The organism is Streptomyces zhaozhouensis, assembly GCF_900230195.1.
GTDB lineage: Bacteria > Actinomycetota > Actinomycetes > Streptomycetales > Streptomycetaceae > Streptomyces > Streptomyces zhaozhouensis.
In genome coordinates, this window is sequence record NZ_OCNE01000009.1 from 111218 (window position 1) to 168240 (window position 57023).

General features: G+C 73.7%; 48 protein-coding genes, 1 tRNA gene and 1 pseudogene (1 of these 50 cut by a window edge). 13 read left to right on the forward strand and 37 right to left on the reverse strand.

The window, feature by feature from the left end; translation table 11 throughout:
• Window positions 1-19: 19 nt before the first annotated feature.
• The 4 genes from CRP51_RS14775 to CRP51_RS14790 all read right to left on the reverse strand — a co-directional run bounded on the left by CRP51_RS14775 (window position 20) and on the right by CRP51_RS14790 (window position 3292).
• On the reverse strand, window positions 20-817 hold the full coding sequence (locus tag CRP51_RS14775) for an ABC-2 family transporter permease (RefSeq protein ID WP_245880582.1): 798 nt from the start codon (window positions 815-817) through the stop codon (window positions 20-22).
• Complete coding sequence (locus tag CRP51_RS14780) at window positions 814-1752, reverse strand: ATP-binding cassette domain-containing protein (RefSeq protein ID WP_097231649.1); 939 nt, start codon at window positions 1750-1752, stop codon at window positions 814-816. The genes CRP51_RS14775 and CRP51_RS14780 overlap by 4 nt, the downstream gene beginning before the upstream one ends.
• Window positions 1753-1858: 106 nt before the next feature.
• Entirely contained in the window at window positions 1859-2572 is a 714-nt protein-coding gene (locus tag CRP51_RS14785; RefSeq protein WP_097231650.1) for a response regulator, read from the reverse strand.
• Window positions 2573-2668: 96 nt separating this feature from the next.
• On the reverse strand, window positions 2669-3292 hold the full coding sequence (locus tag CRP51_RS14790) for a helix-turn-helix domain-containing protein (protein ID WP_097231651.1): 624 nt from the start codon (window positions 3290-3292) through the stop codon (window positions 2669-2671).
• A 79-nt stretch (window positions 3293-3371) separates the two neighbouring features.
• Between CRP51_RS14790 and CRP51_RS14795 the strand changes: the two genes are divergently transcribed.
• Together CRP51_RS14795 and CRP51_RS14800 are read left to right on the forward strand one after the other, a co-directional pair.
• A complete protein-coding gene (locus tag CRP51_RS14795) occupies window positions 3372-4322 on the forward strand; it encodes an alpha/beta hydrolase family protein (RefSeq protein WP_097231652.1) in 951 nt (316 codons plus the stop codon).
• A gap of 163 nt (window positions 4323-4485) precedes the next feature.
• Window positions 4486-5430, forward strand: a complete 945-nt coding sequence (locus CRP51_RS14800) for a CPBP family intramembrane glutamic endopeptidase (RefSeq protein ID WP_245880583.1) — start codon at window positions 4486-4488, stop codon at window positions 5428-5430.
• 127 nt (window positions 5431-5557) lie between these two features.
• Here CRP51_RS14800 and CRP51_RS14805 read toward each other — a convergent pair whose 3' ends face one another.
• From CRP51_RS14805 to CRP51_RS14865, 12 genes are all read right to left on the reverse strand, one after another.
• Window positions 5558-6013 carry a DUF4279 domain-containing protein gene (locus CRP51_RS14805; RefSeq protein WP_097231654.1) on the reverse strand — a complete coding sequence of 152 codons (456 nt, stop codon included), beginning with the start codon at window positions 6011-6013 and terminating at the stop codon, window positions 5558-5560.
• A 12-nt stretch (window positions 6014-6025) separates the two neighbouring features.
• Window positions 6026-6442 (reverse strand): DUF4279 domain-containing protein, encoded by a 417-nt coding sequence (locus tag CRP51_RS14810; protein ID WP_097231655.1) that lies wholly within the window; start codon window positions 6440-6442, stop codon window positions 6026-6028.
• 57 nt (window positions 6443-6499) lie between these two features.
• The gene (locus CRP51_RS28330; RefSeq protein WP_342749051.1) at window positions 6500-8023 is read right to left on the reverse strand and encodes a putative adhesin; all 1524 of its coding nucleotides are present in this window, start codon (window positions 8021-8023) and stop codon (window positions 6500-6502) included.
• 328 nt (window positions 8024-8351) lie between these two features.
• Window positions 8352-8425, reverse strand: a tRNA-Thr gene (locus CRP51_RS14820).
• A 34-nt stretch (window positions 8426-8459) separates the two neighbouring features.
• Window positions 8460-8669 (reverse strand): hypothetical protein, encoded by a 210-nt coding sequence (locus CRP51_RS14825; RefSeq protein ID WP_170970559.1) that lies wholly within the window; start codon window positions 8667-8669, stop codon window positions 8460-8462.
• A 20-nt stretch (window positions 8670-8689) separates the two neighbouring features.
• Complete coding sequence (locus CRP51_RS14830) at window positions 8690-10282, reverse strand: alpha/beta hydrolase (protein ID WP_097231658.1); 1593 nt, start codon at window positions 10280-10282, stop codon at window positions 8690-8692.
• Window positions 10283-10326: 44 nt separating this feature from the next.
• On the reverse strand, window positions 10327-11529 hold the full coding sequence (locus tag CRP51_RS14835; protein WP_097231659.1) for a DNA polymerase III subunit delta': 1203 nt from the start codon (window positions 11527-11529) through the stop codon (window positions 10327-10329).
• 164 nt (window positions 11530-11693) lie between these two features.
• A complete protein-coding gene (gene tmk, locus CRP51_RS14840) occupies window positions 11694-14684 on the reverse strand; it encodes a dTMP kinase (RefSeq protein ID WP_097231660.1) in 2991 nt (996 codons plus the stop codon).
• A gap of 292 nt (window positions 14685-14976) precedes the next feature.
• Window positions 14977-17823 carry a type I DNA topoisomerase gene (topA, locus tag CRP51_RS14845; RefSeq protein WP_097231661.1) on the reverse strand — a complete coding sequence of 949 codons (2847 nt, stop codon included), beginning with the start codon at window positions 17821-17823 and terminating at the stop codon, window positions 14977-14979.
• 196 nt (window positions 17824-18019) lie between these two features.
• On the reverse strand, window positions 18020-19588 hold the full coding sequence (locus tag CRP51_RS14850) for a DUF7059 domain-containing protein (RefSeq protein ID WP_097231662.1): 1569 nt from the start codon (window positions 19586-19588) through the stop codon (window positions 18020-18022).
• Between the two features lie 25 nt (window positions 19589-19613).
• Window positions 19614-20312 (reverse strand): small secreted protein, encoded by a 699-nt coding sequence (locus CRP51_RS14860; protein ID WP_245880584.1) that lies wholly within the window; start codon window positions 20310-20312, stop codon window positions 19614-19616.
• A 126-nt stretch (window positions 20313-20438) separates the two neighbouring features.
• Window positions 20439-21071, reverse strand: coding sequence for an HAD-IA family hydrolase (locus tag CRP51_RS14865; protein WP_097231663.1), 633 nt, complete (start codon window positions 21069-21071; stop codon window positions 20439-20441).
• A 148-nt stretch (window positions 21072-21219) separates the two neighbouring features.
• Here CRP51_RS14865 and CRP51_RS14870 point away from each other — a divergent pair, with 148 nt between their 5' ends.
• Window positions 21220-21774, forward strand: coding sequence for an NUDIX domain-containing protein (locus CRP51_RS14870; protein WP_097231747.1), 555 nt, complete (start codon window positions 21220-21222; stop codon window positions 21772-21774).
• Here CRP51_RS14870 and CRP51_RS14875 read toward each other — a convergent pair.
• Window positions 21759-24134 (reverse strand): ATP-binding cassette domain-containing protein, encoded by a 2376-nt coding sequence (locus tag CRP51_RS14875; RefSeq protein WP_097231664.1) that lies wholly within the window; start codon window positions 24132-24134, stop codon window positions 21759-21761. The genes CRP51_RS14870 and CRP51_RS14875 overlap by 16 nt on opposite strands.
• A gap of 385 nt (window positions 24135-24519) precedes the next feature.
• Here CRP51_RS14875 and CRP51_RS14880 point away from each other — a divergent pair, with 385 nt between their 5' ends.
• Both CRP51_RS14880 and CRP51_RS14885 read left to right on the forward strand, forming a co-directional pair.
• Window positions 24520-24945, forward strand: coding sequence for a helix-turn-helix transcriptional regulator (locus CRP51_RS14880; protein WP_342749048.1), 426 nt, complete (start codon window positions 24520-24522; stop codon window positions 24943-24945).
• Window positions 24946-25026: 81 nt separating this feature from the next.
• Window positions 25027-25437 carry a VOC family protein gene (locus tag CRP51_RS14885; protein ID WP_097231666.1) on the forward strand — a complete coding sequence of 137 codons (411 nt, stop codon included), beginning with the start codon at window positions 25027-25029 and terminating at the stop codon, window positions 25435-25437.
• 92 nt (window positions 25438-25529) lie between these two features.
• On the opposite strand, the gene CRP51_RS14890 is transcribed toward CRP51_RS14885, so the two are convergent.
• From CRP51_RS14890 to CRP51_RS14900, 3 genes are all read right to left on the reverse strand, one after another.
• Window positions 25530-27914 (reverse strand): sodium-translocating pyrophosphatase, encoded by a 2385-nt coding sequence (locus CRP51_RS14890; protein WP_097231667.1) that lies wholly within the window; start codon window positions 27912-27914, stop codon window positions 25530-25532.
• A 316-nt stretch (window positions 27915-28230) separates the two neighbouring features.
• Window positions 28231-28650, reverse strand: a complete 420-nt coding sequence (locus CRP51_RS14895) for an ATP-binding protein (RefSeq protein WP_097231668.1) — start codon at window positions 28648-28650, stop codon at window positions 28231-28233.
• A 125-nt stretch (window positions 28651-28775) separates the two neighbouring features.
• Window positions 28776-29117, reverse strand: coding sequence for an STAS domain-containing protein (locus CRP51_RS14900; protein WP_097231669.1), 342 nt, complete (start codon window positions 29115-29117; stop codon window positions 28776-28778).
• Between the two features lie 120 nt (window positions 29118-29237).
• Here CRP51_RS14900 and CRP51_RS14905 point away from each other — a divergent pair, with 120 nt between their 5' ends.
• Window positions 29238-31640 (forward strand): DEAD/DEAH box helicase, encoded by a 2403-nt coding sequence (locus CRP51_RS14905; protein WP_245880585.1) that lies wholly within the window; start codon window positions 29238-29240, stop codon window positions 31638-31640.
• A gap of 99 nt (window positions 31641-31739) precedes the next feature.
• Here CRP51_RS14905 and CRP51_RS29545 read toward each other — a convergent pair.
• The 7 genes and pseudogenes from CRP51_RS29545 to ssd form a co-directional block, all read right to left on the reverse strand.
• Window positions 31740-32030: pseudogene (locus CRP51_RS29545) on the reverse strand (Rv3654c family TadE-like protein); the annotation flags it as partial.
• Window positions 31999-32361, reverse strand: coding sequence for a TadE family type IV pilus minor pilin (locus CRP51_RS14915; RefSeq protein ID WP_097231671.1), 363 nt, complete (start codon window positions 32359-32361; stop codon window positions 31999-32001). The pseudogene CRP51_RS29545 and the gene CRP51_RS14915, both read right to left, overlap by 32 nt.
• Window positions 32324-32461 (reverse strand): DUF4244 domain-containing protein, encoded by a 138-nt coding sequence (locus tag CRP51_RS29550; RefSeq protein ID WP_245880586.1) that lies wholly within the window; start codon window positions 32459-32461, stop codon window positions 32324-32326. The genes CRP51_RS14915 and CRP51_RS29550 overlap by 38 nt, the downstream gene beginning before the upstream one ends.
• A gap of 268 nt (window positions 32462-32729) precedes the next feature.
• On the reverse strand, window positions 32730-33335 hold the full coding sequence (locus tag CRP51_RS29555; RefSeq protein WP_439333166.1) for a type II secretion system F family protein: 606 nt from the start codon (window positions 33333-33335) through the stop codon (window positions 32730-32732).
• Window positions 33332-34177, reverse strand: coding sequence for a type II secretion system F family protein (locus CRP51_RS14930; protein ID WP_097231674.1), 846 nt, complete (start codon window positions 34175-34177; stop codon window positions 33332-33334). Before CRP51_RS14930 ends, CRP51_RS29555 begins: the two co-directional genes overlap by 4 nt.
• Window positions 34174-35316: a TadA family conjugal transfer-associated ATPase gene (locus CRP51_RS14935; protein ID WP_439333169.1), complete on the reverse strand. Its 1143-nt coding sequence runs from the start codon at window positions 35314-35316 to the stop codon at window positions 34174-34176. The genes CRP51_RS14930 and CRP51_RS14935 overlap by 4 nt, the downstream gene beginning before the upstream one ends.
• Before the next feature lie 143 nt (window positions 35317-35459).
• Window positions 35460-36536 (reverse strand): septum site-determining protein Ssd, encoded by a 1077-nt coding sequence (gene ssd / locus CRP51_RS14940; RefSeq protein ID WP_097231675.1) that lies wholly within the window; start codon window positions 36534-36536, stop codon window positions 35460-35462.
• Between the two features lie 548 nt (window positions 36537-37084).
• On the opposite strand from ssd, the gene CRP51_RS14945 reads away from it, so the two are divergent.
• Window positions 37085-37930 carry an HAD family hydrolase gene (locus CRP51_RS14945; protein ID WP_097231676.1) on the forward strand — a complete coding sequence of 282 codons (846 nt, stop codon included), beginning with the start codon at window positions 37085-37087 and terminating at the stop codon, window positions 37928-37930.
• Between the two features lie 34 nt (window positions 37931-37964).
• Here the strand turns inward: CRP51_RS14945 and CRP51_RS14950 are convergent, their stop codons facing one another.
• Entirely contained in the window at window positions 37965-38819 is an 855-nt protein-coding gene (locus tag CRP51_RS14950) for a Fic family protein (RefSeq protein WP_097231677.1), read from the reverse strand.
• 106 nt (window positions 38820-38925) lie between these two features.
• Between CRP51_RS14950 and CRP51_RS14955 the strand changes: the two genes are divergently transcribed.
• A complete protein-coding gene (locus CRP51_RS14955; protein WP_097231678.1) occupies window positions 38926-39909 on the forward strand; it encodes an ATP-binding protein in 984 nt (327 codons plus the stop codon).
• A 21-nt stretch (window positions 39910-39930) separates the two neighbouring features.
• Here CRP51_RS14955 and CRP51_RS14960 read toward each other — a convergent pair whose 3' ends face one another.
• Complete coding sequence (locus CRP51_RS14960; protein WP_097231679.1) at window positions 39931-41202, reverse strand: polysaccharide deacetylase family protein; 1272 nt, start codon at window positions 41200-41202, stop codon at window positions 39931-39933.
• A gap of 270 nt (window positions 41203-41472) precedes the next feature.
• Here CRP51_RS14960 and CRP51_RS14965 point away from each other — a divergent pair, with 270 nt between their 5' ends.
• The 4 genes from CRP51_RS14965 (at window position 41473) to CRP51_RS14980 (ending at window position 47765) form a co-directional block, all read left to right on the forward strand.
• Window positions 41473-43941 carry a bifunctional SulP family inorganic anion transporter/carbonic anhydrase gene (locus CRP51_RS14965; protein ID WP_097231680.1) on the forward strand — a complete coding sequence of 823 codons (2469 nt, stop codon included), beginning with the start codon at window positions 41473-41475 and terminating at the stop codon, window positions 43939-43941.
• A 208-nt stretch (window positions 43942-44149) separates the two neighbouring features.
• Window positions 44150-46111 carry an acetate--CoA ligase gene (gene acs / locus CRP51_RS14970; RefSeq protein ID WP_097231681.1) on the forward strand — a complete coding sequence of 654 codons (1962 nt, stop codon included), beginning with the start codon at window positions 44150-44152 and terminating at the stop codon, window positions 46109-46111.
• Window positions 46112-46344: 233 nt separating this feature from the next.
• Window positions 46345-46833, forward strand: a complete 489-nt coding sequence (locus tag CRP51_RS14975; protein ID WP_097231682.1) for a phage holin family protein — start codon at window positions 46345-46347, stop codon at window positions 46831-46833.
• Window positions 46830-47765: an alpha/beta fold hydrolase gene (locus tag CRP51_RS14980; protein ID WP_097231683.1), complete on the forward strand. Its 936-nt coding sequence runs from the start codon at window positions 46830-46832 to the stop codon at window positions 47763-47765. Before CRP51_RS14975 ends, CRP51_RS14980 begins: the two co-directional genes overlap by 4 nt.
• A 499-nt stretch (window positions 47766-48264) precedes the next feature.
• On the opposite strand, the gene CRP51_RS14990 is transcribed toward CRP51_RS14980, so the two are convergent.
• From CRP51_RS14990 to nth, 3 genes are all read right to left on the reverse strand, one after another.
• Complete coding sequence (locus CRP51_RS14990; RefSeq protein WP_097231685.1) at window positions 48265-49452, reverse strand: MarP family serine protease; 1188 nt, start codon at window positions 49450-49452, stop codon at window positions 48265-48267.
• Window positions 49453-49483: 31 nt separating this feature from the next.
• The gene (locus tag CRP51_RS14995) at window positions 49484-50122 is read right to left on the reverse strand and encodes an NUDIX hydrolase (protein WP_245880596.1); all 639 of its coding nucleotides are present in this window, start codon (window positions 50120-50122) and stop codon (window positions 49484-49486) included.
• A 210-nt stretch (window positions 50123-50332) separates the two neighbouring features.
• Window positions 50333-51292, reverse strand: a complete 960-nt coding sequence (nth, locus tag CRP51_RS15000) for an endonuclease III (protein ID WP_170970560.1) — start codon at window positions 51290-51292, stop codon at window positions 50333-50335.
• A 191-nt stretch (window positions 51293-51483) separates the two neighbouring features.
• Between nth and CRP51_RS15005 the strand changes: the two genes are divergently transcribed.
• On the forward strand, window positions 51484-52158 hold the full coding sequence (locus CRP51_RS15005) for a Crp/Fnr family transcriptional regulator (RefSeq protein ID WP_097231687.1): 675 nt from the start codon (window positions 51484-51486) through the stop codon (window positions 52156-52158).
• 61 nt (window positions 52159-52219) lie between these two features.
• Here CRP51_RS15005 and CRP51_RS15010 read toward each other — a convergent pair whose 3' ends face one another.
• The 5 genes from CRP51_RS15010 to CRP51_RS29565 form a co-directional block, all read right to left on the reverse strand.
• The gene (locus CRP51_RS15010) at window positions 52220-53074 is read right to left on the reverse strand and encodes an MBL fold metallo-hydrolase (RefSeq protein WP_097231688.1); all 855 of its coding nucleotides are present in this window, start codon (window positions 53072-53074) and stop codon (window positions 52220-52222) included.
• A complete protein-coding gene (locus CRP51_RS15015) occupies window positions 53071-53946 on the reverse strand; it encodes an NUDIX hydrolase (protein ID WP_097231689.1) in 876 nt (291 codons plus the stop codon). Before CRP51_RS15015 ends, CRP51_RS15010 begins: the two co-directional genes overlap by 4 nt.
• A 166-nt stretch (window positions 53947-54112) precedes the next feature.
• The gene (locus tag CRP51_RS15020; protein WP_097231690.1) at window positions 54113-55231 is read right to left on the reverse strand and encodes a potassium channel family protein; all 1119 of its coding nucleotides are present in this window, start codon (window positions 55229-55231) and stop codon (window positions 54113-54115) included.
• Window positions 55228-56589, reverse strand: a complete 1362-nt coding sequence (locus CRP51_RS15025) for a molybdopterin molybdotransferase MoeA (protein WP_099459310.1) — start codon at window positions 56587-56589, stop codon at window positions 55228-55230. The genes CRP51_RS15020 and CRP51_RS15025 overlap by 4 nt, the downstream gene beginning before the upstream one ends.
• Window positions 56586-57023, reverse strand: partial view of an NTP transferase domain-containing protein gene (locus tag CRP51_RS29565; RefSeq protein WP_097231750.1) — the 3' portion only. Its footprint extends 429 nt past the window's final position; only the last 438 of its 867 coding nucleotides appear in the window; its start codon lies beyond the right edge, outside the window; it ends in the stop codon at window positions 56586-56588. The genes CRP51_RS15025 and CRP51_RS29565 overlap by 4 nt, the downstream gene beginning before the upstream one ends.

A 57023-nucleotide genomic window follows, 5' to 3' on the forward strand; every position in this document is an offset into this window, starting at 1 on the left:
GTGTGCCGGGGTGCGCGCCTCAGACGTCCCGCCGCTGGAAGAGCGCCGCCGCCCCCAGCAGGGCCAAGCCCGTGTAGCCGGCGACCAGCGACAGCGAAGGCCAGCCGCCCAGCGAGCCGAGGGCCTCGGGCGCCGCGTCCGAGGACTGGGTCAGCTTCTGGAGCGCCGCGGTCGGCGAGACGCCGGCCACCCAGCGCTCACCGGGGCCGAAGAGCGGCCCGAGCATCTCCGGCAGCAGCAGCACGGCGAGCACCGAGGTGATCGCCCCGGCGCCGTGCCGGATCGCGGTGCCGAGCGCCAGCCCGAAGAGCCCGGCGACCGGGAAGGTGGCCGCCACCCCGAGGAGCGCCGGGAAGGGATCCCCCTGCGCGTAGCCGTCGTCCAGCAGGGCGTCGCCCACCAGGTAGGCGGCGGCACAGGACGGCAGCGCCACCGCGTAGAGGAACCCCGCCAGCAGCGTCGCCTTCGCCGCCAGCACGGTTCCCCGCCGCGGGGTGGCGGCCACCGTCGCCCGCATCGTTCCGCTGCCGTACTCACCGCAGACCACCAGCGCGCCCAGCACGGCGGCCAGCATCAGCGCCGGCACGGCGAGGGTGAGGCTGCCGCCGAGCACGGTGTCGTCCGGTTGCAGGCTTTCGGTCGCCGCCACGAACGCGGCTCCCGGGGCGGGCAGCAGGGTCGCCACCGCGGCCACCCAGAGCGTGGAACGCAGGCTGCGGAACTTGATCCACTCGGCGGCCAGCGCCTGTCGGAACCCGGTCCGCCCCTCGGGCACCGCCCGTTCGCGCGGGCGCACGGTCATGGTCTCGCCGCTCATCGGGGCGCCTCCCGCTCTCGCCGTTCCTCGCCCACGCCCCGGAACTCCGTGGCGGAGGCGACCATCTCCGTGTAGACCTCCTCAAGTGAGGAGCGCAGCGGCGTGAGTTCGCTCAGCGCCAGGTCGTGGTCGCGGGCCAGGACGCCGATGGCCTCCGCCGAGGGCCCGTCGGCCAGCCAGCCGCCCCGCGCGTCGGCGCTGACCCGCGCGCCCGCCCCCTCCAGCACGGCGCGCAGCCGCTCGGCCTCGGGCGAACGGACCAGGGTGCCGGAGCGGGAGTGCCGTTCGAGGAACGCACGCATCGGGGTGTCGGCCAACAGCCGGCCACGGCCGATGATGACCAGGTGCTCGGCCGTCAGCTCCAACTCGCTCATCAGATGGCTGGAGAGAAAGACCGTGCGCCCCTCGGCGGCCAGTCCGCGCATCAGGTCCCTGATCCAACGAATGCCCTCGGTGTCCAGTCCGTTGACCGGCTCGTCCAGCATCAGCACCTCGGGGTCTCCCAACAGGGCCGACGCGATGCCCAGGCGTTGCCCCATGCCCAGTGAGAAGCCCCTGGTGCGCTTGGCAGCGGTGGCCGGGTCCAGGCCGACCAGCTCCAAAACCTCGTCGACGCGCCGGCGCGGCAGCCCGTTGGCCGCCGCGAGCGCGGCGAGATGCGCCCGCGCGGAACGGCCACCGTGCACACCCTTGGCGTCCAACAACGAGCCGACGGCGCACAACGGGGCGCGCAGATCCCCGTAGAGGCGCCCCCCGATCCACGCCGTTCCCGCCGTGGGCGCGTCGAGGCCGAGGATCAGCCGCATGGTGGTGGACTTGCCCGCGCCGTTGGGCCCGAGGAACCCGGTCACGCGGCCCGGACGCACCGCGAACGACAGGGCGTCGACGGCGGTCCGGTCGCCGTAGCGCTTGGTGAGTGCGTGTACTTCGATCACACCGCCGACGCTAGGGCGACGCCGCGGGCCCGCCATCCGACGACGGGAGTCGCCCGCTACGACGTCGGGAGTAGTGCCGAGACGGTCGGGGACGAGTGTCGCCCGCCTAGTCGATCGAACCTGCCCGGACCAGGCCGGTCTCGTAGGCGATGACGACCAGTTGTGCACGGTCGCGCGCGTTCAGCTTGGTCATCGCGCGGCTGACATGGGTCTTGGCCGTCAGCGGGGACATCGCCAGCCTGCCGCCGATCTCGTCGTTGCTCAGCCCTGCCGCCACCAGCGCCATCACCTCGCGCTCCCGCGCCGTCAGCCCCGCGAGCCGGCGCGCGCCGTCCGCCAGCGGCGCGCGAAGGCGCGCGAACTCCTCGATCACCCGCCGGGTCACGGCCGGCGCCAACAGGCTCCGACCGGCCGCCACCGTGCGAATCGCCTCGCGCAGCTCCTCCGGCTCGACGTCCTTGAGCAGAAACCCACCGGCGCCGGCGCGAAGCGCCTCGAAGACGTACTCGTCCGCCTCGTAGGTGGTCAGCACCAGCACCCGGGTCAGGGCCAGTTCCGGGTCATCGGCAATCCTTCGGGTGGCCTCCAGGCCGTCCACACCGGGCATCCTGATGTCCATCAACACCACGTCCGGCCGCGTGAGCCGCGCCGCCCGCACCGCCGCCTCCCCGTCGGCCGCCTCCGCGACCACGACGAGGTCGTCGCTCAGGTCGAGCAGCGCGCGGAACCCGGCCCGCACCACGGTCTGGTCATCGGCGAGCACCACCCGCACCCGCCGGGACTCGTGCGCCGGATCGTGCGGGGAACGCGAAGTGGCCATGGGTGACAGCGTAGGCGCGGGCGGAAGGGCTCACGGCCAGGGCACCGGTGCCCCGACCTGAAGCGCCCGGCGCCCGACTCCACCGACCGCACCAGCTCAACCACCCGCCCCCTCGCCCCGCGCCGCCTCGCCGGGCCCCGCCGCCTCGCCCGACGCCGCCGCCTCGCCGGGCCCCGCGGCCTCCTCGGACCCCGTCGCCTTGTCCGGCACCAGGGCGAAGCTGATGATGTGACGAACGCGCCCGTCGCCGGCGGTGTGTCCGGTGCGGCGGGCGACCAGTGCCTCCAGCTCCTCCACCAGCGCGGTGAACTCCTCGGGCGTCGCCCACACCGCCCCCTGCCGGTAGGCGACGCCGTCGCGCGGCGGGTCGGCGTCGTCGCGGGAGAGATAACGGTCGAGGTCGGCCATCATCGCGCCGGTGAAGACGGTGAACGCCTGCCGGTGGTCCTCCTTGGTCATGCCGGCGCGGGCCTCCTCGTCGACGAGGGCCTCGTCCTGCCGGACCCGGTAGCTGCGTTCGACGGTGCCGCGGACGGGTCTCTCCTGCACCACCTCCAGGATGCCGGCTCGGGTCAGTGTCGCGACGTGCCGGTACATGCTCGCCGTCGAGACGTCCGGGAGGCGTTCGCGGAGCTGGGCGGTGGTCAGCTCGCCGGCGCCCACCAGCGTCTGGAGGATGCGCATCCGGACCGGGTGGAGGAGGAGATTCGCGGTTGCCATGACGCTATGGTCTCACATCTGATAACGTTCTCGTAGTTGAGAACGAACGCCCGACACGCCAGATGAGAAAGGCGGAGCCTTGCCCGACATCGACATGACGGTCACCGCGGACGACGGGACCTCGCTGGCCGGGACACTGACGCTGCCCGCCACGCCCGGCCCCCACCCGGCCGTCCTGCTGCTGCACGGTTCGGGCCCGCTGGACCGCGACGGCAACGCCCCGAAGCTGGCGATGAACCTGGCCCGACCGGTCGCCGAAGCCCTCGCCGCACGGGGAATCGCCACCCTGCGCTACGACCGCCGGGGCAACGGCGCCACCCCCGGCGACTGGCGCACCGCCGGATTCACCGACAACCGCGCGGACGCCGCAGCGGCCGTGCGCGCCCTCGCGGACCGCACCGACATCCGCGCCGACGCGGTCGCCGTGCTCGGCCACAGCGAGGGCGCGCTGCACGCCATGGCCCTGGGAAGGCGACCCGACGTGCGGGCGGTGGTGTTGCTGGCCGGCTTCGCCAACCTGGGCGAGGACGCCTTCCGTTGGCAGGGCCGCTCGATCGTCGGAAGCGCGCCCGCCCCGGCCCGGCTGCTCCGCCGGCCACTCGCGGCCCTGGGCAACCGGGTCCTCGCCCGGGTGAAGAGCACCCGCACGGACGTGGCGCGGGTGGCCGTCGCCAAGGTCAACGCGCGCTGGCTGCGGGAGTTGCTCGCCCACGACAGCCGGCACGACCTCGCCGCCCTCGGGGACCACGACGTCCCCGTCCTCGCCGTCACCGGCGACAAGGACCTCCAGGTCGACCCGGGCGACCTGAGGGAGATCGCCCGGCTGGTCCCCGGCGCCGAAACCCACCGCGCCCCCGACCTCACCCATGTGCTGCGACGCGACTCAGGACGCCCGACCATGGGCTCCTACCGCCGACTGCTGCGCCAACCGGTCGACCCCGAGCTGCTCGACCTCGTCGCCGACTGGCTCACCCGCACCCTGGACGCGGTCTCCGACGGGGCGCCCGTCGAGGAGCGGCCTTCCCTCTGACTCCCCCGCCCACCCGGCGAACACACCCGACAACGGTCGGCCCGCGCACCGAGGACGACACAGAAGTCCCTTCCGCGGCCGAAAGCTGACCTGCCACCACCTCCGGTGACCACGCCCCGGACTTCCACGGCTCTCCACCGACTCACCCAGAGGACGCTTCCGCATGTCCACTTCCCCCGCTTCCCCCGCCTCTCCCGCCTCCGCTTCACCCGCTTCTCCCGGGAGCGCGCCGGCGAACCCCGCCGGCCCCCGCGGCTACCGCGCCGACCTGATCCTCTTCATGGCCATCTCCTTCGGCGTGAGCTGGGCCTGCTGGGGCACGGCCATCGGCTTCGGCGGAGAGGCGGAGGCCGGGACGCCCACCTATCTCCCGTTCCTCCTCGGCGCGTTCGGCCCACTGATAGGCGCACTGGTGCTCCGCGTCCGCCGCCGGCGGCGCGGCGAACCGGTGCCGGAACACGCGGTCAGGTACCGCCCGGCGGCGCTGCTCTGGGCTCCGGCGCTGATGCTGGCGGCCTCGGGCGCCGTCATGGTCGCCGCGCTGTTCGGGCACGCGGCCGGCGACATCGCGTTGAGCTGGTCGGACGCCCAGGACGTGATGAACGACATGGGCGGCCCCGCCGCGTTCCTCGTCAGCATGATCGTCTCCGGCCCGCTCTCCGAGGAGCCCGGCTGGCGCGGCACGGCCTACCCGCGGATGCGCGCCACGATGGGCCGCTTCCAGATCGCCTTCGTGCTCGGCGTGATCTGGGCCGTGTGGCACATGCCGCTGTTCTTCATCGACGGCACCGTCCAGAACGACCTCGGCCTCGCCAGCCCGAGCGGTGTGCTCTTCGCGGTCGGCAACATCCCCATGGCCATGCTGGTCACCTGCGCCTACGACCGAGCCGGCGTCCTGGCCTCGATCGCCGTGCACTTCTCGGTCAACACGACGATGGTGCTGCTCAGCGTGGAGACGCCGGCGACCCTGGCCCTGATCATGGGCTGCCAGATGCTTCTCATCACCCTGCTCCTGCTCACCGGCCGCCGCACGACGACGACCGCCGCCCCGACCGAACCCGCCGAGACGGCCCCGTCCCTCCGCACCGAGGAACCCGCGAGGGCCTGATCCCCGCCGCCGGCTCCCCGGAACACCGGGGAGCCGGCGGCGTGTTCACGTCCGGGGCCGGGAACCCGACCTCGTGGAGTACGGAACGCCAGGCCCGGTACCCACGGACACCGGCGGGGCCACCGGCTCAGGCGCGGTGCGAACCGTCCGCCGGAGGAAGCCAGTCCCAGAAACCCTCCTCGTCGGGGACCCGGGTGACCTCGGCGCTGAACGAGATCGGTACGCCCAGTTCGGCCGCGCCGGCGAGCAGCGCGGCGTCGAGGGTGAGCAGCTCACGGTGGTGCACCCGACCGGAGATGTCCAGTGACACCCGGTACCCCTCCGCCCGCAGGACGCCGAGCTCGCCGCGCAGCGGACGCGCCCGCTCCACCACCGCGTGCACGAGCGGGGCCAGTTCCGCCCCACCGGCGGCACGCAGGGCCCAACAACCAGCGCCGTCACGGAAAGCCGGAACCTCGCCCGGCCTCCGCGCGAGATCGGGAACGACACCCAGCCGCCGGGTCAACACACCCGGATCGAGCTCGGAACCGGTGACCAGCAACGCGACGCCGAGCGAATCCCAGGTGGCGGTGTGAGAGGACATCTCTGACTCTTTCTAACGGGAGTTACTGCTGGGGTCCAGATGCAGGGAAATGCCCTGGGCACCGAGTCGACGAACACATTCGGCGCTGATCTCCAGATGAGCGACGCCACCGACAAAGCCGAAAGCCACGACCCTCACCTCGCATCCGGAGTCCTGGAGCTCCCGGAGCGCGTCAGCGTGAGCTTCGACGACCTCGGAGAGTTCCTCAAGCTGCTCCGCGAGGCTCTTCCCAGGCCAGGGACTGGCATCCAGCATCCACAAACCGGCGGAGTCACCGTCGTAGCCGCGAGGATCCGGTCCGGGAGCCTTCTTCCCGTGCGGAGTCAGCCCGAGGCGGGTGCTCACCACGTCAGGCTCGAGGGTGTCACCACGCACTTCAAGGGTGGCGGTCGCCGCCGTCCACGGGTACTCGCTCTGCGCATATTCCACTTCGTAACCCTACGCCTTCTTCTCTTTCTGCCCACTTCGCAATAGGACGACCGGCGGCTATTTGAGTTCACGGCAAGCGGCCCAGTGCACGTCGCCCATTCCCTCCGAGAGCAACTCACTCAGACGAGTTGGAGAGGGGACGGTCGCCGAGTTCTCGAAGACGCTGAACCCGCCCACCCCCTGGGGGGCGGGAGCAGCAAGAGTGTAGTCGTGGATGACATCGCCTCCCCGAAAGACCTCCACCGCATCCTGGGGGTAGACGCCTGCTTCCACGGCGACGCCGTCCAAGCCGTGCAACGCCTCGCCATGGTTGGCGTAGAAAGAAATGGTGGTTCCCTCTGGCACGACAAAGGTGCCTGATCCCGTTCTGAAAAAGCCATGACCGGCGAAGACCGTCTGGCCGTCCGGCCTTCCGCCTTGGAAGACCCGGGTTGCGTAGTAGTGCCCCTGCTCGGATGTGTACTGCCTACTGATCTGTTGCGGGTTGAGGTTTCTGAGGGCGTCCATGACGCCGTCCGTCAGCGGGCGGGAGTCGCCAGCGCCACGGGCAGCGCCCGCGATGTCCAGCATCGCGCCGTCCCAGGAACGGGCGATCGTGCGCATCCCCGACGACGCCATGCCGCGCGCACCGTTGGCCAGCCGCCCGAGCCCGCCGTTGGCCAAACCCTTCAAACCGCGAAGCAGGCCGCCCGCTGTCGTGATGCCCTTGAAGCCAGGAATGCAGTCAAGAGCTGCAAATGCGACATCGAGAAGTCCAGCTTCCCCTCTGGCGTACTTGATCAACGTGTCGGCGAGAACGACCAGCGCCGCCGCGAGGACCACCCAGGCCAGCGGGCCGCCGATGATCATGACGACGATGCCGAGTACCGCCACAATCACCTTGCAGATCTCGACCAGGGTGTCCCAGTTGTCGGTCACCCACTTGATGGCCTTCTCCCACCAACGCCGGTTCTGGATACCGGCGTCGGAGGCCTCATCGATGTCCCGGGCGCACTCGCGCGCCGCCTCCTCGCGCATCTCCTGGGCATCGAGCGCCAGTTGGCGCGCGGCCGACAGCCGCTCCTCCGCGTCATCGACCCGGCTCCGGGCGGCGCCGGCCGCCGCTTCGGCGGCCTGCTGATCACGGGTCGCCGCGCGGACGTCCGCCTCGTCCGGCGGCTCGACGTCGTCGCGCTCCCCCTCGCGTTGGAGCCGGTCGGCCTCGTCCCCGGCCCGCCCCACCCAGTCGGTGGCGTCCCCCAACGCAGACCGGGCGGAAGCCAGATCCGCTTGCGCGGTGATCGCGCGGTCCAACGCCCGGTCGGCCATGCCCTGCGCCGTCTGCAACTTCGGCCAGTACGTGTGCAGCGCCTGCGCGCAGAGGGAATACGAATCCTCCAGCTTCGTCAGGTTGTCCGGAACACCGTCGAACTCACGGCGGAACGCGTCGGCCGACAACCCCGCCCACTCCAGCATGGCGCGCTCGCCCGCCATGCCCCGGATCTTGCCGAGCGCCTCACCGACGTCGTCGGCGAACTCCTCCAACTCATCGGCCAGCTCCCGGACGCTGTCCGGATCACCCGGCGTCGGGTCCCGGTCCATGTCCACCGGTGACCAATCGGATGACCGCGCCACGATCCCCCCAAGGCCGCGTTCCCAACCCCCGCAGAACGCTACCGAGCGGACGTCCGGCAGGCAACGCGTCACACCTGCGATCGGCGCGGCCCTTGAGGGCCTTCAGGCCCCCGCTCCCGGCGGAGGAGTCTCCGAGAGCGCCACACGCCGTGGTGCCGCTGACAACGAGTGGACGGCGGCGGCGGAGACCGCGCTCGACGGCCCGTCGTCCGGGCCAGAGGCAGCCAGAGGAAGCGAGGCTCATCGGCGCAAACAAAAGGCCAGGTCACGCGGTACGTGACCTGGCCTTTGGCCGAGCCGCCTGAGGGAATCGAACCCTCGACCTACGCATTACGAGTGCGTCGCTCTGGCCGACTGAGCTAAGGCGGCGGGTGCGCCCGGTTGGGCGCTTGGCGGGGCCAGTCTACACAGGTTCGGGGGGTGCTTCGGAGGGCCGCCTGCGGCGGAGGAGGTCGTCGGTGGCCGCGCGGAGGGTGGTGAGGTGTTTGGACCAACGGCCGCAGCTCAGGCAACTGGTCAGGTGGTAGTCGAGCGCCAGCTCGGTGACGGTGGCGGGGAGGGGCGTCCCCGTGGCACGGGCCGATATCGCGGCGCGGTAGTGGTTGCAGGGCATGGGGTGATCATCCCAGGTCATCAGCACGTGGTGCCGTCATCGGGCACGGTATTCGCCAACAGGTAGTCGTTGACGGTGGAGTCGACGCACTCGCTCAGCCCGCCGTAGGCGGTGTGGCCGTCGCCTTCGTAGGTGAGCAGCACGCCCGAGGAGAGCTGGTCGGCCAGGCCCTCGGACCAGGCGTACGGGGTGGCCGGGTCGCGCGTGGTGCCGACGACCAGGATCGGGTCCGCGCCCTCGGCCGCGATGCTCACCGGCCCGCCGGACGGCTCGACCGGCCAGGCGGCACAGACCAGCGTCGCCCAGGCGAAGTCCGCGCCGAAGGTCGGCGACGCCTCCTCGTACGAGGGCAACTGCTCGCGGACGGCGTCGGCGTCCGCGTTCCCCGCCGGGCTGTCCAGGCAGCTGATCGCCGGGAACGCGAACATGTCGGTGTCGTAGCCGCCGCCCGGCGTCCGCCCGTTGTAGCTGTCAGCGAGGGTCAGCAGCTCGCCGCCCTGGCCGTCCTCGATGGCGGCCGCGAGGGCGCGGCGCAGGGTGGGCCACAGGTCCTCGGAGTAGAGCGCGTACGCGACGCCCGTGGTGGCCAGCGACTCGGTCAGCTCGCGCTCGTCGCCGCTCGGCAGCGGCTCGGCGTCCACCGCGGCGAAGAAGTCGAGGAGCCGCTGGGAGGCGTCGTCGGCGCTCTCCTGGCCGAGCGGGCAGTCGGCACCGGAGACGCAGTCCTCGGCGAAGGCCCGGAAGGCCGTCTCAAAACCGCCCGCCTGTTCGCGGTCGGTGCTCAGTGTGTCCAGCCTCGGGTCCATCGCGGCGTCCAGCACGAGGTGGCCGACGCGCTGCGGGTAGAGCCCCGCGTAGACGGCGCCGAGCTTGGTGCCGTACGAGAAGCCGACGTAGTGCAGCCGCTCGTCGCCGAGCGCCTGGCGCAGCACGTCCATGTCGCGCGCCGACTCGATGGTGGAGATGTGCTCCAGCAGCGCGCCGGAACCCTCCTGGCAGCCCCGCGCGAACTCCTCCTGCGCCGCCGTCAGCGCGTCGACCTCGGCCTCGTCGTCCGGCGTCCGGTCGACCAGCGTGTACGCGTCCATCTCGGGCCCCTCCAGGCAGGAGACGGGCTCGCTCTGGCCGGTGCCGCGCGCGTCGAGGCCGACCATGTCGTAGCGGGCGCGGACCTCGTCCGCGTAGATGAACTCGGCCGAGCCCTGCGCGAAGTCCACGGCCGAGGCGCCGGGGCCGCCCGGGTTCATCAGGAGGGCGCCGATGCGCTCGTCCTGGTCGGTGGCGCGGGAACGGGTGACGGTGAGCTGGATGTCGTCCGCCGGGTTCGGGTCCTCGTAGTCGAGGGGAACGGTGAGCGAGGCGCACTGGAACTCCGCCGCCCCGCAGCCGCGCCAGTTCAACTGCTGCTCGTAGTAGGGGAGCAGCTCCTCGGGCGTCTCCTCCGACAGTGGTTCGAGGGGTGGCGCGTCCGGCGGCTCGGTGGTCGACGAGCCGTCGGAGGCGTCCGCGTCGGGCGCCCGCTCCTCGGGGCGGTCGTCGTCGGACGAGCAGCCCGCGGTGAGCAGGGCGGTGGCGGTGAGAAGGGAAACGGCGAGGCGGCCGGTGGTGCGCATGGGTCCCCCGTGGTCGCTGGCACGGACTTCGGTGAGGGTACCTGTCAGCGCAGCGCCATCGTCATCGCCTCCACGGCCAGCAGGGGCGCGACGTTCCGGTCCAGGGCGCGGCGGCACTCCAGCACCGCCTCCATCCGCAGCAGCGTCCGCTCCGGGCGCGTCGCGGCGGCGACGCGGCGGGCGGCCTCCTCGCTCTCCCCGCCGGAGAGCCCTCCGGCGTGCCCCAACTGGTGGGCGAGCACGTCCCGGTAGAACGCGGTGAGGTCCGTCAACGCGAGGTCGAGCGCGTCGCGCTGGGTCCGGGTGGCTCGGCGCTTCTGGCGGTCCTCCAGGTCCTTCATCACACCGGCCGTGCCGCGCGGCAGCCGCTTGCCCTCGGTCGCGCCGAGGGCGGCGCGCAACTCCTCGGCCTCCTTCGCGTCCAGCTCCTCGGCGAGCTGCTTGGCGTCCTCGGCCGCCGCGTCCACCAGCTCCTGCGCGGCGCGCAGCGCGCCGCCCACGTCCGCCACCCGCTCGGGCAGGCGCAGCACCGACAGCCGCCTGGCCCTGGCGCGTTCGTCGGTGGCGAGCCTGCGGGCGCGGTCGATGTGCCCCTGGGTGGCGCGGGCCGCCGCGTGGGCGACCTCCGGCTCGATGCCGTCGCGCCGCATCAGCAGGTCGGCGACGGCGGCGACGGGCGGGGTCCGCAGCGGCGTCTGACGGCAGCGGGAACGGATCGTGGGCAGCACGTCCTCCGTGGAGGGGGCGCACAGCAGCCAGACCGTGCGCGGGGCCGGCTCCTCGACGGCCTTGAGCAGGACGTTCCCCGCGCCCTCGGTGAGACGGTCGGCGTCCTCCAGCACGATCACCTGCCAGCGGCCGCCGGCCGGGGAGAGCTGGGCGCGGCGGACCAGCTCCCTGGTCTCCTTGACGCCGATGGTGAGCAGGTCGGTGCGGACGACCTCGACGTCGGCGTGGGTGCCGACGAGCGAGGTGTGGCAGCCGTCGCAGAAGCCGCAGCCGGGCTGGCCGCCGAGGGCGCGGTCCGGGCTGACGCACTGGAGCGCGGCGGCGAACGCGCGGGCGGCCGTGGCGCGTCCCGAGCCGGGCGGGCCGGTGAAGAGCCAGGCGTGCGTCATCGACGACCCGGAGAGCTCGGGCTCCTCGCCGCGCCCGGCGGCCGTGACATAGGTGTCGGCGTCCCGCGCGGCGGCCGCCAACTGGTCGGCCACCCGCTCCTGGCCGACCAGGTCGTCCCAGACCGGCATCGCGCCCACCTCACCTCACCACTCGGCACTTCGCCACTCGGCCCACGTGGCGACCATTGTGCGGCACCGCACTGACAACGGCGGAACGCCCCGGGGGGCCGGCCCCGGCCAACGGCGACGGCCGGCGCCCCCGCGGGAGCACCGGCCGTACGGAACGAGACGACCTAGCGGCGGCGGCCGCCGTCCTCGTCCTCCTCGTCGCCCGGCCGGGGGCCGAGCAACTCGTCGGCCAGCGTGGGCACGTCGTCCAGCGGGGTCTCCTCGGCCCACGAGGGGCGTCCGCGCCGGGCGGCCGGCTCCTCGTCGCCGATGACCGGGAGCTGACGTGTCTCGTCGGTGGCGCCCGGGTCGTCGGGGCGAGGCAGCACGGCCGTCTCGTCGTCGATCCGGGGCAGGACGCTGGTCTCCTCCTCGACGCGGGGCAGCGAGGTGGTCTCCTCGTTGTCCGCACGCGGGGCGGTGGGCGAGTCCTCGGCGCCCGGCGCGCCCGGGTAGGCGTGCGGGATCTGGGCCGTGGTCTCGTTGTCCGCGGCGGCGGCCCTGGCCTCCTCGGCGCGCAGCAGCGCCTCCTCGGCCTTGCGCTGCTTCTCCCGGCGCCGCTCCTCGGCCTCGGCGCGGAGCCTGGCCTCCTCCTCGGCCTCGCGGCGGCGCCGCTCCTCCTCCTCGCGCCGCAGCCGCTCCTCGGCCTCCCGGCGCAGGCGCTGCTCCTCGGCGACCCTGGCGGCCTCCTCCGCGCGGAGCCTGGCCTCCTCGGCGAGACGCGCCTCCTCCATCCGGGCGCGCTCCTCCTCCTCGCGGCGCCGGCGCTCGGCCTCCTCGGCCTGCTGCCTGGCCAGCTCCTCCTGGCGCTCGCGCTCCAGGCGGGCCTCCTCCTCCTTGCGTTCGCGTTCGAGGCGGGCTTCCTCCTCCTTGCGCTTGCGCTCCTCCTCCTCGCGGCGGCGGGCCTCCTCCTCGGCCTTGCGCCTGGCCTCCTCGCGGGCCTGGATCTCGGCCTCGGAGAGCGGCAGCATCTGGTCGAGGCGGTGCCTGGCGGCCATGGTCACCGACTCGGCGTCCTGACCCGCGTCGATCACCAGGTAGCGCGCCGGGTCGGCGGCGGCCAGCGCCAGGAAGCCGCCGCGGACCCGCTGGTGGAACTCGCTCGGCTCCGACTCCAGCCGGTCGGGCGCCTCGGTGAACCGCTCCCTGGCGGTCTCGGGCGAGACGTCGAGCAGCACGGTGAGATGCGGGACGAGCCCGCCCGTGGCCCAGCGGGAGATCCGGGAGACCTCGACGGACGAGAGGTCGCGCCCCGCGCCCTGGTAGGCGACGGACGAGTCGACGTAGCGGTCGGTGATGACCACGGCGCCACGCTCCAGCGCCGGCGTGATGACGGACTGGACGTGCTCGGCGCGGTCGGCCGCGTAGAGCAGCGCCTCCGCCTGGTGCGAGAGGCCGCCGGAGGCGACGTCGAGCAGGATGCCGCGCAGCCGCTGGCCGATGGGGGTGGCGCCGGGCTCCCGGGTGACGACCACCTCGTGGCCCTTGCTCCTGATCCACTCGGCCAACGCCTCGACCTGCGTGGACTTGCCCGCGCCGTCGCCGCCCTCGACGGCGATGAAGAAGCCCTGCTCCGCCTGGGCGCCGACCGGCTCGGTCCCGCCGCCCACGGCGGTGACCAGGTCCTTGCGGAGCGGGACGCCCCTGCGGTCGTCGGTCCGGCCGAGCACGATCGCTGCCACCGGCAGCAGCAGCACGCCCACGACGGTCAGCGTGTACGCGGCGCCGCCGTGGTCCAGCACGAAGTCGCCGCGTGCCACCCGGTGCGGCCCGATCAGGGCGGCGGCCAGGGGCGTCACCAGCAGCGCCAGCGCCACGGCGAGCCGCACCACGGCGTGCAGGTGCTGGGTGAGCTGCGGCCGGCGGAACTCCTCGGTCTCCTGGTCGAGCAGGGTGTGCCCGGTCCCCGCCGCGACGCCGGCGAGGACGCCGGTGGCGGCCGCGGTGAAGAGCACCGTCGCGGCGTCCGAGATCAGGCCGACGCCGAAGAGGCCGAGACCGGTCAGCGCGATCGCCAGGGCGAACAGCCGCCGCCTGGAGAGCGCCGGCAGCGCGCTCGGCGCCAGCCGGACGCCGGCCACCACGCCGCCGGTGAGGCCCAGCGTCAGCAGCCCGAACGAGACGGGCCCGCCGCCCAGCTCGGCGACGCGCAGCACGCCGAGCGCGGCGGCGGCGGCGATGCCGGCGGCGACCGTGGCGCAGCCGAGGACCAGCACCGGGATCGCGCCCGTGCGGCCCTTGTCCGGCTTGGTGCCGGCGGCCGGGCGGCGCAGCCCCTCCAGCGGGGAGAGCGGCCTGCGGCCCTCGGTGGCCGGGAGGCGCAGGAAGTACAGGACGGAGATGGCGGCGGCGAAATAGCCGGCGGCCACGTAAGAGGCGAGCGCGGCCTGGTGGGTGTCGAACCAGTCGATGCCGGTGGCCAGCAGGTTGCTCACCAGGCCGGCGGCGACCAGGGTGACGGCCGCGACCGGCAGCGCCAGATACCCGCCGCGCAGCCACAGCCGGCGCAGGGCGTCGTGGTGGTCGGGCAGCGGCCTGATGGCGGCGCCCTCGGGCGGCGGCGGGGGCAGCAGCGCCGGGGCGACGCTGTCCCGGCAGGCGACCCAGACGCGCTCGGCGACGCTGGTCACGAAGATGGTGGCCAGCACGTAGACATAGGCGTTGTCCGGCACCCAGTCGATCCACAGCGGCGCGACGATCAGCAGCGCGGCGCGCAGCGCGTCGGCGCCGATCATCGTCCAGCGACGGTCCAACGGCCCGCTGGGCGCGAGCAGTCCGGCGAGCGGGCCGAGCAGCAGCACCCCGGCGAGGCCGGTGCCGAGCAGCCGCACGGCGAACGCCGCGGTGACGGCGAGCGCCAGCCCCCGGTACTCGCCGCCGAAGAGCGGCTCGCCCGAGGACGGCACGTGGAGGGCGGTCTGCACGGTGAGCAGCACGAGGACCAGCAGGGCGAGCGCATCGCCTATGCCGCTGGTGAAGTGCGCCTCCCACAGCCGACGCAGGGCTGGGACCTGCAACAACGCGCCGCGCGCGCGGTCACGGGAGTCCGCGGCGAGCGCCTCGTCGGTGGCGCCCGTGGGGGGGTCAACAACCTGGGGTTGCTCTGCTCGCGTCATGTCGGCCAGCGTAACCTTACGGAATCTGAGGAGGACCGCCCGGCCGAACACCTGCCCGGCCAACGGTCGTGGGAAGAACAGAGGTTACTCCGCCCCTCTGACAAAAGCCCGAGCGGTGGGCGGCGCCCCGGTGCCGCCGGACGCGCCCCCGGCGCGCCCCGCTCCACTCCGCGGCGCCCGGCACGCCCGGGGACCAGCGGTGATCCTCTTCCTCACGTCGCGCGGGACCGGAACGGCCGAACGGCCGCCCGTTCCCCGGGCGACCGTTCCGGAACCCCGACCCTCGAACGGGTCACTCGCCGGCCGTGTCCGCCGCCGTCTTCTTCGTCGCGGTCTTGGTGGCGGTCTTCTTCGCGGCCGTCTTCTTCGTCGTGGTCTTCTTCGCGGCCGTCTTCTTGGTCGCGGCCTTCTTGGCCGTCGTCTTCTTGGCCGTCGTCTTCTTCGCGGTTGCCTTGGCCGCCTTCTTGGCGGTCTTCTTCGCCGGCCCCTTCGCCCGCCGTTCCGCGAGCAGTTCGAAGCCGCGCTCCGGCGTGATGGTCTCCGGGTCGTCGTCCCTGCGCAGCGTCGCGTTGGTCTCGCCGTCGGTCACATACGGTCCGAAACGACCGTCCTTGACCACCACCGGGCGGCCGTTGGTCGGGTCCTCGCCCAGTTCCTTCAGCGGCGGCTTGGCGGCGGCCCGGCCGCGCTGCTTGGGCTGGGCGTAGAGCGCGAGGGCCTGTTCGAGGGTGACGGTGAAGATCTGGTCCTCGGTCTCCAGCGACCTGGAGTCCGTGCCCTTCTTCAGGTAGGGGCCGTAACGCCCGTTCTGCGCCGTGATCTCCTGCCCCGACTCGGGGTCGACGCCCACCACGCGCGGCAGCGCGAGCAGCCGCAGCGCATCCTCCAGGGTGACGGTGTCCAGCGTCATCGACGACAGCAGCGAGGCGGTGCGCGGCTTGACCGCGTTCTTCCCCGACTTGGGGGTGTCCTCGGGCAGCACCTCGGTGACATAGGGGCCGTAGCGCCCGTCCCGCGCGACGATCCGGCGGCCGGTCTCCGGGTCGTCGCCCAGCTCGAAGTCGCCGCTCGGCTTGGCCAGCAGCTCCTTGGCCAGGTCGACGGAGAGCTCGTCGGGCGGCAGGTCGTCGGGAACGTCGGCGCGCTTGCCCGGCTGGTCCTCCTGCCCCTGCTCCGGCGGCGCCTCCACATAGGGGCCGTAGCGCCCGACGCGCAGCACGATGCCGTCGCCGACGGGGAAGGAGGAGATCTCCCGGGCGTCGATCGCACCGAGGTCGGTGACCAGCTCCTTCAACCCGCCCAGGTGGTCGCCGTCGCCGTTGCCCGCCTCGGCCGCGGTGCCCTGCCCCTCGCCCTCGCCGAAGTAGAAGCGGCGCAGCCACGGCACGGCCTCGGCGTCGCCGGTGGCGATGCGGTCGAGGTCGTCCTCCATCTTGGCGGTGAAGTCGTAGTCGACGAGCCGGCCGAAGTGCTGCTCCAGCAGGTTGACCACGGCGAAGGAGAGGAACGACGGCACCAGCGCCGTCCCCTTCTTGAAGACGTAGCGGCGGTCCAGGATGGTGCCGATGATGCTGGCGTAGGTGGAGGGGCGACCGATCTCCCGCTCCTCCAGCTCCTTGACCAGCGTCGCCTCGGTGTAGCGGGCCGGCGGCTTGGTCGCGTGCCCGTCCGGGGTGATGGCCCGCGCGGCCAGCGGGTCGCCCTCGGCGACGGCGGGCAGCCGGCGTTCCCTGTCGTCCAGCTCCGCGTTGGGGTCGTCCGCGCCCTCGACATACGCCTTGAGGAAGCCGTGGAACGTGATGACCTTGCCGGTCGCGCTGAACTCGCAGTCCTGCCCGTCCGCGCTGGTCCCGCCGACGCGGACGGCGACGGACTGGCCGACGGCGTCCTTCATCTGGGAGGCGACCGTGCGCTTCCAGATCAGCTCGTAGAGCCGGTACTGATCGCCCGTCAGCCCGGTCTCGGCCGGCGTGCGGAAGCGGTCGCCCGAGGGGCGGATCGCCTCGTGCGCCTCCTGCGCGTTCTTCACCTTGCTGGCGTAGACGCGGGGGCGGTCGGGCAGGTAGTCGGCGCCGTAGAGCTGGGTGACCTGGGCTCGCGCCGCGCTGACCGCGGTGTCCGAGAGGGTGGTCGAGTCGGTCCTCATGTAGGTGATGAAGCCGTTCTCGTAGAGCCGCTGCGCCACCTGCATCGCGGCCTTGGCCCCCATGCCCAGCTTGCGCGACGCCTCCTGCTGGAGCGTGGTCGTGCGGAACGGCGCGTACGGCGAACGGCGGTACGGCTTGGACTCGACGGAGCGGACCGCGAAGGCGGTGTCGGCCAGCGCGGCGGCGAGCGCGCGGGCGCTCTCCTCGCTGAGCTGGCGCACCTGGTCGGGTCTGCGCAGCTCGCCGTCCGCGCCGAAGTCCCTGCCCTGGGCGATGCGCCGGCCGTCGACCGAGGTCAGCCGGGCGTCGAAGGTGCCGGCCTCACCGCCGGCCGCGAAGGTGCCGGTGAGGTCCCAGTACTCGGCGGAACGGAACGCGATGCGCTCCCGTTCCCGCTCGACCACCAGTCGGGTCGCCACGGACTGCACCCGGCCGGCGGAGAGCCGGGGCATGACCTTCTTCCACAGAACGGGTGAGACCTCGTAGCCGTAGAGGCGGTCCAGGATGCGGCGGGTCTCCTGCGCGTCGACGAGCAGCTGGTTCAGCTCGCGCGGGTTGTCGACCGCCGCCCGGATGGCGTCCCTGGTGATCTCGTGGAAGACCATCCGGCGGACCGGGACCTTGGGCTTGAGCACCTCCCTGAGGTGCCAGGCGATCGCCTCGCCCTCGCGGTCCTCGTCCGTCGCGAGGTACAGCTCGTCGGACTCGGCGAGCAGCTGCTTCAGCTTGCGCACCTGGTCGCGCTTGTCGCTGTTGACCACGTAGAGCGGCTGGAAGTTCTCCTCGACGTTCACCCCGAGCCGGGCCCAGGGCTCGCCCTTGTACTCGGCCGGCACCTCCTTGGCGCCGTTGGGGAGGTCACGGATGTGCCCCACGCTGGCCTCGACCACATATCCGGGGCCGAGGTAGCCCTTGATCGTCTTGGCCTTGGCGGGCGACTCGACAATGACGAGTCGGCGTCCGCCATCGGCGGTGTCGCTGGTGGGGGACAACTTCTCGCTCTTCTCTCCAGCCCGGGAAACGTGTCGACGGTGCGGAGTGTGACGGTACATCCCTGCTGCGTGTCAAATGGGAAAACCCCGCAACGCATCTCGAACGGTAACCCGAGAGCCGCCCGTCCCGCCGCCCGGTGACACCGGCATCCGGGGGCGCCGGGGGCGCGAAAGGGTGCGGACCGGTCGCCGCCGCTCAGTCGACCGGAAGCAGAAAGCCCTGCTCAACGAGGGGACGCAGCCACCCGGGCGCGGCGGCGCGCACTGTGTCCCGCTCCTCGTCGACGAGCTGGGCGATCGCGTCAAGCAACGCGCCCGCCGCGAGGCTTCCGTCACAGCTGCCGGCGAATCCGGCGCTGACGGTGTCCATCGCGGTGGCGCGCATCATGCCGTGGCGCTGACGCAGCACCACGTGCTCGGGGTCCTCGGCGCCCGGCGGGCCGAGCTGTTCCTGCGTCACGCCCTCGGCCAGCGCGTAACGGGCGGTCAGCAGCGCGCGGTCGTCGTGGGCGCGCAGGAAGTCCCGGCGGGCGAAGTGCGCGGGCACGGCGGCGCCGAGTGGCTGCTCGACGGAGTGCGGCCACTCCTCGACCAGCACGGAGGGGTCGGCGGCGCCGGAGCGGCGCAGCGTGATCCAGCCGAATCCGACGGAGCGCACCGAGCGCGACGCGAACTCGTCGAGCCACGCGTCGTACGCCGCCCGGTACTCGGCCGGGTCGCCTCGGTGGGCGCCGGCGTCGCGGAGCCACAGCTCGGCGTACTCGTTGACGTCCTGCTCCTGGCGCCGCACGATCCAGGCGTCGCAGCCGGGCGGCACCCAGGAGGCCAGCCGCTCGCGCCAGTCCTGGTCGGCGGTCTGCTCCCAGTTGGCGAGGAGCTGGCAGTAACCGCCCGGGGCGAGCCGCTCGCCGGCGGAGGACACCAGCGTGCGGCAGAGCGCGTCGCCCGGCAGCCCGCCGTCGCGGTAGGTGAGCCCGGAGCCGGGCGCCGCGGGCGAGATGACGAACGGCGGGTTCGAGACGATCAGGTCGAACGGCGGGTCGTCGGCGACCGGCTCGAAGAGGGAGCCCCGGCGCAGCGCGACCCCGCCGGGGGCCTCCTGCGGCCCCCGGCCGGCACCGGTGCCGAGGGAGAGGGCGAGGGTGAGCGCGGCGACGCGCAGCGCGCGGGGGTTGAGGTCGGTGGCGGTGACCTGTTCGGCGTGGCGGGTCAGATGGAGCGCCTGCACGCCGGAGCCGGTGCCGAGGTCGAGGGCACGAGCGACGGGCGCACGGACGGTGAGCTGCGCCAGCGTGGTGGAGGCCCCGCCGGCGCCCAACACCACGTCACGCCCCTGACCGTGCGCCCCCGCGCCCCCGGCGGTCGCGCGCCCCTGGTCCGAGACGATCCACCAGTTCTCCCCCGCGTCCCCGGCGTAGGGCCGGATGTCGACGGTGGCCCGCAGGCGTGCGGCACCGTCCGGATCGGCCGGAGTCAACCAGCCGTCGGCCAGGGCCTGTTCGGCGGTGAGCGCGGGCAGCGCGCCGGTGACCCGGCCGGCGGGCGTCGCCTGGCCGAGGAGGAAGAGCCGCGTCAACGTGGCCAGCGGCCCCTCGTCCCCCCGGGTGGCGCGCTCGGCGGGCACGGTCTCGCCCCGCGCGAGCGCGGCGTACGCCGGGGCGCCCAGCAGGTCGAGCACGCCGTCGGGGGTGAAGGACGCGGCCAGCAGGTCCTCGCGCAGCCGCGCGATGCCGGGCCCGGGAACGGGAAGACCAGAGTTGCTCACCGGACCATTGTGAGCGCGCCGCCGGTCAGGAGTCGCCCTCGCCCTCCTCGTTCCCGCCGTCCTGCTCGTTCCCGCCCTCTTCGTCGGTGTTCTCCTCGGCGTCGCCCTCGGTCTCCCCGCCAGCCGCGCCCTCGGTGTCGCCCTCCTCGGCGCTCTCGCCGCCCCCGCCCGTCTCACCGGAGGCCGGCGGGCTCTGGCAGCCGTCCTGACGGGCCATCGCCTCGCCGACGTCGCTCGACTGGAGCTCGTTGAGCGCCTCGTCGCCGCTCTCCCCCAGCTCCTGAAGCTGGCCCGCGATGTCCTGGAGCCCCTCGGCGAACGCCCCCTGGTCGGAGGTGTCCAGTCCGTCGATGGTCTCCCTGAGCTGCCCGTAGGAGTCGGAGATGCCGCGCAGTTCGGTGACCGCCTCCTCGCGCAGCCGTTCGCCGTCGTCCACCGGCGGGTCGCCGGCCGAGTCGACGGCGTCGGCGAGGGCGCCGTAGGCGTCGGAGATGTGTTGGAACGCCTCCGAGTCGGCCTCCTGGACCTCCTCGGGGGAACGGCTGCCGTCGCTGGCCTCCGCGATGGCCGTGTTGGCCTGCTGAATCCTCTCCACCTGGGGCTGGACCTGGTCGCAGACGCTCTGCGCCCACTCGTCGGCCTTCTCGCCGTCGTCGCCGCCGCACGCCGTCAGCGTGAGGACCACCGCCGCGCAACCCGACAGTGCCACCGGGAGCTTCTTCATCACGTTCCTCGTCCCTTCGTGCCGCTCGGGCGGGAACTTACACGGCGCGCATCCCTCTTCCGAGTGACGGTCGGGGGCGATGTCCCGATGTGCAGCCATTTGCATCAGTCGCGTGGCGACGGCGCGTCAGGCGGTCAGCAGCGGCGCCAACACCCGGCGCAGGGACGCGTTGTCGCGGTGGTGGTGGGCCGTCATGCCCAGCGCCGCCGCGGCCCTCACATGGCCGGGCGTGTCGTCGACGAAGAGGCAACGACCAGCGGGAACACCGGCCCGCCCGGCCGCCACCCGGTAGATGCCCGCGTCGGGCTTGGCCACCCCCTCGCGGGAGGAGTTGACCACGGCGTCCGCCACCCCGGTCAGGCCGAGCGAGGCGAGGTCGGCGTCCAACCGGCTGGTGGCGTTGGTCACAAGGACGACGGGAACCCGCCGCCTGACCGCCGCCAGCAGCTCCCGCACCTCCAGGTCGACCGTCGCCGGCGTGTCGGTCCACTCCGCCACCAGGGCGCGCGCCCGCGCCAGCGACCCGCACGCCGGCGCGAAATCCTCGGCGACCGCCTCCCGCCACGCCTCGTCCGTCACCGTGCCGGTCACGGCGGGCAGCAGCCGCTCGGCCCGGAACGCCGTCCCGTGGAACGCGCCGGGCGCGAGCCCGTACGCCCGCTCCAACCGGGGCGCCAGGCCCGCGTCCCAGTGCCGCAGCACCCCGTCCAGGTCGCAGAGCAGGGCACCGACGGTGCCGTCGGCTGCCGGTGCGGTCACGGTGATCGTCCTCCACGGGGCGTCGCGGCGCGGCGGCCGGACCGCCGCCGGGCGTTCACCCTACGAACAGCCGCCGCCCGAAGGAACCCGCGAGCCGGGCGCGCACACCCTCTCTGGGATGCTGTCCCCGACGGAACGGAGGCCCCGGATGCGGTGGCGGGTGCACGGCGAACGGCGGATCTACGCCAACCCCTGGCTGAACCTCTGGCTCTACGACGTCGAACAGCCCGACGGCCACCGCTACGAGCACCATGTCGTCCGGCTGCGCCATCTCGCGGTCATGGCCATGCTCGACGAGCGACGCCGGGTACTGCTGCTGTGGCGGCACCGCTTCGTGACCGACACCTGGGCGTGGGAGCTGCCGATGGGGTTGGTGGAGGACGGGGAGAGCCCGGCGGAGGCCGCCGTCCGGGAGGCGGAGGAGGAGACCGGCTGGCGCCCGGGCCGGGTGCGCCCGTTGGTCTACAGCGAGCCCGCCGCCGGGGTCACCGACACCGAGCACCACGTCTTTCTCGGCGAGGAGCTCACGAGGATCGGCGAGCCGACCGAGACGAACGAGGCCGAACGGATCGAGTGGGTCCCGTTGGCCGACGTCCGGGCGATGGTCCGGCGGCGGGAGATCGTTTCGGGGGCCACCCTCGTCGGTCTGCTGACGCTGCTGCTCGACGAGGGTGACCCGCGCGGGGGTCAGGCGCCGACGTAGGCCGCCAGGTGTTCGCCGGTGAGGGTGGCGCGGGCGGCGACCAGGTCGGCCGGAGTGCCCTCGAAGACGACGCGGCCGCCGTCGTGGCCGGCGCCGGGGCCCAGGTCGATGATCCAGTCGGCGTGGGCCATGACCGCCTGGTGGTGCTCGATGACGATCACCGACTTGCCGGAGTCGACCAACCGGTCGAGCAGCCCGAGCAGTTGCTCCACGTCGGCCAGGTGCAGGCCGGTGGTCGGCTCGTCCAGCACGTAGACGCCGCCCTTCTCCCCCATGTGCGTGGCCAGCTTCAGCCGCTGCCGCTCGCCGCCGGAGAGGGTGGTCAGCGGCTGGCCCAGGCTCAGATAGCCGAGGCCGACGTCCACCAGCCGGCGCAGGACGGTGTGCGCGGCGGGGGTGCGGGCGTCGCCGGCGCCGAAGAACTCCTCCGCCTCGGTCACGGACATCGCCAGCACCTCGCTGATGTTCCGGCCGCCGAGGTGGTAGTCGAGCACCGCGGCCTGGAACCGCCTCCCCTCGCACTCCTCGCAGGTGGTGGCGACGCCGGCCATCATCCCCAGGTCGGTGTAGATGACGCCGGCGCCCTTGCACTCGGGGCAGGCGCCCTCGGAGTTGGCGCTGAAGAGCGCGGGCTTGACGCCGTTGGCCTTCGCGAACGCCTTGCGGATCGGGTCGAGCAGCCCGGTGTAGGTGGCGGGGTTGCTCCGCCGTGAGCCGCGGATCGCGGCCTGGTCGACGGCGACGACGTTCTCGCCGGCCGGGATCGAGCCGTGGATCAGCGAGCTCTTCCCCGACCCCGCGACGCCGGTGACCACCACCAGCGTGCCGAGCGGGATGTCCACGTCGACGTCGCGCAGGTTGTGCGCGTCGGCGCCGCGGATCGGCAGCACGCCGGTGGGGACACGGACCTTGTCCTTCAGGGCGGCACGGTCGTCGAGATGACGCCCGGTCAACGTGCCGCTGGCGCGCAGGCCCTCGACGGTGCCCTCGTAGCAGAGCGTCCCGCCGCCGGCCCCGGCGCCGGGGCCGAGGTCGACGACGTGGTCGGCGACGGCGATCGACTCCGGCTTGTGCTCGACGACCAGCACCGTGTTGCCCTTGTCGCGCAGCCGCAGCAGCAGGTCGTTCATCCGCTGGATGTCGTGCGGGTGGAGGCCGACGGTGGGCTCGTCGAAGACATAGGTGACGTCGGTCAGCGAGGAGCCGAGGTGGCGGATCATCTTCACGCGCTGCGCCTCGCCGCCCGAGAGCGTGCCCGAGGGCCGGTCGAGGGAGAGATAGCCGAGGCCGATCTCGACGAACGAGTCCAGCGTCCCGCCGAGCCCGGCGAGCAGCGGCCCGACCGACGGCTCGTCGAGTGCGCGCACCCAGGCGGCGAGGTCGCTGATCTGCATCGCGCACGCCTCGGCGATGTTGATCCCGTTGATCCGGGACGAACGGGCCGCCTCGTTGAGCCGGGTGCCGCCGCAGTCGGGACAGGCGGTGTAGGTGACGGCCCGGTCGACGAACGCCCTGATGTGCGGCTGCATCGCCTCCCTGTCCTTGGCGAGGAACGACTTCCTGACCCGGGGCAGCAGACCCTCGTAGGTCATGTTGATGCCCGAGATCTTTCGCTTGGTCGTCTCCCGGTGCAGAAGGTCGTGTCGTTCCTGATCGGTGTAGTCGCGAATCGGCTTGTCCGGGTCGAAGAAGCCGGACTCGATGATCATCCGGACGCTCCAGCCGCCCGCGGTGTAGCCGGGGATGGTGAACGGGCCCTCGTTGAGCGACTTGCTGTCGTCGAAGAGCTGGCTCAGGTCGATGTCGGTCGCCGAGCCGATGCCCTCGCAGCGCGGGCACATCCCGCCGTTGACCTGGAAGTCGACCCGTTCCTTCTTCTTGCCGTCGCCGCGCTCGACGGTGACCGCGCCGGCGCCGCGGACGGAGGGGACGTTGAAGGAGAACGCGTTGGCCGAGCCGATGTTCGGCGTGCCCAGTCGGCTGAAGACGATCCGCAGCATGGCGTTGGCGTCGGTGGCGGTGCCGACCGTGGAGCGCGGGTTGGCGCCCATCCGCTCCTGGTCGACGATGATCGCCGTGGTCAGCCCCTCCAGCAGGTCCACCTCCGGCCGCGCCAGCGTCGGCATGAAGCCCTGGAGGAAGGCGCTGTAGGTCTCGTTGATCATGCGCTGGGACTCGGCCGCGATCGTGCCGAAGACCAGCGAGCTCTTGCCGGAGCCCGAGACCCCGGTGAAGACCGTCAGCCGGCGCTTGGGGATGTCGACATCGACGTCCTTGAGGTTGTTCTCCCGCGCGCCGCGCACGCGGATCTGGTCGTGACTGTCGGCGGCGGGCAGCGGGGCCTCGGTGCCGTTGCTCATGACGGTGTCTCCCTCGGTGCGACCGCCGGCGGTCGGCGCCGCGCGGCGGTCACGTTCGCGAACATGGTCGGGCCGACCGCCCGGTCCTGCGCCCCGGGGGACGGTTCGGTCCCGGCGGAACGGTCGTGACGGCGGCCCGTGGTCGTGACGGTTCGGTGGTGTCGGCCGGCCGGGCGCGGAGCGGTCCGGCGGCGAACGGATGGGCGCGGCCACACCGGGTCCCCGGCGGAGGCGGCGACCGGCACCGGGGTCGCCGCTGGTCCACGACGTGCGTGGGCTCCTGGGCCGGGGGCCGAGGATAGCGCCTCGGCCGGCGGCTTCCCAGTCGATTCCCGCCGGGATCACGCCGCGACCCGGCCCGCGGCACCGTGCGATGCTGGCGGGCGTGGACCTCGACGACCTCAGGCGGCTGCGCCGCGCGCGCGACGCGATGGACCGCGACTACGCGTCCCCGTTGGACGTCCCCGCGCTGGCCAGGATCGCGCTGATGTCCTCGGGCCACTTCTCCCGCAGCTTCCGCGCCGCGTACGGCGAGACGCCCTACAACTACCTGATGACGCGCCGCGTCGAACGGGCCAAGGCGCTGCTGCGCAGGGGCGACCTGAGCGTGACCGAGGTGTGCTTCGCGGTGGGCTGTACCTCGCTCGGTTCCTTCAGCTCGCGCTTCACCGCGCTGGTCGGTGTCTCCCCGAGCGCCTACCGCGCCCGCGGGCACGAGGCGGGCGCCCCGATCCCCGCGTGCGTCGCCAAGTACCTGACCCGCCCGGTCAGGAACCCGCCCGCCGGGAGCACGCCGACCGGCGACGGGTGATCGTTCCCCGTACGGGGATCGGAAGCCGATCGGTCAGGATCGGAGAAGCGAAGTCGGACGGCGCCTCGTAGCGTCGTCGACATGAACATCAAGCTCGCACAGTGCTTCATCGCCGTCGACGACCACGACAAGGCCCTCACCTTCTACCGCGACGTCCTCGGTCTTGAGGTCCGCAACGACGTCTCGTTCGAGGGGATGCGCTGGCTGACCGTCGGCTCCCCCGGCCAGCCGGGCGTGGAGATCGTCCTGGAACCACCGCTGGCCGACCCGAACGCGTCGGAGGCCGACCGGAAGGCCGTCGCCGAGCTGCTGGCCAAGGGGCTGCTGCGCGGCGTGAACTTCACCACGGACGATGTGGACGCCACCTTCGAGCGCGTCCGCGAGGCGGGGGGCGACGTGCTCCAGGAGCCGATCGACCAGCCCTACGGCGTCCGCGACTGCGCCTTCCGCGACCCGGCGGGGAACATGCTGCGCTTCAGCGCGGCCGGCTAGCCGGCGCGGCCTCGCGGGGGGGCGATCGCCCCCGTGCCGACGACGGTGGCCCGGACCGTCGTCGGCACGGGGAACGCGCTCCCCGCCGGGCCTCAGCCAGCCGAGGGACCCCCCGTGGGGGAGCCTCCCGTGGGGGACGGTGCGGCGCCGGCGGACTCGGCGTCGTCGACCGCGATGCCGCGCCGCCGCGAGAGCTGCACCGCCACCACGATCACCGCGATCGCCAGCGCCGCGATCAGCGCCCGAAGCCCCGCGTGGGCGTCCTCGCCGTAGCTGAGGGTGATGACGGCGGGGGCGATGAGCAGCGCGACCAGGTTCATCACCTTGAGCAGCGGGTTGATCGCGGGGCCCGCCGTGTCCTTGAACGGGTCGCCGATGGTGTCGCCGATCACCGTGGCGGCGTGGGCCTCGCTGCCCTTGCCCCCGTGGTGCCCGTCCTCGACCAGCTTCTTGGCGTTGTCCCAGGCGCCGCCGGAGTTGGCGAGGAAGACCGCCATCAGGATGCCGGTGCCGATGGATCCTGCGAGATAGGCGCCCAGCGGGCCGATGCCCAGGCTGAAGCCGACCGCGATCGGCGCCATCACCGCCAGCAGCCCCGGCGTGGCCAGCTCGCGCAGCGAGTCCCTGGTGCAGATGTCCACGACCCTGCCGTACTCGGGCTGCTCGGTGTGGTCCATGATCCCCGGCCGCTCGCGGAACTGCCGGCGCACCTCGTAGACCACGGAACCGGCCGAGCGGGAGACCGCGTTGACCGCGAGTCCCGAGAAGAGGAAGACCACCGCCGAGCCGATGATCAGACCGACCAGGTTGTTGGGTTGCGAGATGTCGAGGCTGAGCGCGGCCTCGCCGATCACCTCGTTCGCCGTCAGCTCCGCGTCGGCGATGGCCTCGACGACCGCGTCCCGGTAGGAGCCGAAGAGCGCGGCGGCGGCCAGCACGGCGGTGGCGATCGCGATGCCCTTGGTGACCGCCTTGGTGGTGTTGCCCACCGCGTCGAGGTCGGTCAGCACCTGGGCGCCCTCGCCCTGGACGTCGCCCGACATCTCGGCGATGCCCTGCGCGTTGTCGGCGACCGGGCCGAACGTGTCCATGGCCACGATCACCCCGACCGTGGTCAGCAGCCCGGTGCCGGCCAGCGCCACGGCGAAGAGCGCCAGCATCAGGGTGCCGCCGGCCAGCGCGAACGCCGCGTAGACGCTCAGTCCGACCAGCAGCGCGGTGTAGACGGCGGACTCCAGGCCCAGCGAGAACCCGGCCAGCACCACGGTCGCCGGGCCGGTGCGCGAGGTCCTGCCGATGTCGCGGACCGGGCGGCGGGAGGGCTCGGTGAAGTAGCCGGTGAGCTGCTGGATCAACGCCGCCAGCACGATGCCGATGGCGACGGCGGTCAGCGCGAAGAGCCGGGGGTCGGCGTCGTGGGCGGCGATCTCGCCGTCGGTGACGCCGTCCAACTCCTGGAAGCTGTCCGGCAGATAGAGGTAGGTGGCCACGGCGACCAGCGCCAGCGAGATGCCGGCGGAGAGGAAGAACCCGCGGTTGATGGCGGTCATGCTGGTGCGGTCGGTGCGCCGCGGCGCGACCAGGAAGATGCCGGCCATCGCGGTGAGCACCCCGATCGCGGGGACCAGCAGCGGGAACGCGAGGCCGGCGTCGCCGAACGCCACGCTCCCCAGGATCAGCGCGGCGACCAGGGTGACCGCGTAGGACTCGAAGAGGTCGGCCGCCATGCCGGCGCAGTCGCCGACGTTGTCGCCCACGTTGTCGGCGATGGTCGCGGCGTTGCGCGGGTCGTCCTCGGGGATGCCCTGCTCGACCTTGCCGACCAGGTCGGCCCCGACGTCGGCGGCCTTGGTGAAGATGCCGCCGCCGACCCGCATGAACATCGCGATCAGCGCGGCGCCGAGGCCGAAGCCCTCCAGCACCTTCGGCGCGTCGGCCGTGTAGACCAGCACGACGCAGGCGGCGCCCAGCAGGCCGAGCCCGACCGTGAACATGCCGACCACACCGCCGGTGCGAAAGGCGATGCGCATCGCCTGATGGCGCACGGAGATCAGGTCCTTTTCCCCCGCCTCACGCGCCGCTGCGGCCACCCGGACATTACTCCGCACCGCCAGCCACATTCCGAGATAACCGGTACCGGCGGAGAATGCGGCGCCGACGACGAAGAAGAGGGAACGCCCGATCCGTTCGTTCCAGTCGTCCGCGGGGAGCAGCAGCAGGAGAAAGACGACAGCGAAGGCGAAGACCGCGAGGGTGCGCAACTGTCTGGCGAGATAGGCGTTGGCACCCTCCTGAACGGCGGCCGCGATCTTCCGCATGTTCTCGGTGCCTTCGCCGGCGGCCAGGACCTGTCGCACCAGAACGATCGCCAGTCCCAGGGCCGCCAGGGCGACCACGGCGATCAGCAGGACCAGGGTCCGGTTCCCACTGGTGAGTTCGACGGCCTCGGCTGCCTGTATGACATGGGGGTGTGCCATTCGTCCTCCTTGACGCTCAGGCGTGCTGCGGAAAACTGACAGACGTCGCCGGAGTGTAGAGAGAGATACGAGATCGACAAGGGGACGCGAAGCAGAACGCTCGCATCAGGGAGCGCACGGGCAAACATCACGAGGAGATTCCAGGACACACGCGGAAGATCCCTTTTCACCGGGGAAGGAAAAGGGATCAAGAAAACGAGCGGCGCCACGGATCCAGGAAAGACGGTGCCGAAAAAGAGAAACTCCTGGTCGACGCCCCTCACGGGGCCTCGACCAGGAGATCGACGAGGCGGAGCGGTCGGGGCGACCCGACGGCTCAGGGAAAGGTCGGCGTGGCGGTCGGCCAACTCATGCGGATCAGCCCGCCGTTGGCGGCCGAGAGAACCTCGACATCGTCCACGAGGCCGCTGATCACGGCCAGCCCCAGCTCGTCGGTGTCCTCGGCCGCCTCGCTGGCGGAGGACTCCCGGGGCGCGGGGACCGTGCTGGGCGCGTCGTCACCGACCTCGATCGAGAAGGACTTCTCGCCCTCGGTGAGCACGACCCGCACCGGGCTCGTCAGGCCGTGGATCGCGTGCAGCCCGACGGCGCGGCTGCACGCCTCCCCCACGGCGAGGCGCAGCTCGTCCAGCGCCGACTCGTCGACCCCGGCCCTTCTGGCGACCGCGGCGGCGACCAGCCTGGCGGTGCGCACATGCTCCGGGGACGCGCTGAAGCGGAGCTCGACGGTGGCCATGCCAACCCCCTCGGTGATACGGACAGACCGCCCCGGCCATGAAGCCGACGGTGCGTGGACCGTCGTGGCCGGGGCGGGTCGCTGATGATCTTTCGAACTGCTGCCGGGCGACCGGGCGCCACGTCTCAGTCGGTGGCCGTGATGGCCTCGTCGACGGACTCGTGGATCGGGAACACCTTGGTCAGGCCCGTGATCCGAAAGATCTTCAGAATGCGCTCCTGGTTGCACACCAGCCGGAGCGAGCCCTCCTGGGCACGCACCCGCTTCAGGCCACCCACCAGCACACCGAGCCCCGTGGAGTCCAGGAAGTCAACGCGCTCCATGTCCACCACGAGGTGGTGGTTGCCGTCATTGACCAGCTCCACAAGCTGTTCGCGCAGCTTGGGCGCGGTGTATACGTCGATCTCGCCGCCGACCTCGACGACCGTACGGTCGCCCACGGTTCGGGTCGAAAGGGACAGGTCCACGGATCGTCCTCCAGCACCTTGCTAACGAGCGGTCGCCCCCCTGGATCGGCAGCCGCCAGGGCATTCAACCACTTACCCCATGCCCAGCACGACGTCTTACAGCCATTGTCCGTCGGACCAGTGACACACTCGTTCCTTGTGCGCCACAACCAGCCACCCCCGAACGCCTCCGAGACCGACGGCCGCCGTCAGTCTCCGACGGCGGTGCTGGCACGGCTGAGCGCGCCCGGGGAGCGGTCGCGCCGCATCACTCATACGGAGCAGCTGCCCGGTCAGGATGAGATCCATGCCGACTGGCCGGATGGCATACGCCACGAGGTGCTGGACGCCGTGCGCGCCACCGGCATCGAACGGCCCTGGGCGCACCAGGCGGACGCCGTGGACCACGCCGTGCGCGGCACCTCGGTCGTGGTGTCGACGGGCACCGCCTCGGGCAAGTCGTTGACCTACCAGGTGCCGGTGCTGAACGCGCTGCTGGACGGCGCGTCGGCACCCAACCGGCGGGGCGCGACCGCGCTCTACCTGGCGCCGACCAAGGCCCTGGCCGCCGACCAGTGGCGCGCGATACGCGCCCTGGCGGGACCGCTGGGCACGGCCGTGCGGCCCGCGGTCTACGACGGCGACACGCCGAGGGAGGAGCGGGCCTGGGCCAGGGAGCACGCCAACCTGCTGCTCACCAACCCGGACATGCTCCACACCGGCCTGCTGCCGGGGCACCGGCGCTGGACCTCCTTCCTTCGGGCGCTGCGCTATGTGGTGATCGACGAGTGCCACGTCTACCGGGGGGTCTTCGGCTCACACGTGGCTCAGGTGCTGCGCCGGCTGCGGCGTGTCTGCGCCCTCTACGGGGCCGAGCCGGTCTTCCTGCTGGCGTCGGCGACCACCGCCGAGCCGGGCGCCTCGGCGAGCCGGCTGGTCGGCGTGCCCGTGACAGAGGTCACAGAGGACTCCTCCCCCCGCGGCGAGTTGGTCTTCGCCCTGTGGGAACCACCCCTGACCGAATCCGGCGGAGAGGGCGGCGCGCCGGCCCGGCGGACCGCCACCGCCGAGGCCGCCGACCTGCTGGCCGACCTGGCCGGGCGTGGCGTGCGCACGGTGGCCTTCGTACGCTCCCGGCGCGGCGCCGAGCTGATCTCGCTGATCGCCCAGGACCGCCTGGCCGCCACCGACCGCGCGCTGGCCGGGCGCGTCGCCGCCTACCGTGGCGGCTATCTGCCGGAGGAGCGCCGGGAGTTGGAACGGGCCCTGCACAGCGGCGAACTGCTGGGGCTGGCCGCCACCACGGCGCTGGAGCTGGGCGTCGACGTCGCGGGGCTGGACGCCGTGCTGCTGGCCGGCTATCCCGGGACCAGGGCCTCGCTCTGGCAGCAGGCCGGGCGGGCCGGCAGACGGCGGCAGGGCGCGTTGGCCGTGCTGATCGCCCGTGACGACCCGTTGGACACCTATCTGGTGCACCATCCGGAGGCACTCTTCCAGCGGCCGGTGGAGAGCACGGTGCTGGACCCGGGGAACCCGTACGTCCTGGCCCCCCACCTGTGCGCCGCCGCGGCCGAGACCCCGCTGACCGCATCGGACGTCGACGGCGCCGGCGCGTTCTTCGACCCCGCGGCCGCCGAGCTGCTGCCCCGGCTCACCGACCGGGGCCTGCTGCGCCGGCGTGGCGGCGGCTGGTACTGGACCCGCAGGGAACGGCCGGCCGACCTGGTCGACATCCGTGGCAGGGGCGGCGACCCGGTGCGCGTCGTCGAGGCGGAGACCGGCCGGCTGCTGGGCACCGTCGACGCGGAGGCGGCCCACACCGCCGTCCACGAGGGCGCCGTCCACCTGCACCGGGGGCAGACCTTCGTCGTCCGGGAGCTCGATCTCGCCGACTCCGTCGCCCTGGTCGAGGAGTCCAACCCGCCGTGGTCCACCTCCGCCCGGGAGGTGGCCGAGCTGGCCGTGCTGGAGACCGACGTCGAGGTGGCGTGGGGCGAGGCACGACTGTGCTTCGGGTCGGTCGAGGTCACCCACCAGGTGGTCTCCTATCTCCGGCGGCGGCTGCTGACCGGCGAGGTGCTGGGCGAGACCCGGCTCGATCTGCCGCCCAGAACGCTGCGCACCCGCGCGGTGTGGTGGACCATGACCGAGGATCAGCTGACGGACGCGCGGGTCACGCCGGAGATCCTGCCCGGGGCGCTGCACGCCGCCGAGCACGCCGCGATCGGGATGCTGCCGCTCTTCGCCACCTGCGACCGGTGGGACATCGGCGGCGTCTCCATCGCGCTGCACCCCGACACGCTGCTGCCGACCGTCTTCGTCCACGACGGGCACCCGGGCGGAGCGGGCTTCGCCGAGCGCGCCTTCCACACCGCGGCGCGCTGGCTCACCGCGACCAGGGACGCCATCGCGGCCTGCGAGTGCCGCACCGGATGTCCCTCCTGCATCCAGTCCCCGAAGTGCGGCAACGGCAACGAGCCCCTGCACAAGGCCGGCGCCGTGCGGCTCCTCGGTGAGCTGCTGCGCGGCGGGCCGAGCGGCTGACCCGGCCCGGCCGGCCGTCGCCGGATCGGGCACACCGGCGGGCGCCGCCCTCGCCCGAGCGGTGGCGGAATGTGGTCCTGCCGTGGCCTCGGTGGTGAGATCCGCGATCTCACCACCGAGGTGACAGCGGATCAGCCTGGCGCCCTGCGCCTCGGCCACCCGCCGCGCCGCCGCACAGGCGCGCTGCTGGCCCTCCGTCGCCTGGTCGGCGGCGGCGAGCGCCGCGAGATCCGCGGCATCGGCGGCACGCTGCCGGGCGGCCAGCGCCTGGTGGAGCGTCACCACGGCGACGAAGACGCCGCAGAGCGCCACGACCACCAGCGCCGCCCAGACCGTGGCGCCGCCCCGGTCACCCCGCTCAACGCGGCTCGACACGGGCCACCGCCCCACCGCTGACCGCGAGCCCGAACGCCGCCGTCATCCGCGACGGCGCCGAGACGGTGACCCGGTAGAGCTGTCCCTCCCGGCTGATCTCGACCCGCGCGTCCCCCGGCGCCACCTCGCGGGCGACCCGCACCACCTGCTCCCGCGACTCGCCCCTGGCGGCGGCCCGCGCCGCGCCACGCGCCGCGTCCTGACAGAGGGCCTGGGTCGTGAAGACGCCCAGGGCACCGAGCAGAAAGCCGAGAAGCACCATCAACGTGGGGATGGCCAGCGCGCTCTCGACCGTGACCGACCCCGCGTCACAGCGGGACGTCGAGCGCCCGCTGAACCAGCTCACGCAGCTCACCCCTCACCAGATCCGAGGAGAGCACCTGGTAGAGCACGGCGGCGAACCCGGCCGTGGCGAGGGTGCCCACGGCGTACTCGGTCGTGTTCATCCCGGCTTCGGGCCGACGCACGGAACGGCGCGCTCGCCGGTGCCAGGGGCGCAGGGGGCCGCGCGGCCCCGGAGGTTGGCGGGGAGGGCGGCGAGGGTGGGGGTGGCGGGGAGGGGTGGGATGAGGCATGGCTTGTTCTCCTCGGTGTCGCGACAGGTGACAGGCGTGTGGCGGGCGTCGACGGAGACCGCCGGCGGGCCCCGGCCCCGGCCGGGGGCCGCCGGCCGCACGTCCCGACACGAAGGTCGCCGGATGCGGGTGAGCCGGCTCATGTCCACTCCGCCAGCAGCCCGAGCAGCACGGGCGCCACCCCGAGCAGCAGAAAGGCCGGCAGGAAGCACAGCCCCAACGGGCCGGCGACCAGCACGGCGGCCCGCCGCGCGCCGGCCTGCGCCGTGCGTCTGCGCCGCGCCCGCGCCTCCGCGCCCTCGGCCGCGAACGCCCGCACCACCGGCGCGCCGCTGCCGCCCGCCGACTCCAGCCGCCTGGCCAGCCGGTCAGCGCCCGGCAGCACGGCCAACCGGCCCCAGACGACCGCCGGTTCGCCGCCGAGCCGCAGCTCGGCCGCCGCGCGCCGCAGCGCCTCCCCGACCGGGCCCCGCACGGAGGCGCCCACGGCGCCCGCCGCCGCGCCCGGCTCGGCCCCCGCCGCCAGGCACGCGGCGAGCAGCTCCGTGGCCAGCGGCAGCGCCGGATCGGGCGCCCCGCTCCTGCGGCGGCGCGCCGGCCACCGGCGACGCCGGCGCGGCCGGCCGCCCAACGCCGCCCTCCGCCGCCGCTCCCCGAGCGCCGCCCGGAGCTGACCCGCCGCCAACGGCAACAGGAGCAGCGCCAGCGCGAGGCTCAGCCAGCCACGCACCCACTCCGCGCTCACCGCGCCGCCCCCTCGGCCGAGCGCACCAGGGCGGCGGTCCACGCCATCCCGGCCCACTGGAAGAACACGCCGAGCGCCAGGCAGCACAGCCCCAGAGGGGTGCCGAACAGCACCCGCAGCGGCGCGATCCCCATCGTCGAGCCGAGCACCAGCCCGCCGAGCGGCAGCGCCGCCAGCACCCTGGCCGTGGCCCTCGGGCCCGCGAGCAGGGCGCGCAGCTCCTCGTCCTGGTCGCGCTCGGCCCGCAGCGCGGTCGCCACCCGCTCCAGACCGGCGGCCAGCGAGGCACCGCCCTGCACGGCCACCTCCCAGCAGGCGGCGACCCCGGAGAGCCCCTCGGCCCCCGGCCGCCCCGCCGCCGAGCGCAGCGCGCCCGGCACGTCCCCGCCGTATCTCGCGGCGGCCAGCGGCGCCGCCGCCAGCGGGCCCAACTCGGCCCGCCCGGCCGTGGCGAGCGCCGCGACGGCCGGCCTGCCGGCCTGGACCTCGCCGGCCAGCGCCACGCAGAAGTCCACGACCGCCTCGCGCCGCCGCCGGGCTGCCGCCGCGGCCCGGCGCCGCCGCCAGCCCCGGTCGACCAGCGGGACGGCCAGCGCCGAGAGCACCCAGGGGACGGGGGAGCCCGCCGCCAGAGAGAGCAGCCCACCGCCGGCGAGGCAGCACAGCCCGACCCGCACCGCCGCGGCATCCGGCCGCCACCGCGCCCGGGCGCGGTCCGGACGGACCGCGCCGCCGGGCGCCAGGGCGCGGCCCCGGGCGACCCGCAGGTCGACCCCGGCGACCAGCCACACCCCGACGACGGCGCAGAACGCCACCCCCCAGGGCGTCCACGACGCGCTCATCGGGCTCCTCCGCGCGCGCAGAGCTCGGACAGCCGCGCCCACCCCTCCTCGTGGACGAACCCGTCAGGGCCCCAGCGCGCCGCCGGGACGGTCCCCACCAGGCCGCCGGGCCCCTGCTCCAGCAGCTGGATCTCCGCCAGCCTGCGGCGCCCCGACCGCCGGTCCCTGACCAGGTGCAGCACCAGCGCCAGCGCGGCCGCCACCTGGCTGTGCAGCGCGGCCCTGGGCAGCCCCGCCGCGCCTCCGAGCGCCTCCAGCCGGGCCGGCACGTCCGCCGCCGCGTTGGCGTGGAGCGTGCCGCAGCCGCCGTGGCCCGTGTTGAACGCGGAGAGCAGCTCCGTGACCTCCGCGCCCCTCACCTCCCCGACGACCAGCCGGTCCGGCCGCATCCGCAACGCCTGCCGCACCAGGTCTCGCAGGGTGACCCGGCCGGCGCCCTCCTGGTTGGCCGGACGGGTCTCCAGCCGCACCACGTGCGGATGCGTCGGCCGCAACTCCGCCGAGTCCTCGACGAGCACCACCCGCTCCCCCGGCCCCACCAGGCCGAGCAGCGAGGCGAGCAGCGTGCTCTTCCCCGAGCCCGTGCCGCCCGTCACCAGGAAGGACAGCCGCGCGGCGAGCACCGCCCCCAGCAGCCGCTCCCCGCCGGGCGGCAGCGTGCCGGCCCGGCACAACTCGGCCAGCGTGAACGCCCGAGGGCGCACCACCCGCAGCGAGACGCAGGGCGAGCCCACGGCCACCGGCGGCAGCACGGCGTGCATCCGCGTGCCGTCCGGAAGCCTGGCGTCCACCCAGGGCCGGGCGTCGTCCAGCCGCCGCCCGGCCGAGGCCGCCAGCCGCTGGGCCAGCCTGCGCACCGAGGCGTCGTCGGGGAAGCGCACGTCCGCGCGCTCCAGGCCGCCGCCCCGGTCGACCCACACCTCGTCCGGGCCGTTGACCAGGACGTCGGTGACCTCCGGCGCGGCCAGCAGCGGCTGGAGCGGGCCGGCGCCGACCAGCTCAGAACGCAGCGCGCGCACCACCGACAGCACCGCCCGGTCCCCCAGCAGCAGCCCCTGGGAACGCAGCGCGGCAGCCACCCGGCCAGGCGTCGGCTCGGCCCCCTCCTCCGCCAGCCGCAGCCGCACGCTCTCCAGCAGCTCCGACAGCTCCGACAGCTCGGGCAGCTCGGACGACGGCGACGAAGAAGGCTGGTGAGAGGGCGCGGGCGGCTCAGAGAGCCCGGCCCGGACGGAACCGGCCGCGCCGAGGCCGGCGACCGCGGCGCGGTACTCCGCCCCGGTCACGCGACGGCCCCCGCACGCGGCTGGGCGCGGTCGAGAAGCGCCGTACAGAAGGCCGCCAGTGTCCCGCCCGGGTCGGCCCCCGGCGGCTCGCCCATCTCGGCGGCGACCGAGAGCCCCGGCTCGTCCGGCAGCTCGCCGGCGAGCGGCAGGCGCAGCATCCGCGCCAGCTCGTCCCCCGGCAGCGCGTCCCCCGGCCGCATCCTGGCCACCAGCCGCAGGTCGCGCACCAGCGCCCCGGCGCCGCCCACGACACGCCTTGCGGCCGTCATGGCCCGCAACTCACCGGGCACCACGAGCAGACCCAGGTCGAGCTGGGTGAGCGCCTCGGCCGCCGCCTCGTCCACGGCACGCGGCAGATCGACCACCAGCACTCCGCCGCCCCTGCGGGCCGAGGCGAGGACCGAGCGCATCGCCTCGACCGGGAGGCGGATGCCGCCCTCCCGGTCCCAGCTGAGCAGGCGCACCCCGTGCAGCAGCGGCAGCGCCTCGTCCAGCGCGGTCCCCGAGAGCCGACCCCGAGCGGAGAGCAGCGCCGGCCAGCGGGAGCCCGCCGTGCGTTCACCGCCGAACGGCACGTCGAGGCCGCCTCCGAGCGGGTCGGCGTCCACCAGCACGCTGCGCCGCCCCGCCCGCGCCGCCGTCACCGCCAACGCGCAGGCCAACGACGAGGAGCCGGCCCCGCCCCGGCCGCCCAGCACACCGAGGGTGAGAGTCGGCTGCCCGGGCCCCTCCACCGCGTCGGCGATCCGGTCGACCAGCCGGGTCTCGTCCCACGGCAGGTGCAGGACCTGCTCGACGCCGAGCGCCACGCCCCGCGCCCAGACCCGGTGGTCGTCCAGATCCCGTCCGACCAGCAGCACCCCGGGCCGCCGACCGGGCCCGGCGCGCTCGCCGGCGCCCAACGCCCGGTCGTCGCCGACCAGCACCAGCGGCGCGCCCCACCACTGCTCGGCCGTCGGCGGGGCGCCGTGCGCCACCTCGGCCTCGGCGCCCGCGACGGCGCACAGCCGCAGCAGATCGTCCAGCAACTCCTCGTCCTCGGTGAGGATCAGCACGGAAGCGCACTCCGTCATGGCAAAGCCCCCTGGCTTCAGGGCGCCGACCCCGTCGGCACCCTCCGAAACTTCTCGTCACCCAGCGTGACGCGTTCCGGGCCCTCTCGGGGAACTCACCGCAAATCTGTGGATAACCAGGCCCCTGTGGAAAACCTCCTCACCCGTTGGTGGAGACCACCGCGCGCCAACTCCCCCCAAAGACAACGGAAAAGAACAGCGGCAAGCGTCAACCGTCAGAAAAGTACGGAGAGTGAGCGCTTCGGTCACGCGCGAAGAGGGAAAGATGCCCGGGTGAACCCCCTCGCCCGGGGGCCGGTCGGGTGAGACACCCCTCTCCCACCTCTTCGCAAACACGCGAACGCAGGGCTCTGAGCTGGGAGTTTCCCCCGGAAGCGCCTTCGGAGAGGCGACGACCCCCGCCGGGGGGGAGAGCGGGGGTCGTCTTCCACGGCCGACTCGGGGGGGGAGGAGCCGGGCCGGGTTAGCACGGTCGCGAACGATCCGTGACTTCCATGGTGTACCCGAGAGCCTTCTCAGGCAAACCCACGCGCCCCAGCGTACGCCGAATGGCGGGCCCTTATGCTCGGGGCGTGGAAATCCTGCCGCAGCCCCGCACCGCCGCGTTCTTTGACCTTGACAAGACCGTCATCGCGAAGTCGAGCACGGTCACTTTCAGCAGGTCGTTCTACCAGGGCGGGCTGATCAACCGCAGGGCGGTGCTGCGCACCGCCTACGCCCAGTTCCTCTTTCTGCTGGGCGGCGCCGACCACGAGCAGACCGAGCGGATGAGGGAGTATCTCTCGGCCCTCTGCCGCGGATGGAACGTACAGCAGGTGCGCGAGATCGTCGCGGAGGCGCTGCACGAGGTGATCGATCCGATCATCTACGACGAGGCGGCCTCGCTGATCGAACGTCACCACGAGGCCGGCCGGGACGTGGTGATCGTCAGCACCTCGGGCGCCGAGCTGGTCGAGCCGATCGGCGAACTCCTCGGCGCCGACCGGGTGGTGGCGACCCGGATGGTGGTGGCCGACGGCCGCTACACCGGCGAGGTCGACTACTACGCCTACGGCCCCACGAAGGCCGAGGCCATCGCCGAGCTTGCCGTCTCCGAGGGATACGACCTGGCGCGCTGCTACGCCTACAGCGACTCGGTCACGGACCTGCCGATGCTGGAGTCGGTGGGCCACCCGCACGCCGTCAACCCCGACCGCGCGCTGCGCAAGGAGGCGACGGCGCGCGAGTGGCCGGTGCTGACGTTCGAACGGCCGGTGCGGCTGCGGCAACGGGTGTCGCTGGGCATACCGTCCCGTCCCGCGCTGGTGGCGACGGCCGCGGTCGCCGCCGCCGCCGCGGGCGGCCTGGTCTGGTGGTACGCCAACCGCCGCCGCGCCGCCGGCCGCGCCGCCTGACCCGGCGCGCGGGCGGCGCCGGGCTCCGCCCGGATCAGGCGGCGCCGCGTTGCAGCGCCTCGCAGACCGCGACCGACTCGCGCGCCCCCAGCTCGGCGGCCCGGGCACAGTGCGCGATCCAGCCGGCGACCCCCGCCCTGGTGCCGGCCAGATAGCCGTCCAGCGCGGCGAGATAGCTCTCCACGCCCTGCTCGGCGTGGCCGACCTCGACCGGGGCGACCGCCTTCGGGTCGAGGCCGCCGCCGACCAGCACCAACCGCGCCGCCGCGCGCGCGACCAGCCCGTTGTGGCTGGCGAACGGACGCAGCGCGACCAGTTCGCCGTGCACCACCGACGCCGTGATCAGAGCCGGCGCCGACGAGCCCGCCACCACCAGGCCGGCGAGCGCGTCCAGCCGCGCCGCCACCTCCTCGACGCCCGGCGCCGGCGGGAGCGCGTCGAGCCCCGGCTCGTCCACCGGCTCCCCGGCCAACCGGGGCCGGCCGATCCGCTCCCCCTCCGCCCCGCCCGTCGGGCCACCCGCCGCGACCAGGTGCAGCCGCGCCAGCACCCGCAGCGGGGACCCGCGCCAGACGCCCAGCGACTCGGTCGCCTCGGCCGTGGTCCGCAGCGCCGCGCCCACCGTCCTGGCCTCGGGTTCGCCGCCGAAGTCGCTGCGCCTCCTGACCTCCTCCAACGCCCAGTCGGCACCGGCCAGGGCGGCCGACGCGCGGGCGCCGCGCAGCGCGGCCTCGGAGGAGACCTCAGGGCTGCGGCGGCGCATCACGCGATGCTTGTAGACGGCGTCCACCGCCTCCCGCACGCCGGCCACGGCGGCCGGAACGCCGGGCAGTTCGGCCAGCCTGGCCAGGGGGTCGGTCTGCGGTTCTGTGGGTGCAGCGGGGCTCATAGCACCGAAGCCTAGGCGGGGTCCAGCGATCATCGGGGACTCGTTCGAGTGGATTTCCCCACTTCGCGTGTTCGGGTGTTCGCCCGACGCCACTACGCTCCTGAACATGAAGATCGCTTTCGTAGGCAAGGGGGGCAGCGGCAAGACCACGCTGTCCTCGCTGTTCGTCCGGCATCTCGCGGCGCGCGGCGTCCCCGTCACCGCGGTGGACGCGGACATCAACCAACACCTCGGCGTCGCTCTCGGCCTGACGGAGGAGGAGGCCGCCGCGTGCCCGCCACTCGGCGGCAGGCTGCCGTTGATCAAGGACTACCTCCGGGGCGAGAACCCGCGCATCCTCTCCTCCGAGACCATGATCAAGACGACGCCGCCGGGAGCGGGTTCACGGCTGCTGCGGCTCTCCGAGGAGAACCCGGTCTTCGACGCCTGCGCCACCGAGGTACCGCTGGACAAGGGCGCGGCGCGACTGCTGGTCACCGGCCCGTTCACCGCCGACGACCTGGGGGTCGCCTGCTACCACTCGAAGACCGGCGCCGTCGAGCTGTGTCTGAACCACCTGGTGGACGGGCGCGACGAGTACCTCGTGGTGGACATGACGGCCGGCAGCGACTCGTTCGCCTCGGGGCTCTTCACCCGCTTCGACATGACCTTCCTGGTGGCCGAGCCGACCCGCAAGGGGGTCTCCGTGTACCGCCAGTACCGCGAGTACGCGCGGGACTACGGGGTCGCGCTGCGCGTGGTCGGGAACAAGGCGCGGGATCCCGAGGACGTCGCGTTCCTGCGCGAGGAGATCGGCGACGACCTGCTGGTGACGTTCGGCCACTCGGACTGGGTGCGGGCCATGGAGCGCGGGCAGCGCCGGCCGTTCGCCGCGCTGGACGCGGACGACGCGCGGGCGCTGGGCGCCATGCACCGGGCGGCGGACGCCGGCTACCCGCTGCGCGACTGGGAGCGCTACACCCAGCAGATGGTGCACTTCCACCTGAAGAACGCCGCGAGCTGGGGCAACGACAGGACCGGGGCCGACCTGGCGGCGCAGGTCGACCCCGGGTTCGTGCTGCGGGAGGCGCCCAGCCCACTGCCGGCCTGAGCGCGCCCCGGCGGCGGGCGGTCAGCCGGCCAGGAAGGACTCCCAGCCGCCGGGCGGCGCCTCACCGACGCCGAGCCCGCGCATCCGCTCCAGCACCTCGGGGTCCTGGGCGTCCAGCCAGTCGACCAACTGCCGGAAGGAGACGCACTCGACCCCGTCCCTGGGGCAGATCTCGCTGATCACGTCGGCGACGGCGTCCATGTAGATGCCGCCGTTCCACTGGTTGAAGTGGTTGCCGATGATCAGCGGCGCGCGGTTGCCCTCGTTGGCCCGGTCGAACGCGGCCATCAGCCCGTCGTGCATCTCGGCCTGCCAGGTGGGCCACATCGCGGGGTCGCCGCTGCCCTCGCCCGACTGGTTGACCATGAAGTTGTAGTCCATGGAGAGCGTCTCGAAGGAACGTCCCGGCATCGGCACCGACTGGAGCGAGATGTCCCAGACCCCGTGCCGCTGCCGCGGCCAGACCTGGAGCGCGTTGCCACTGGAGTCGTAGCGGAAGCCCGACTCGGCCGCGGCGGGCAACAGGTTCTCCTGGCCCTCCAGACAGGGCGCGCGCCCGCCGATCAGCTCCTCCTCGTAGTCGAACGGGAGCGGTTCCTCGTCGGTGAGGCCGGTGGTGGTGCGCCAGTTCTGCACCATCCACTTGGCCTGGTCGATCTCGTCGATCCAGTCCTCGACGCTCCAGCTGGAGCCGCCGGTCGGGCCGCAGAAGTGGCCGTTGAAGTGGGTGCCGATCTCGTTGCCCTCGGTCCAGGCCAGACGGACCTGTTCCAGGGTGGCGGCGATGTGCTCGTCGGAGAGGTAACCGATGTCGGAGGCGCCGGGCTGGCGGCCCGGGGGCTCGTAGTTGAGGCGCTCACTCTCCGGCAGGAGATAGATACCGGAGAGGAAGTAGGTCATGTCGGCGTCGTATCGCTCGCCGATTTCCCGGAAGCGCGAGAAGAGCTGATTGTCGTCCTCTCCCGCACCGTCCCAGGAGAAGACGACGAATTGCGGCGGCTCCTCGCCGGGCGCCAACGGCTCGGGGTCGGGGGGCTGGTGGGGCTGGGGGCCGGTGTCGGCGGTGGAGCCGTCGCCGAGGAGCTGGGGCGCGGGGCCGGCGTCGTCCCCGCCGGAGCCCTCCTCGCCGTCCTCGCCCTCCTCGCCGGAGCCGCCCGAGGCGGACTCGTGGCGCTCCTCGCCCTTGTCGCCACCGTCGCCCCCTTCTCCCGACAGCGAGCAGGCTGTCATGCCCAGGGCCAGCGCACCGATGGCCACCAGGGTCGCCGTCCGTCTCGTCGTGTGTGTGACCATCTCGCGTCCTCCCGTTGCCAACGCAGGGTTTTGTCCGCTCCGTCCGATTCGCGGGGCAGCGCACCAAACTCTTCCTCTCAGCGTTAGAGATGTTTGTATGACAAGCGGTTCCCATGACTTTTTCCCTCCTTCGGATTAATTGCGCCGCTGAACGGGGTCTGGCCCTCGTACAGACCTTTGCGTCGCATTACTCTTCATTTACCAAGCCTTGAGAAAGGCCATAACTCCTGTAACTCCGGGGTTTTCGCCCCTCACGGACGGAGACGGAAGATGTCCGCCTGCGCCCCCACTCCCGATTCGACCCAGCCCGGGCCGTCCTCCTCGGCCGCCCCCTCCTCGGCGGCCGGAGGGTCGGGCCCCCGCTCACCGCTCGTTCGCCACCGCGCGGATCTCTCCGCCTCGGTCTCGGTCTTTCTGATCGCCCTGCCGCTCTCCCTCGGCATCGCGTTGGCCACGGGCGCGCCGCTCCAGGCGGGGCTCGTCGCCGCGGCGGTCGGCGGCATCGTGGTGGGGCTGCTGGGCGGCGCGCCGCTCCAGGTCAGCGGCCCGGCCGCGGGTCTGACGGTCATCACGGCCGATCTGATCCACCAGTACGGCTGGCGCACCACCTGCGCCATCACCGCGCTCGCCGGCCTCACCCAGCTCGCCCTCTCCGCGCTGCGGGTGGCCAGGTCCGCGCTGGTCGTCAGCCCGGCGATCGTGCACGGGATGCTGGCGGGCATCGGCGCCACGATCGCGCTCTCCCAGCTGCACATCGTGCTGGGCGGGGACCCGGAGAGCTCCGCCCTGGACAATCTGGCGGATCTGCCGGGCCAGTTGGCCGACCCCCAGCTGACCTCCCTCTCGGTGGGCGCGCTGGTGGTGGCGGTGCTGCTGCTCTGGCCACGGCTGCCGGGACGGGCGGGGGGTCTGGTGCGCAAGGCGGCGCCGGCGGCGCTCGCGGCCGTGGTGCTGGCGACGTTCCTCTCCTGGTCCCTCTCCCTGGACGTCTCCCGCGTCGACCTGCCGTCCTGGAGCAGCCACGCGCTGCCCCGGATGCCGGAGGGGCCGGTGCTCGGGCTGTTCGCGGCCGTGTTGACGATCACGCTGGTCGCGAGTGTGGAGTCGCTGCTGTCCGCGGTCGCCGTCGACAAGCTGGCGTCGGCCAGACAGCGGGCCGGCGGGCCGCGGGTGCCCAGGGCCGACCTCGACCGGGAGCTGCGCGGCCAGGGCGTCGCCAACATGGTCTCCGGCTCCCTCGGCGGGCTGCCGGTCACCGGTGTCGCCGTGCGCAGCTCGGCCAACGTGGCGGCGGGCGCGGTCTCCCGGCGCTCGACGGTCCTGCACGGTTGCTGGGTGCTGGTGGCCACGGGCCTGCTGGTGGGGGTGCTGGAGCTGATCCCGCTCGGCGCGCTGGCGGCCCTGGTGATGGTGGTCGGCGTGCAGATGGTCAACATCACGCACATCCGCAGCGTGACCCGTCACCGCGAGGTCGCGGTCTACGTCGCCACGGCGGTCGGTGTGACGGTCTTCGGAGTGCTGGAGGGCGTCGGGATCGGCATCCTGGCCGCGGTCGCGGTGGCGCTGCACCGGCTGACCCACACCGGCATCAGCCAGGAGCCGCTGCCGGACGGCGGGCACCGGGTGCGCGTGCGGGGGCAGTTGACCTTTCTCGCCGTGCCCAGGCTGTCGCGGGTGCTCGGGCAGCTGCCGGAGCGGGCGCGAGTGGTCGTCGAGCTGGAGGGCACCTTCGTCGACCACGCCGCGTTCGAGACGCTGCACGACTGGCGGGCGTCCCATCTGGCGCAGGGCGGCACGGTGGAGCTGCCGGCCGGGCTGGGGCTGCCCGGGAGCGCGGCGCCGTCCGCCGCCGCGCCGCACCGCTGCCATCCGTGGCAGTCCTGGCGCAACCACCGGGACGTCACCCACGACGGGGCGCCGATCCCCACGCCGTCGAGCGGTTCGCCGGATCTTCTCCTCGGGGGGCTGCGCGCCTTCCAGAGCACCACGGCGCCGGTGGTGCGGGAGGAGCTGGCGCGGCTGGCCCGCGAGGGACAGCGGCCCGGACAGCTCTTTCTGACCTGTGCCGACTCCCGTCTGGTCACCAGCATGATCACCTCAAGCGGCCCCGGCGACCTCTTCACCGTGCGCAACATCGGGAATCTGGTGCCGCCTCCCGGGACCGACTCGGGCGACGACTCGGTGGGCGCCGCCATCGAGTACGCGCTCACCGAGCTGGGGGTCAGCACCCTCACGGTCTGCGGGCACTCGGGATGCGGGGCGATGCGCGCGCTGCGGTCGGTGGACCGGGATCGCGGGGTGCTGCCCGACGGGCCGCTCGGCCGCTGGCTCGCCCACGCCAGGCCCAGCCTGGAGCGGCTGCGCTCGGGGCCGTCGGCCCGGCTCGACGACGGGGAGCACTTCGGGGAGACGTCGGGCGGCGGAGCACGCGGCGGGGAGGGGCCCGAAGAGGCGGAGTTGGAGGCGCTCTGCCTGGCCAACGTGGTGCAGCAGTTGGACCACCTCGCCGGGCACCCGTGGGTCGCCCAGCGGCTGGCCGAGGGCACGCTTCGGCTCCGCGGGATGTACTTCCATGTCGGGCGTGCCCAGATCTATGTGCTGGATCGGGAGGAGGGACGGCCCCCCGTCTTCACCGCCGTCCGGCCGGAGCGCGGGGGCGAGGAGCCCGAGCGCGGGGGTGAGGAGGTGCTGAGCGTTCCGGTGAACGGCGCGGCGGAGCCCGTTCGTCGCAGCGGTTGACCGTTCATCGCGCGGAGATCGAATGGCCTTGTCAAAGGAGGGTGGGACTGATGAGGTGTGCCGTGGGACACAACTGACGCCGCGCGGGTGACTGCCATGTGCGACGGGCGCTTGGCCGTCGGTCCCGGCCGACCCTCGTTCGCCCACGTCACCCCTCGGCAGTGGTGACATCGGCCGCTCACCGTGGCGGGGCGGACAAGGAGGCGTTGTGAGTAACGAGAGCCTGGCCAACCTCATGACGGAGACCCGGAGGTTCGCGCCCCCGGCCGAGGTGGCGGCGGCAGCCAATGTGACCGCCGCCGACTATGAGGCGGCGGCCGAGGATCGCCTGGGGTACTGGGCGGAGCAGGCTCGCCGCTTGACCTGGGAGCGGGAGCCCACCGAGACCCTGGACTGGTCCAACCCGCCCTTCGCCAAGTGGTTCGCCGACGGCCGGTTGAACGTCGCCTACAACTGCGTCGACCGTCATGTCGAGGCCGGCCACGGGGACCGGGTCGCCATCCACTTCGAGGGCGAGCCCGGCGACTCCCGGGCGATCACCTATGCCGAGTTGCAGCGCGAGGTCTCCCAGGCGGCGCACGCGCTGACCGAGTTGGGGGTGGCCACCGGCGACCGGGTGGCCATCTACATGCCGATGATCCCCGAGGCCGTCATCGCGATGCTGGCCTGCGCGCGGATCGGGGCGCCGCACTCGGTGGTCTTCGGCGCGTTCTCCGCCGACGCGCTCGCCACCCGGATCGAGGACGCGGACGCCCGCGTGGTGATCACCTCCGACGGGGGCTATCGCAGGGGCGCGCCCTCCGCGTTGAAGCCCGCCGTGGACGAGGCCCTGACCCGCCCCGGCGCCGCCCGCGTGCGGAACGTGCTGGTGGTGCGCCGCACCGGTCAGGACATCCCCTGGACCGAGGGCCGGGACCTGTGGTGGCACGAGACCGTGGGCCGGCAGCCGGAGGAGCACACGCCGGAGGCGTTCGACGCCGAGCACCCGCTCTTCATCCTCTACACCTCGGGCACCACGGGTAAGCCCAAGGGCATCCTGCACACCACCGGCGGCTATCTGACGCAGGTCGCCTACACCCACCACGCGGTCTTCGACCTCAAGCCCGAGACCGACGTCTACTGGTGCACCGCCGACATCGGCTGGGTCACCGGGCACTCGTACATCGTCTACGGCCCGCTGGCCAACGGCGCGACGGAGGTGCTCTACGAGGGCACCCCCAACACCCCGCACCAGGGCCGCTGGTGGGAGATCGTCGAGAAGTACGGCGTCACCCTGCTGTACACCGCGCCCACCGCGATCCGCACCTGCATGAAGTGGGGCGACGAGATCCCGGCCGGGTTCAACCTCTCCAGCCTGCGGGTGCTCGGTTCGGTCGGCGAGCCGATCAACCCGGAGGCGTGGGTCTGGTACCGGGAGCACATCGGCGGAGGGCGCACCCCCGTTGTCGACACCTGGTGGCAGACCGAGACGGGCGCGATGATGATCAGCCCGCTGCCGGGCGTGACGTTGGCGAAGCCGGGTTCGGCGCAGACCCCGCTGCCGGGGATCAGCGCGACGGTGGTGGACGACGACGGGAACGAGGTGGCCAACGGCTCCGGCGGCTATCTGACGCTGACCGAGCCCTGGCCGTCGATGCTCCGCACCATCTGGGGCGACGACCAGCGGTTCCTCGACACGTACTGGTCCCGTTTCGAGGGCCGGTACTTCGCCGGGGACGGCGCGAAGAAGGACGCCGACGGCGACATCTGGCTGCTGGGCCGGGTCGACGACGTGATGCTGGTCTCCGGCCACAACATCTCGACGACCGAGGTGGAGTCCGCGCTGGTGAGCCATCCCCGTATCGCGGAGGCGGCGGTCGTCGGGGCCACCGATCCGCAGACCACGCAGGCGATCTGCGCGTTCGTCATCCTGCGGGGCGGCGCTCCGCAGGAGGAGGGGCTGGTCGAGGAGCTGCGGGCGCACGTCGCCAAGGAGCTGGGGCCGATCGCCAAGCCGAAGCGCGTCCTGGCGGTGGACGAGCTGCCGAAGACGCGTTCCGGCAAGATCATGCGGCGGCTGCTGCGCGACATCGCGGAGGACCGCGAACTGGGCGACGTCACCACCCTGACCGACCCGGCGGTGATGGACCTGATCCAGAGCAAGCTGCCCTCCGCGCCCTCGGACGACTGACCGTCGGCCGCGCGCCCGTCTCCCTCCCCGTTTCCTCGGGAGGGGGCGGGTCTCGGACGGCGTGCCGCGCGCTGGAGCGTATAGGGGCGCCCGATCGTTGATCGGGCGCCCCTATACCATCTGTGGCATCCCTCCCGGGGGCGACGAGGTGTCGCGACGGACGCACCACCATGGGCACCACTACTGTCACGTGCACCTACCGCAACCACGCCAGGAGAGAAAGTGAGAACGCGATGAGCGCAGCCGACGAGGGGCGCAGCCTCGGAGAGTTGGTCGCCTCGGCGACCGGCGAGCTGTCCGGTCTGGTGCACGACGAGATCGCCCTCGCCAAGGCCGAGATCCGACAGGACGTCAAACGCGCCCTCTTCGGGAGCGTCGCCGGGGTGGTGGCGGCCGGGCTGGTCGTCTTCGCCGTGCCGCTGCTGAGCTTCGCGCTGGCGTTCTGGCTGCGGAACTGGTGGGACCTCCCGCTGGCCATCGCCTGTCTGATCGTCGCCGGCATCTATCTGGTGCTGGCGCTGTTGATGGCGCTGTGGGCGAAGCGCAAGCTCGGGAAGATCTCGCCGCCCGAGCGGTCCATCCGTTCCGCCAAGGAGTCGGCGACCGTGCTCTCCCACGCCAAGCCGCGCCCCCGCGACGGGGCATCCGACGTGGCCGCCGATCGGGCCGAGACCTCCGACGCGCGGGCCGTGGCCGGCGACCGCGCCGGCTCGTCCACATGACACACGCCGACCACTCCGGGATGCGTTCCTCGGTGATCCTCCGGGACGGACCGTGGACGCATCGCGATGTCGCGGCCAACGGCGCGCGGTTCCATATCGCCGAGACGGGCGAGGGGCCGCTGGTGTTGCTGGTGCACGGGTTCCCCCAGTTCTGGTGGACCTGGCGGCACCAGCTGACGGCGCTGGCCGAGGCCGGGTTCCGGGCCGTGGCCATGGATCTGCGGGGCATCGGCGGCAGCGACCGCACCCCGCGCGGCTACGATCCGGCGAATCTGGCGCTCGACGTGACCGGCGTGATCCGTTCGCTCGGGGAGCCGGACGCCGCGCTGGTCGGGCACGATCTCGGCGGCTATCTGGCGTGGACGGCGGCTGTGATGCGGCCCAAGCTGGTGCGGCGGCTGGCGGTCTCCTCGATGCCGCACCCGCGGAGTTGGCGCGCCGCGCTGCTGCGGGACCCCCGGCAGACGGCGGCCAGCCGCTACGTGTGGGGCTTCCAGCGTCCCTGGCTGCCGGAGCGTCAGCTGGTCGCGGACGAGGGGGCGCTGGTGGGGCGGCTGCTGCGGCAGTGGTCGGGGCCCCGTCAGCCGGAGCCGGCCGACGTGCTGGTCTACCGGCAGGCGATGTGCGTGCCCTCCACCGCGAACTGCGCGGTCGAGCCGTACCGCTGGCTGGTGCGTTCGCTCGTGCGTCCGGACGGGGTCCAGTTCAACCGGCGCATGAAGCGGCCGGTGCTGGTGCCCACGCTCCATCTGCACGGTTCCCTGGATCCCGTGGTGCGCACGCGCAGCTCGGCCGGGTCGGGGGAGTATGTGGAGGCGCCCTACCGCTGGCGGCTCTTCGACGGTCTGGGGCACTTCCCGCACGAGGAGGACCCGGCCGCGTTCAGCACCGAGCTGATCGACTGGCTGCGCGATCCCGAGCCGGACCGCTGAGGCGCGCCGGACCGCTGAGGCGCGCCGGCCCCCTGGCGGGCCGCCGGCCCCCCGGTGCCTTCCGCGGCGCCCCTTCTCCCGTCGTGTCCTCCCGTCGCGGGACGTTTCGTCAACGCACCGTAGACGCCTGGTCTACGGGCGGTTGACGGGGCCTCGGGGCCGTTGGCAACTGCCAGTCGCATACGCCCGTGGACTTCGCGGATCTGGGTTACTGACCTTGGAGCACGGGCAGGGACGTGTTATGGGCTGGACGCACGAATACCGTGACGTGGCACGTGAACCAAGCGGCAATGGGGCCGCCACCCGGGCGCGAGGCGCCGCTCGCGACTTCCGGGGTGGCCCGTTGCCCGACACGGCGATCAGATTTCCGGATATCCTCCGCCGTCGCGCGCGCTGGGTCAGCGCCCGCCTGCGGCACCCGCGCGGCTGAGCCCCACGCTCCGCGCCGAGCACTCGACACCTCACGAACCGAGCACCCCCACATCTCACCGAACGGCCGTCATGCCGGCGCGCAGCGCCCGGTGTTCACCGGCCGTTCGGCGGTACGCCCGCGGGCGGCCATCTCCCGTACCTCGTCCGAGGTCAGCGCGTACCCCGTGCTGTCCTCGTCGAGGGAGCGGGCGAAGACCACCCCCAGCACCTCGCCCTCTGGCGACAGCAGCGGGCCGCCGGAGTTGCCCGGGCGAATGGTGGTGTGGAGCGAGTACACCTCCCGGTTGACCATGTCGCCGCGGTAGATGTCCGGGCCCCTGGCCCGGTAGCGGTCCCGGACGCGGGCCGACCCGACCTCGTACGGGCCGCCCTCGGGGAACCCGACGACCACCGCGCCGTCCGCCGACTCGGCCGCCCGCGCGCTGAACGGCAGGGCGGGCGACGGGAGGCCCGGCACGTCGATCACGGCGATGTCGCGCAGCGGGTCGAAGAGCACCACCTCGCCGGGGAAGCGTTCCCCGAGCCCGCCGACGCGCACCAGCGGCGCGCCCACGCCGCCGACGACGTGCGCGTTGGTCATCACCTTCCCGGGAGCGAAGACGAAACCGGTGCCCTCCAGGGTGCGCCCGCAGCCGGGCGCCGAGCCCTCGATCCGCACCACGGAGCGCCAGACGCCGCTCAGCGCCGGCGCGTCGACCAGCTCCGGGTCGGGCGGCGGCACCCGGGTGATCGGCTCGGTGCCGATCGGCGCGGCCAGCCCCCGCGGGGCACCGGGCGCGAGCACCCCGCTCAGCTCTCCGGCCCACCCCTCGGCCTCGGCAGGCAGGGCGCGGGAGACCCCGAAGAGGACGCGGGAGGAACGCAGTTCGCTGCCGAGCGTGCCGGAGGTGACCAGCGTCAGCGCGGAGCCGAAGAGCCACGCGACGAGCAGCAGCGCAAGGGCGTGCACGAGCGCCCCGCCGGCCGCGTCGACGGCGCGGGCCGCCGGCCAGGTGACCAGCGCGCGCAGCCGGGCGCCGAGCAGCGTCGCGGTGGCCTGCCCGACCACGGCCGCCGAACCCAGCAGCACCAGCCCGGCGGCGGCGCCCGCGGTGCCCGTGCCCTCCGGCCAGAGCAGGGTCAGCGCGCGGGTCGCGAGCAGCACTCCGGTCAGCAGGCCGACCGCCGAGCAGACGCCGAGCAGCAGCCCCCGGCCGTAGCCGATGACCGCGAGCGAGCCGGCGGCCAGCAGCAGCGAGACGTCGAGGACGTTCACCCGGCCACGTTCTCACGGGGCCGGGCGTGGCTCACGCCGAGTGGTCCAACGGGAGCAGCCGCCCGTCGTCCCAGGGCTTCTCCCAGCCGCCGTAGTGCAGCAGGCGGTCGATCACCCCCGCGGTGAAGCCCCAGACCAGGGTGTCGGCGACCTCGAAGCAGGGCCCCCGGTAGCCGCTGGGGTGGAGCGCGGTGCCCCGGTGCGCGGGGTCGCACAGCCGCGCGAGCGGGACGGTGAAGACCCGCGCGGTCTCGGCCGGGTCCTGCGGGGCGACGGGGGTCGGCTTGCGCCACCAGGCCAGCACGGGGGAGACCACGAAGCGGCTGACCGGGATGTAGAGCCGGGGCAGCGTGGCGAAGATCCGCACGCCTGCCGGGTCGAGCCCGGTCTCCTCCTCGGCCTCGCGCAGCGCGGCCCGCCAGGGGCCGGCGCCCTCCGGGTCGCCGTCCTCGGGGTCCAGGGCGCCGCCGGGGAACGAGGCCTGGCCGGCGTGCTGGCGCAGGCTGCTGGCCCGTTCCAACAGCAGCAGCTCGGGGCCGCACTCGCCCTCGCCGAAGAGCACCAGCACCGCCGAGGGGCGCCCGCCGTCGGGCGGCGGCAGGAAGGCGCTGAGCTGGCGCGGCTCGATGGTGCGCGCGGCCTCGGCCAGCGGGCGCAGCCACGCGGGCAGCTCGTCCCGCGCCTCGGCGCCCGGCGGGTCCGCCGAGGGGGCAAGGGGGTCCGCCGAGGGGGCACGGGGATCCGCCGAGGGAACGCGGGGGCCTTTGACCCCGGGGCCGGGGCCGGCGGCACGAGGACGGGGGTCGGCGGGGTGAGGGCTGGTCAAGGGCGGGCTCCCTGGGCAGAGGTGGCGGGGCGGCGGGCGGACGCGGGCCGCGGGTCAGGCCCCGTCCGCCGGGGTGCCCAGGGGCGGTGCCGGCCGGCCCGGGTAGTCGGCCGGGGGCTTCAGCCGCTGCCCTGGCTGGCCGCCCATCTCGTACTTCAGCAGCTTCCGCGCCTTCTCCGGGTCGGTCTCGCCCTCACCGAACGACGGGCAGAGGTGCGCGATCGGGCAGGCGCCACAGGCCGGCTTGCGGCTGTGGCAGATCCGGCGGCCGTGGAAGATCACCCGGTGCGACAGGGTCGTCCAGTCCTTCCGGGGAAAGATCTCGGCCACTTCCGCCTCGATCTTCACCGGGTCCTCCTGCTCGGTCCACTTCCACCGGCGCACCAGCCGCTGGAAGTGGGTGTCCACCGTGATCCCGGGGCGGCCGAACGCGTTCCCCAGGACCACGTGCGCGGTCTTGCGGCCGACGCCGGGCAGGGTCACCAGGTCCTCGAGTCGGCCGGGGACCTCACCGTCGAAGCGGTCGCGCAGCGCGGTGGAGAGGCCGATCAGCGAGCGGGCCTTGTTGCGGAAGAAGCCGGTGGGGCGGATCAGCTCCTCCAGCACCGAGGGGTCGGCGGCCGCCAGGTCCTCGGGGGTGGGGTAGGCGGCGAAGAGCTTGGGCGTCGTCTGGTTGACCCGCAGGTCGGTGGTCTGCGCGGAGAGGACCGTGGCGACCAGCAGCTGGAACGGGTCCTCGAAGTCCAGCTCGGGGTGGGCGTAGTAGTACACCTCGCCCAGCGCGCGGTAGGTCCGGCGCGCCCGGCGCACCATGGCCAGCCGGCTCTCGCCCTTCGCGGCGGCGCCCCCTCGGCGGCCCGCCGGGGACGGGCTCACCCGCCCGGCCGCGCCCTGTTCGCCCTCAGCGGAATCCTGCCGTGCGTTCACCCGGGTGGCCCTCGCTTTCTCCCGCTCCACCGCACGCGCGCCCGCGTCCGCTGGCCACCCGGCCAGCGTAAACGGGAGGGCCGACATTCGCCCCGCCCTCCGGCCTTTCGCCCACCGAACGGGCCCCTGCCGTGGGCCGGTACGCACCGGTGCGTCAGACTTGTACCCGCTGGCCACGCCGGGACGTCCGGCATGATGAGAAGGTCAAATCGTTCCCCGGCGCCCGGCCGGGGGGCTGGAAGACCACCGGCCCTCGCGGCCGACAAGGAGAGGAACCCGTGGACGACGTACTGCGGCGTGCCCCGCTCTTCGCGGCACTCGACGACGAGCAGGCCGCCGAGCTGCGCGCTTCCATGACCGAGGCCACGCTCGCCCGTGGCGACACCCTCTTCCACGAGGGGGACCCCGGCGACCGGCTCTATGTCGTCACCGAGGGCAAGGTGAAGCTGCACCGCACCTCGCCCGACGGCCGGGAGAACATGCTGGCCGTGCTCGGCCCCGGCGAGCTGATCGGCGAGCTGTCGCTCTTCGACCCGGGCCCGCGCACCGCCACCGCGACCGCCGTCACCGAGGTCCGGCTGCTCGGCCTCGGCCACGGCGACCTCCAGCCCTGGCTCAGCACCAGGCCCGAGGTCGCCTCCGCGCTGCTGCGCGCGGTGGCCCGCCGGCTGCGGCGCACCAACGACAGCATGTCCGACCTGGTCTTCTCCGACGTGCCTGGGCGCGTCGCCAAGGCGCTGCTCGACCTCTCCCGCCGCTTCGGCGTGCAGTCGGAGGAGGGCATCCACGTGGTGCACGACCTGACCCAGGAGGAGCTCGCCCAACTGGTGGGAGCCTCCCGCGAGACGGTCAACAAGGCGCTGGCGGACTTCGCCGCCCGGGGTTGGCTGCGCCTGGAGGCCCGCGCGGTGATCCTGCTGGACATCGAGCGCCTGGCGCGGCGCTCGCGCTGACCCCTTCCCGTTCCTCCCGCGCGCGGGGCGTGTGGCGTCACGCCGCCGGCGCGCGGGGGGCTCAGCCGTGCGCCGGCGGCCTCCGCAGGCGTCCGCGTTCCCTCAGGTGGTCGAGTTGCGCGCGGACGGAGAGTTCCGCCGCCGGCCACAGGGCCCGGTCGACGGCCGCGTAGACCTCGGCGACCACCTGTTCCGGGGTGGTCAGCCCACGTTCCACCGCCGCCTCCACCTGGGCGAGGCGCTCCGCGCGGTGGGCGAGATAGTGGTCGATCGCGCCCTGCGCGTCGGCGAGCACCGGACCGTGGCCCGGCAGCACGGTGTGCGCGCCCGCCTCGCCCTCGGTGAGGGAACGCAGCCGGCGCAGCGAGTCCAGATAGTCGCCGAGCCTGCCGTCCGGGTGCGCCACCACGGTGGTGCCCCGGCCGAGCACGGTGTCGCCGGTCAACAGGGCGCCGTCGGCCGGCAGATGGAACGAGAGCGAGTCCCCGGTGTGCCCCGGGGTCGCGACCACCCGCAGCTCGATGCCGCCGGTGGTGACCACGTCGCCGTCGCCCAGTCCCTCGTCGCCGAGCCGCAGCGCCGGGTCCAGCGCCCTGACCGGGGCGCCCGTCAGCTCGGCGAACCGGACGGCGCCCTCGGCGTGGTCCGGGTGGCCGTGGGTGAGCAGCACCAGGTCGACGCGTTGGCCGCGCGCGGTGACCGCGTCCCGCACGGCGCGCAGATGCCCCTCGTCGCGGGGGCCCGGGTCGACGACGACGGCGCGCGCGGCGTCGGGCTCGGCGAGGATCCAGGTGTTGGTGCCGTCCAGGGTCATCGGGGAGGCGTTGGGCGCCAGCACGGAGGTCGCGCGGGCGGTGATCCGGCCTCTGGGCGCCGCGCCGCTGGGCCGTCCCGGGGGCGTCGCCGCGCCGGTCACCGGCCGCTCACCCGCTTCTCGAACTCCTCGTGGCCCGGCCAGCTCAGCACCACCTCGTCACCGACCAGGGTGGCGCGGGCGAGCACCGGCGCCAGGTCGTGGTCGGCGGCGCCGGCCAGCGCCTCCGCGGCCGTGCGGTGCGGCAGCAACTGGCGGAGGGTGGCGGCGGTGGGCGGCATCATCAGCATCTCGCCCCGTTCGAAGCCGGCGACCGCCTCGGCCGGCGACAGCCAGGCGGCGTGGTCGGCCTCCGTCGAGGCGTTCCTGGTGCGCTGCCCCGGCGGCAGGGCGGCGGCGTAGAACCAGGTGTCGTAGCGCCGGCTCTCGAACTCCGGGGTGATCCAACGCGCCCAAGGCCGCAGCAGGTCGCCGCGCGGCACCAGCGCTCGGCGGGCGAGAAAGGCGCTGAACGACAGCTCCCGGTCGACCAGTGCGCGGCGGTCGGCCTCCCAGTCGTCGCCGGTGACGTCGTCGACGAGGCTGTGCCGGTCGGGGCCGGCGAGCAGCACCCCGGCCTCCTCGAAGAGTTCGCGGAGCGCGGCGAGGACGGTCGCGGCGGGGGCGGGCGCGGCGGGGCGCGTGGCGTCGCGGGGGTCGACGCCGCCGTCACCGTCGCGGGGGTCGACGCCGCCGCCGGGGTAGGCGTACGCGCCGCCGGCGAACGCCATCGAACGGCGGCGGCGCAGCAGGAACACCTCGGGGCCGGTGGGGCCTTCTGCGGTGCCGGCGGCGTCGCGCAGCAGCAGCACGGTGGCGGCGGGGCGTGCGGGAACGGGGGTCAGCTCGCCCCTGGCCAGGGCGCGGATGCGCTCCGGCCACTCGGCGGGGAACCACTGTCCGGTGGCGGGCGTGTCTCCGCTGGTCGTTGCCATGGCGGGGATGCTACGCGCGAAGAGGGTGCCTCCGGCAGGGGTCACCCGCCCGGTGCGGCACCGCGGGCGCCCTCGCCCCGTCGTGAGGGCGACAGACCCGCCGGGCCGCGGAACGACCACCCAGCCAGCCAGGCCGGTGGTCGACCGCGCCCCGCCGGCAAGGCGGTCAGCGGCGGGGGATGCGCCAGGAGCCGGGGCCCTTCTCCCGGGGGCGGCGGGGCGGGTGGTGTTCCTCCTCGGGGCGGACGCGGTGGATCACGACCAGCCGGTCGGTCAGTTCCAGGGTGGCGACGTCCGGGTCGTCGTAGGGCAGCATCCGGTGGCCGCGTATCACCGACACGACCAGGTCCGCGCACTCGCGCGGCGAGCGGCCCGCCTCCTCGCTGGTGACGGGGCGTTCCTTGAGAGAGAGGCCCTTGCCGTGCTGGATCAGGTCCTCCATCACCGCGCCCGAGCTGGGGCTGATCATGGACAGGCCGAGCAGTCGGCCGACGGCGCTGGCGCTGGTGATCACCGAGTCGGCGCCGGACTGCCGCAGCAGCGGGACGTTCTCCTGCTCGCGGACGGAGACGACGATCCGGACCTGCTTGCTGAGTTGGCGGGCGGTCAGGGCCACCAGCACGGCGGTGTCGTCGCGTTGGGTCGCGATGACGACCTGCCGGGCCCGGTCGGCCCTCGCGCGCACCAGGACGTCGCTGCGGGTGGCGTCGCCGACGACGCCCGCGTAGCCGAGCGCGTTGGCCGACTCGACGACGGTCGCGTCGGGGTCGACGACGACCAGCTGGTCCTGGTTGAGGCCCCCGCTGATCAGCGTCTCCGCCGCCGAGCGGCCCTTGGTGCCGAAGCCCACGATGACGGTGTGGTCGCGCAAGTGCTTCCTCCAGTAGGAGAGCCGCCACTGGTCGCGGGTGCGCTCGGTGAGCACCTCGAGGGTGGTGCCGACCAGGATGATCAGGAACGCGACCCGCAGCGGGGTGATGCAGAACGTGGTCATCAGCCGCGCCCCGTCACTGGCGGGGACGACGTCCCCGTAGCCGGTGGTGGAGAGCGAGACCGTGACGTAGTAGAGGACGTCGGTGAAGCTGACCTCGTTGTCGTGGTTGTCGTGGTAGCCGCGACGGTCGAGCCAGACCAGCACCACGGCCAGCGCCATCACCCCGGTCGCGAGCAGCAGCCGGCGGGCCACCTGGACCAGGGGGCCGGCGGCGTAGCGCGGGAGCGAGACGCCGGGGGAACGGTCCTGGTAGACGGGCCGGTCGTCCGTGGGGGTGCTGGGAAGTCTCATGCCTCTGGGAGGTCGAGGAGGCGCACCTCGGCGTGGGCCTCGGCGCCTCCGGGCGGGATCACCGCCAGGGCTGTGGCGGCCGCGATGCCGCGCAGCATGGCCGGGCCAGCGTAGCTCAGAGGTCGGACGGTGGCGGGGTCGGTGCGGTGGACGACCGGGACCAGCCGGGAGTCGCGGGGGTGGCCCGCGACCGGTTCCGCCAGGAGCGCCGCGCGGTCCTCGGCGAGCGGCCGGTCGGTGAGGGCGCGCAGCAGCGGGCCGGCCAGGGTGAGCAGCCCGGAGACGGCGGCCAGCGGGTTGCCGGGGAGGCCGACCAGCGGGACCGCGCCGGGGAGCTCGGCCAGCAGCATGGGGTGCCCCGGGCGGACGGCGACGCCGGTGACCAGCGGGCGGGCGCCACGTTCGCGCAGCACGCGGCGGAGCAGGTCGACGGGGCCCGCGGCGGTGGAGCCCGTGGTGACGACGAGGTCGGCGCGGGTGGTGGCGACGGCCTCGGCGAGCGCCTCGGCGTCGTCGCCGAGGCGGCGGGTGACCAGCACCTCGGCGCCGAGGGCGGTCAGCCAGGGCCCGACCATGGGGCCGAGGGCGTCACGCACCCGGCCGTCGTGCGGCAGCCCCCGGTGGAGGAGTTCGTCGCCGAGGACCAGCACCTCGGCACGCGGGCGCGGCCGGACGGTGAGCCGGTCGTAGCCGGCGGCGGCGGCGAGGCCGAGGGCGGCGGGGGTGAGGGGCGCGGCCGACGGCAGCAGCGCGGCGCCGCTGCGGCACTCCTGGCCGCGCGGGCGGATGTCGGCACCCGGCTCGGGGGTGTGGCCGGTGAGCAGGGCCCGGTGGACGGCGCCGGCCTCGGAGCGGAGCACGGCGGTGGCGCCCTCGGGCAGGCGCGCGCCGGTGGCGATGGGGATCGCGAGGCCGTCGGTCAGCGGCGTGGCGAGCGGCCCGCCGGCCAGCGCGGGCGGCCCCTCGACCAGCCGCCAGGGCCCCGGACCCGCGACGGCCCAGCCGTCCATGGCCGAGGTGTCGAACGCGGGCAGGTCGGTGAGGGCGTGCAACGGGGAGGCCAACGTGTGGCCGCCCGCCTGCTCCAGCGGCAGCCCCCGGGGCGCGAGGGGGCGGAACGCACGGTGTGCGAGCTCCCGCGCGCGCTCCCACGCCGGGTGGTGCGCGCCGGTGTCGTCCCGTTCCCCCTCCTCGGCAGCGTGCTCCGGAGCGCCGCCGGGGGCGTCCTCCTCCGTCCGCGCGCCCCCCGACTCCGCGCGCCCCAGGCCGGGGGTGGCGCGCGCCCGGCGCCGTCCCGCGCCGTCGCGCCCGGCCGGGCCGTTGGCCAGGGCCAGCGCGTCGTCGAAGTCGTCGATCACGGCCGCGCCTCCGGCTCGGCCCGCTCCCGCGCCCAGTCCTCGGCGAGGGCGGCGACGCGGGCGGCGGCCTCGGCCGGGGGGAGCCCGGTGCGGCCGGCCGCGTAGCCGATGAGAAAGGTGGTCAACGGGGCCGCCGGGCGCGTGACGCCGTGCGCGGCGTCGCGGGCCGCGTCCAGCAGCGCCTTGGTGTCCACGTCGAGTTCCACGCCGAGTTCGGCCTTGACCGCCGCGATCCATTCCTCAAGCACCACCCCATGGTCGCCGATGGCGGCGCGGGCGACGGCGATGTCAGGCCAGGTGTCGCAGTCCAGCGCCGGGGGTCCCGGCAACCGGCGCAGCCGCAGGCCGCCGAGGGCGGCGCGCAGCGGCCGGCCGGCCAGCGCCGCCGGCGCCTCGCCGAGCGCGGCGAGCGCGGCGCGCAGCGCGGCGGCCCG

Excerpts from the sequence above, each read along its gene's own strand:
- CRP51_RS14775 (WP_245880582.1), bottom strand. The coding sequence starts at position 817 with ATGAGCGGCGAGACCATGACCGTGCGCCCGCGCGAACGGGCGGTGCCC.
- CRP51_RS14785 (WP_097231650.1), bottom strand. The coding sequence starts at position 2,572 with ATGGCCACTTCGCGTTCCCCGCACGATCCGGCGCACGAGTCCCGGCGG.
- CRP51_RS14790 (WP_097231651.1), bottom strand. The coding sequence starts at position 3,292 with ATGGCAACCGCGAATCTCCTCCTCCACCCGGTCCGGATGCGCATCCTC.
- CRP51_RS14800 (WP_245880583.1), top strand. The coding sequence starts at position 4,486 with ATGTCCACTTCCCCCGCTTCCCCCGCCTCTCCCGCCTCCGCTTCACCC.
- CRP51_RS14805 (WP_097231654.1), bottom strand. The coding sequence starts at position 6,013 with ATGTCCTCTCACACCGCCACCTGGGATTCGCTCGGCGTCGCGTTGCTG.
- CRP51_RS28330 (WP_342749051.1), bottom strand. The coding sequence starts at position 8,023 with ATGGACCGGGACCCGACGCCGGGTGATCCGGACAGCGTCCGGGAGCTG.
- CRP51_RS14825 (WP_170970559.1), bottom strand. The coding sequence starts at position 8,669 with ATGCCCTGCAACCACTACCGCGCCGCGATATCGGCCCGTGCCACGGGG.
- CRP51_RS14830 (WP_097231658.1), bottom strand. The coding sequence starts at position 10,282 with ATGCGCACCACCGGCCGCCTCGCCGTTTCCCTTCTCACCGCCACCGCC.
- CRP51_RS14835 (WP_097231659.1), bottom strand. The coding sequence starts at position 11,529 with ATGCCGGTCTGGGACGACCTGGTCGGCCAGGAGCGGGTGGCCGACCAG.
- tmk (WP_097231660.1), bottom strand. The coding sequence starts at position 14,684 with ATGACGCGAGCAGAGCAACCCCAGGTTGTTGACCCCCCCACGGGCGCC.
- CRP51_RS14860 (WP_245880584.1), bottom strand. The coding sequence starts at position 20,312 with ATGAAGAAGCTCCCGGTGGCACTGTCGGGTTGCGCGGCGGTGGTCCTC.
- CRP51_RS14870 (WP_097231747.1), top strand. The coding sequence starts at position 21,220 with ATGCGGTGGCGGGTGCACGGCGAACGGCGGATCTACGCCAACCCCTGG.
- CRP51_RS14875 (WP_097231664.1), bottom strand. The coding sequence starts at position 24,134 with ATGAGCAACGGCACCGAGGCCCCGCTGCCCGCCGCCGACAGTCACGAC.
- CRP51_RS14885 (WP_097231666.1), top strand. The coding sequence starts at position 25,027 with ATGAACATCAAGCTCGCACAGTGCTTCATCGCCGTCGACGACCACGAC.
- CRP51_RS14890 (WP_097231667.1), bottom strand. The coding sequence starts at position 27,914 with ATGGCACACCCCCATGTCATACAGGCAGCCGAGGCCGTCGAACTCACC.
- CRP51_RS14895 (WP_097231668.1), bottom strand. The coding sequence starts at position 28,650 with ATGGCCACCGTCGAGCTCCGCTTCAGCGCGTCCCCGGAGCATGTGCGC.
- CRP51_RS29550 (WP_245880586.1), bottom strand. The coding sequence starts at position 32,461 with ATGAACACGACCGAGTACGCCGTGGGCACCCTCGCCACGGCCGGGTTC.
- CRP51_RS14930 (WP_097231674.1), bottom strand. The coding sequence starts at position 34,177 with ATGAGCGCGTCGTGGACGCCCTGGGGGGTGGCGTTCTGCGCCGTCGTC.
- ssd (WP_097231675.1), bottom strand. The coding sequence starts at position 36,536 with ATGACGGAGTGCGCTTCCGTGCTGATCCTCACCGAGGACGAGGAGTTG.
- CRP51_RS14945 (WP_097231676.1), top strand. The coding sequence starts at position 37,085 with ATGGCGGGCCCTTATGCTCGGGGCGTGGAAATCCTGCCGCAGCCCCGC.
- CRP51_RS14950 (WP_097231677.1), bottom strand. The coding sequence starts at position 38,819 with ATGAGCCCCGCTGCACCCACAGAACCGCAGACCGACCCCCTGGCCAGG.
- CRP51_RS14955 (WP_097231678.1), top strand. The coding sequence starts at position 38,926 with ATGAAGATCGCTTTCGTAGGCAAGGGGGGCAGCGGCAAGACCACGCTG.
- CRP51_RS14960 (WP_097231679.1), bottom strand. The coding sequence starts at position 41,202 with ATGGTCACACACACGACGAGACGGACGGCGACCCTGGTGGCCATCGGT.
- CRP51_RS14965 (WP_097231680.1), top strand. The coding sequence starts at position 41,473 with ATGTCCGCCTGCGCCCCCACTCCCGATTCGACCCAGCCCGGGCCGTCC.
- CRP51_RS14975 (WP_097231682.1), top strand. The coding sequence starts at position 46,345 with ATGAGCGCAGCCGACGAGGGGCGCAGCCTCGGAGAGTTGGTCGCCTCG.
- CRP51_RS14980 (WP_097231683.1), top strand. The coding sequence starts at position 46,830 with ATGACACACGCCGACCACTCCGGGATGCGTTCCTCGGTGATCCTCCGG.
- nth (WP_170970560.1), bottom strand. The coding sequence starts at position 51,292 with ATGTCGGCCCTCCCGTTTACGCTGGCCGGGTGGCCAGCGGACGCGGGC.
- CRP51_RS15015 (WP_097231689.1), bottom strand. The coding sequence starts at position 53,946 with ATGGCAACGACCAGCGGAGACACGCCCGCCACCGGACAGTGGTTCCCC.
- CRP51_RS15020 (WP_097231690.1), bottom strand. The coding sequence starts at position 55,231 with ATGAGACTTCCCAGCACCCCCACGGACGACCGGCCCGTCTACCAGGAC.